This is a genomic window from Geothrix paludis, from assembly GCF_022808815.1.
GTDB classification, from domain to species: Bacteria; Acidobacteriota; Holophagae; order Holophagales; family Holophagaceae; genus Geothrix; species Geothrix paludis.
The window spans coordinates 844857-901209 of record NZ_JAKZLC010000001.1 but is presented as its reverse complement, the minus strand read 5'-3'; the positions used below and the strand labels follow the sequence as shown (position 1 = coordinate 901209).

The following is a 56353-nucleotide window of genomic DNA, read 5'->3' as shown; positions in this document are numbered from 1 at the left end:
TGCAGGAGCCGGCCCCGCGGCGCTAGCGCCGCGCGACGCCCAGGTTGGCGCTGCAAAGGCAGCGCCAACTTGGCGCGTCGATGGGCCGGATATCATGTAGAAGTAGCCAGGGAGATGACCCCGGCGATAGCGGCTGGGAGCGCTTCCCTCCGCCCCGTACCTTTTTCCCATCACAGGTCCCAACCGTTCCATTCGCGGTCGCATCAGGCAGTCCGGCATTTCGTCATGCCCACGTCGCGTGGGATTCACGAAAGAGGAGGAGGGCCCATGAGACAGAAGCGAGTCGTTGTCTCCCACTACGGCGGGCCTGAGGCGCTCCAGGTGATCGAAGAGGCGCGCCCCGAACCAGCGGCCGGCGAAGTGCGGGTGAAGGTGCTGGCCGCAGGGGTTGCCATGCCCGACATCATGGCGCACGAGGGCATCCACCCCGAAACGCCACCGGTGCCTTACACGCCGGGTTGGGACCTGGTCGGAGTGGTGGACCTCCCCGGCCCGGGCGTTTCGAGGTTCGCGCCGGGCCAGGTGGTTGCCGCGATGCCGATCCATGGCGCCTACACAGAGTTCATCTGCCTGCCGCAGCGCGAGCTCGTCCCGGTGCCTTCCGGGTTGGACCCGGCGGAAGCCGTGAGCCTCATCCTCAACTACATCACGGCCTACCAGATGCTTCATCGTTCCGCCAAGGTCAAGCCGGGCCAGCGCGCGTTGATCCATGGCGCCGCCGGCGGCGTGGGAACGGCCCTTCTGCAGCTTGGCCACTTGGCCGGGCTGGAGTTGTACGGCACCTGCTCTCTGCGTTCCGCCCCGGCCGTGTCCGAGCTAGGCGCCACCCCGATCGACTACCAACATCAGGACTTCGTGGCCGAAACCCGGCGCCTCGCGGGCGGCGGTGTCGACGCCGTCTTCGATCCCTTTGGGGGCGCCCACCTCTGGCAATCCCGGGGGGCATTGCGATCCGGGGGAAGAGTGGTGGGCTACGGCAACACCACGACACTGCGCGGAGAGGGACTGGGTGCCGGTCGCGCCGGCCGTCGGAATCGGCTCCATGGAATCCCCATCTACCTGCTCTACATCCTCGGGGGCTGGGTCCTCCCCGGCCGGAGGCGGGTGGTCCCCTACAGCATCCAGACGCTCAAACGGCTGCGACCGGCCCTGTTCCGTCAGGACCTCATCACCCTGCTGGACCTGCTTCAGCAGCAGAAGATCAGGCCGCTCGTCGCACAGCGGCTGCCGCTTTCCGCCGCAAGGGAAGCCCAGGAACTGCTGGAAAGGGGTGGCGTGATCGGGAAGATCGTCCTGGTCTGCGCCGATACGAGGACTTGAGGGAAGGCCCTCCGCCTCGGAATTTGGCCGCAGGCCAGATTCTGAGCCCCCGCTACACTGGAAGGTCGCCAGAAAGCCCGCCCGTGACCTTCCCCCACTCACCATTCCACATCGGTCCCATCGAGGTGCCCAACCGCCTCGTCATGGCGCCGCTGCATGAGATCACCGACCAGCCCTTCCGGAAGTTCATCCGGGAGATCGGCGGGGTGGGGCTGGTGGTCTCGGAGATGATCAGCAGCGAGGCGCTGATCCGGCATGCGGTGAAGGCGGAGAAGATGATGGCGGCCACGGGCGAACGGCCGCTCTCCATGCAGATCTCCGGTGGGCGGCCCGAGGCCCTGGCGGAGGGCGCGGCGCTGTGCGAAGCCGCCGGGGCGGACCTGGTGGATCTGAACATGGGTTGCCCGGCCAGCAACGTCACCAAGGGCGGAGCGGGCTCGGCGCTGCTCAAGGACATCCGACTGGCGGAGCGCTGCGTCACTTCCATGGTGAAGGCCGTGAAGGTGCCGGTGACGGTGAAGATGCGGGCAGGCTGGGACGCGTCCCAGAAGGAGCGGGGGGAGTTCCTGGACTTCCTGCGCATGTTCGAGGCCGCGGGTGTGCAGGCCCTGGCCATCCACCCCCGCACCCGGGCCCAGCAGTACGAGGGGCACGCGGACTGGAGCATCATCGCCCGGGCCGTGGAGGCGGGCACCTCGTACCCCATCATCGGCAACGGCGACGTGAATGCCCGGGAGGATGCCTTCCGCATGGTCGAGGAGACGGGCTGCACCGCCGTGATGATCGGGCGTGGCGCGCTCTACAATCCGTTCCTCTTCCGGCAGATCCTGGAGTCGGATTTCATCGTGACCACGGACATGCGCATCGACGCCACCCTGCGGCTGTTCCAGATCCTGCTGGACCTGCTGGAGCCCCGCGAGGCCCTGCACAAGATCAAGAAGATCGGCGCCTGGTTCACCAAGGGTGTGCCCGGCGGCCACGGCTTCCGCCAGAACCTCCACGCCGCCAGCGACGCCCAGGCCCTCCTGGCCGCCATCGACGCCCTGAGGCACCAGGCGGCCTGAGCCTGAAAAGCGCTGGTCACGGAAGGCGCGGAATTCCACGGAAGACACGGAAAGGGGCTCCGATCGGAGCCCCATGTTTTATTCCGTGTTTTCCGGCCTTCTTCCGTGTCTTCCGTGACCAGTAGTTCAGGAAGTCAGCGCCGGCCGCCGCCGAAGATGGAGCCCATGACGCCGCGGATGATCTGGCGACCGATGGCGCTGCCGGCGGCACGGAAGACGCTCTTGCCGAAGGACTCGATCAGGCTGTCGCTGCGGCGGGCGGGTTCCTTGCTGGCCTTCGCCTCCGCCTTGGCCTGAGCCTCGGCCTCCTCCTGCTGCATGGCCTGCTCGGTGCGGGCCTTGAGCTTCTCGAAGGCGCTCTCCCGGTCCACGGCCTGCTCGTAGTGGCCCGCCAGCAGGGAGGTCTTGATGACCTGCTGCCGCTCCTCGGGGGTGATGGGCGAGAGCTGGCTCTGCGGCGGGCAGACGAAGGCCCGCTCCACGATGCCGGGGCGGCCCTTCTCGTCCAGCAGGGACACCAGCGCCTCGCCCACGGCCAGCTCGGTGATGGCGGTTGCCACATCGAGGTCCGGGTTGGCGCGGAAGGTCTCCGCGGCAGCCTTCACGGCCTTCTGGTCCCGCGGCGTGAAGGCGCGCAGGGCGTGCTGCACGCGGTTGCCCAGCTGGCCCAGCACCTTCTCGGGGATGTCCAGCGGGTTCTGGCTCACGAAGTAGACGCCCACGCCCTTGGAGCGCACCAGGCGCACCACCTGCTCGATCTTGTCCAGCAGGGCGTCCGGCGCGTCGTTGAAGAGCAGGTGGGCCTCGTCGAAGAAGAAGGCCAGCTTGGGCTTCTCGGGATCGCCCACCTCGGGCAGGCGTTCGAAGAGTTCCGACAGCAGCCACAGCAGGAAGGTGGCGTAGAGCTTGGGGGCGTTGATGAGCTTGTCCGCCGCCAGGATGTTGATGACGCCCCGGCCCTTGGAATCGGTCTGCATGAGGTCGTCGAGGTCCAGCGCCGGCTCGCCGAAGAAGGCCTCGCCGCCCTGGCTCTCCAGCTCCAGCAGGCCGCGCTGGATGGCGCCGATGCTGGCGGCGGAGACGTTGCCGTACTGGGTCTTGAACTCGGCCGCGTGGTCGCCCACGAACTGGAGCATGCTGCGCAGATCCTTGAGGTCCAGCAGCAGTAGGCCGTTGTCATCGGCGATCTTGAACACCAGGTTCAGCACGCCGCCCTGGGTGTCGTTGAGATTCAGCAGCCGCGCGAAGAGCAGGGGACCCATGTCGCTGACGGTGGTGCGCACCGGGTGGCCCTGCTGGCCGTAGAGGTCCCAGAAGGTCACGGGATAGCCCTGATACTCGAAGCCCTCGAGCTTCAGCTGGCCGACGCGCTCGGCCACCTTGGGATTGTCGCCGCCGGGCTTGCAGACGCCGGGCAGGTCGCCCTTCACATCCGCCAGGAAGACGGGCACGCCGATGGACGAGAACCGTTCCGCCATGGTCCGCAGGGTCACGGTCTTGCCTGTGCCCGTGGCGCCGGCTACGAGGCCGTGGCGGTTGGCCATGCGGGGCAGAAGGGCGAGGTCGGACGCGCCTTTGGCGATCAGGAGGGGCTCGGACATGGGGGCCTCATGATGATGATGGAGAAGAGTCTAGCGGTTCAGGCTGGCCCGGCGGCCGTGGCCTCCTCCAACGCGAAAGCCGTATCGCCGGTGTGGGGCGCGCGCCGGATGGCGCAGGTCTCTGCGGGGCAGCGCTCGCAGTACAGGCGGCCGCATGGATCCACGTGCGTGTGCACTTCACCTTCGATCTCGGCGCCTTCCAGCGCGCGCTTGCCGAAGCCTTCACAGAGGTCGTGGGCCTGGCGCACGGGGTAGTACTCGGGGACCACCATGTGCACGTCCACGTGGGTGTAGCGGCCCGAGCGGAAGGTTCGCATCTCGTGGACGGCGATGATGTCCCAGGTCCGCACCCGGTTCATGGAGGTGAGCACCCGGGCCAGCACCTTGGGATCTTCCATGTCCAGCAGGGCCTGGGAGGATTCCTTCACCAGGCGGAAGCCCGTGCGTGCCAGCAGCAGACCCACGATCATGGCCATGACGGGATCGAGCCACTTGATGCCGGTGAGCTTCACGGCCAGCAGGCCGGCGACGATGCCCACGGTGGTCCAGAAGTCCGACAGGATGTGGTGTCCATCCGCCTCCAGGGCCTTCGACCGCGTCTTGCGGCCCTGAGCGAGCAGGAACCAGCCCAGCAGGCCGTTCAGGGCACCAGCCACGAGGTTCACCGCTAGGCCCAGGCCCAGGTTCTTCAGCTCCACCCCGTGGATGAGCCCATGGAAGGCCTCGAACAGGATGAACGCCGCGGCCAGGGAGATGAGCCCGCCCTCGAAGGCCGCGCTGAAGTGCTCGATCTTGCCGTGTCCGTAGGGGTGCTCCTTGTCCGCGGGCTTGCCGGCGAAGACCACGGCGCCCAGGGCGAAGATGGCGGCCACCACGTTCACCACGCTCTCGATGGCGTCGGATTTCAGGGCCACCGAGCCCGACAGGATGAAGGACAGGTACTTCAGCCCCAGGACGGCCACGCCCGCCGTGATGGACAGCAGGGCGATGCGGACTCGGGAACGCTGTTCGAGGTGTTCGGCGGACATGGCGGCTCCGGGTTCCACGCTACCAGCCGAGAGGAAGAAAGGACTCCACGAAGGACACGAAGTGAAGACGAGAACACGAAGACACAGACTCATCCTTCGTGGTCTGCCTCTTTTCTTCGTGTCCTTCGTGGAGATCCTTTTCCCAGGTCTATTCGAATTCCTCGAAGAGCCCCCGCTGCACCCCGTTTCCGGGATCGGCCGGGAAGGGGAAGGCCGCAGGCGGGGACCAGGGGCGGTCGGGATCGAAGGGCGGTGGCGGCGGGAGATCCGGCGGCAGCCAGCGGAGGGCGGGGGCGGGCTGGATCTGGGCCAGCATCGCCTGCGCCCCGGCTTCGGGAGGCACCGCGGGCACGCGCAGCAGGATCGTCGGCGGGTGGTCCAGGGTCTCGGGCCAGCCGGCGGGTTGGAGGGCGCGAGCCTCGATGGGCGCGGGATCCCGGGGATCCGCGGCGAGCCCGGGGGTGAAGGCCCCGGGCGCCGGAGGAAGCGGCAGGCTCGCCCGCCAGGGCAGGCCCTCGCGCAGGGCCTGGCGCCCAAGCAGGGCCGCCGCAACGGGATCGCCGCAGGCACCGAGGTGGATCGGCGTCCGCAGGCGCTCCTGGAGCAGGGCCTTGAGGGCGCGCAGTTGGCCGAAAGCCGCGGGCCAGGCGCCGCCGGCGCGCTGGAACTCGATGCCACCCGCCAGGGCCAGGCGCCAGCCCGCCGTGCGACGCAGGAAAGGCAGGTCCACCCAGGCATTCGCGGACATGCGCTGGGCCAGACCGCGTTCCGCCGAGCCCTGGGCTTCGGACATGGCCGCGACGAGCGTTTCGCCCGAGGCCAGCGTGGAAAGCGCGCCGAGGGGCAGGACCACCTCGCCCCAGAGCCAGCCGGGCGGCACTTCATCGCCGGGGGCTGGGGTGCCCAGGTCCGGCAGACGCCATGCGGTCCCGGTTCGCGGCACCCAGCCGATGACCCCCTGGCGCCAGGCCTCGCCCAAGGGGCCTTCCGGGGCCTCCGGGGCATGCAGCCAGGCGCGGAAGGCTCCGCCCGGGAGCTGGGCCGCGGCCTCCGGCCCCAGGTGCAGGGTGAGGCCGGGAATGGCCGAGATGGCCTCCCACCAGCCCTGGCGGGACTCCGCTGGCAGGGCTTCCATCCAAGCGGGGGGATGGTCCCAGACCAGGCCGAAGCCTCCCGGAAGCAAGGACATCAGGTTCATGAGCCGGGCCAGAGCCCGTCCGGGCGCGGCATGAACCGAGGCCAGACCCTCCTCGAGGAAGCGCGACCCGGCCCAGCCGGCCCAGGGCCCGTCCGTCGCCGTGCGCAGGATGAAGCCCCGGCCTTCGTGCTCCGTCACCGGGCCTCCCCGGCAGCGGATTCAAGAAAGGCGGACATGGGCGCGAACATGGGCCGGCCCATCCCGCCCGGAGTGAAGGCCTGGTCCCAGCGCTCCCGCAGACGGCGGGCGGCCTCCCGGGCCGCGGCGCGGTCATCCCGCTTCTGCAAGCGCAGACCCAGCCAGGAGGCCGACAGGAGGCAGCCCGTGCCCCGGCGCTGGCCCGGAAGCCGGGGCGTGGCATCCAGGGCCTCGATGCCGTCCCGGGTGATCCACAGGTCCTGCACCACGTCACCGGCGGCGTGCCCGCCCTTGAGCCACACGGCGGCGGCGCCAGCCTCGAGCCAGGGGGTCGCGAGGGCCGAGGGGTCCGCCCTGCGGATGGCCTCGGGTGGCAAGCCGGCGAAAGCCGCGGCCTCGCCCCGGTTGGGGCTCACCACCCAGCCACCCATGGGCAGCAGATCCGCGGCCAGGCGGCGGAGGTCCCCGCCATCGTGCAGGCCCACCCCGGCGCTGGGGGCGAGGATGGGATCCCAGATCCGGACGGGCGGGGCGAGGTGGCGCAGGGTGGCGCAGAGGCGGCGGAAGGTGTCCGCCTCCAGGGCACAGAGGCCGACCTTCACGCCCCAGCGGCCCGCCAGATGGGGGGCGAGAGTCTCCAGGCGCTGGACCGGGTCCATGGCGGGCGCATCGATCCGCGAGCAGCCCAGGCCATTCTGGAGGGTCTCCGCCAGGCTCACCGCCATGGGCTGGCAGCCCAGCTCTGCCAAGGCCAGGGCATCACGCAGCAGGCCTGCTCCGCCGGACGGATCCATCCCGCCCAGGCACAGGGCAACGGGCGGGGCGCTGGGGTGGGTGGCATCCATGGCGAAATCCCAGGATGACACAGGATGATCACCTGACGCGCTTCGATGGATTCGGCCGCATCACAAAGAGAAGAGGGGTTTACCGCCTGCCATCCAGAGGAAACCGAGAAGGCTGGCCCGTCGTGGCTTCAGGGGCATGTCTGACCATTAATAAATAAAAAAAGGCTTTTGGTACAAAACAGGACCCGCCGTAGCGGGTCCTGAGATCCTGGTGTCCGGCAGGGCCGGCCAGCCTGATCCTACTTGCGCTTCTTGCCGCCCTTGCCGTTGACTTCGTCAGCCAGCTTCTTGCCGGGCTTGAACTTGGCGACCTTCTTGGCAGCGATCTTGATGGGCTTGTTGTCGCGGGGGTTGCGGCCGGTGCGGGCGCCGCGGTTGGCGACGGAGAAGGTGCCGAAGCCCACGAGGGTGACCTTGTCGCCACTGCGCAGGGCGGAAGCGATACCACCGAGCACCTGATCGAGGGCGGCAGCGGCCTGGGCCTTGGTGATACCGGCCTTGTCGGCGACGGCGCTGACCAGTTCAGCCTTGTTCATGGAAACCTCCGAATTTGGGGATCTGTGTCCCCGGGTTGAGGAAAACGGAATCGGCTCCGTGTGGAGACGACCGTACCTATTGGGTTTTCGAATAGCACTGGCCCGGAAAGGCCGATGAATACTGTATTTCCTAAACTGCCAAGAAGCTACGCCGCAGACGCAGCATGGTCAAGGTTTTTCTTTCAAAAAAATTCGCAGATCGGCCTCCCTGGGGATTCTAGAGTGTCATGGAACACAGGAACAGCCGGAAACGCTGGAGCCTAAGTGCCATGGATGTCGCAGATCACCGTAGAACGGGCCATTGGGCCGGAGCCCCTCCGTGGAAGGGGCGCCAGAGGCGGTTCGCGGCCTATGATGTCCTATGGCACATCCCTACTTCCTCACCGTGGCCTACGCGGGCGGGGGTTTCCACGGCTGGCAGATCCAGACGAGCCTGCGGAGCGGGCAGGGGGATCTGTGGAAGGCGCTGCGCGCCTTCGACCCGGAAGCGCCCATGCCCCAGGGCACGGGGCGCACGGACGCGGGCGTGCATGCCCGCGCGCAGGGGGTGCTGATCCACACCGCGCGGGCCTGGGACCCCTACCGGCTCCTGGCCGCGCTGAACGCGCATCTGCCGAAGGACATCCGGGTGATGGGAGCGCAACCAGCCCCGGAGGGTTTCTTTCCCCGGCAGCACGCCGTGGCCAAGCGCTACGTCTACCGGCTGGGCCTTGGGCCGTCGGAGGATCCGCTGATGGCGGCGTTCCGCTGGCACGTCCACCAGGCGGCGCCGCTCGACCTGGCGGCCATGGCGCAGGCCGCGCGCCAGGTGCTGGGAACCCATGACTTCTCCAGCTTCCGCTGTGCCGAATGCGTGGCGAAGACGCCCGTGCGCACCATCCACGCCCTTCGCCTGGAACCGACAGAAGGCGGCGTGGACCTCATCTTCGAAGGCGGCAGCTTCCTCATGCACCAGGTCCGCATCATGACCGGCACGCTAGTGGAAGTGGGGAAGGGGAAGCGGAGCCCGGCTTCCCTCGGCGCCGTGATCGCCGCGAGGGACCGCGCCCAGGCCGGCCTCACCGCCCCGCCCGATGGCCTCTGCCTGGAGAAGGTGTGGTACGAGGCCCGGTGGGCCATCGGTGAGCCCAGCCCCTGGGGTGAGCGGGAGTAGGCAGGCCTCGGTCCTCAGTCCTCAGGCCTCAGGCCTCAGTGACACCTCGCCCTCCCTGTCCTTTACTGAAGACTGAGGACTGAGGACCGAAGCCTGAAGCCTCAATCCAAATAGAACCCCACGCCCTGCCAGACCTTGAAGCGCGTCTTGCCGTCTGCCGAGGCGGCCGGGTCGAAGACGAGCTTTTTCGCCGCTTCCACGCAAGCCTCGTCCGCTTCCTTCTCGTCGGGACCGTCCCCGGGCAGGCCCTGGATCAGCCGGGAGGCGACCACCTCGCCCTTCTCGTTGACCAGGACGTTCACCACGACGACCCCCTTGGGCCGGGCCTTGAAGAAGCCCGAGGACTTCAGGCGCGGGACCACGCGGTTCAGGTTGATGGGTCGGGCGGGCTGGAGGTCCTGGCTCAGCACCACCAGATCGCCCTCCGCCGGTACGGCGCTCGCCTTGGCGCGAAGCTGCTCGTTCTCCGCCCGGAGCTTCGCCGCTTCGGCCTTGGCGTCCTCGGCCTCCTGGCGGGCGGTCTTCACGTCCTTCAGGATGGCGTCGCCGCCCCGCTCGTTCTCCTTGAGGGAGGCGCGAACCTCGTCCAGCTCCTTCCGGGCGGCCTCCGCCTCCGTCTTGGACAGGTCCCGGGCCTTCTGGGCCGCGGCCAGCTCCTGCTGGATGTCCTCGGTGGACGCAAGCCGCTGCTTGAGGCTGTCCCGCTCTTCCGTGAGCCGCTTCACCTGGGCCTGGAGCTGGGCGGCCGTGGGCTTCTTCGCCGCGGCGAGGGGCAGGGTGATCAGCAGCAGGGCGATGGCAATGCGCATGGCACCTCCGGATCCGGGGGGATCAGCGCAGGGCGGCACCCGCCTGATCGCTCCCCTTGATGGGTTTCGATGTCCTGAGAATCCCACGCTTGATGAGCCGGGAGAAGATGGCAAGGCACTCGTCCTGCTCGAAGGGCGCGATGGACAGGATGTCGCGGATGGACCACAGGCCGTTCACGCGGGTGGCCAGGAAGGCCTCGTTGGATCCGAGATCGGTGGTCACCAGCTGATCCAGGCTCACCGCCAACTCGGGCACCAGCTCCTGATCCAGCTTCTTGTCCTCCAGGAGGTTCTGGACCACGGCCATCATCCGGCCCGCGTCCAGGTGCCTGGGCTGATCCTGGAGGATGCGCCGGAGTTCCTCCTGGGCCTCCTGGAGCTTCTGCGTTTCCATGAAGGCGCGGGCCCGCTGGAGGTGGAGGCTCGGGTTCTCGCCCAGCCCGCCGCCTGGATCCACGATGCGGACCAGGCCCTTCTCGTGGAGGTCGAAGAGCAGCTTGTTGATCTTGTACTCGGGCATGCGGATGGTGAGCATGAGCTGGTCCACGCGGACCTGCCCATTCATGCGCGCCAGGATGTCCGCGTCCTCGGGGGCGAGGGGCAGGCATTCGGCGATGGCCTCGGGGATGGGCGCGAGCACGGCGTCGCCGCCTCGGATCACCCGCCGGATGCGCTTCCATTCATCCATCCGGCGCGCGCCCTCCAGCACGACGCCGGTGACGTCGAGGCTGAGCAGCATGGACTTCTGGTGGGAATCGAGACCGTCGTGGTAGTCGAAGCTGCCCACGCTCCAGAGGAACGTGTCGTAGATGCTCTCCTCGACCTTCACCTGGACGATGCGCCGGATCTCCGCCTCGGTGATCAAGTGGCGATCGACGAGGATGCGCCCGAGCAGCTGCTGCTCGTCCTCCTGGGTGGCCAGGGCTTCGCGCAACTGGTCCTCGGTGATGCGGTTGAAGGCGAGCAGGTACTGGCCCAGGTACTCCCTGGGATCGGAGGACCAGACGCTGGTGATGCGGCCCTCATGGAGCGCCACGCGCTTGGTGTGCAGGGGGCCCCGGAGCTCCAGCACGCCGGATTTCTTGCCGACGGCCAGCCACTGGAAGAGATCTTCCAGGCCCATCGTCGCCAGATCACCGCTCAGGGCCAAGACCTTGCCTCCCGTTCCGTCAAGGGTACCTCGATCCTTGGCTGGAACCCAGGATGATCAGGAATATCCAAGCTCCGTGCGGCCTGATCCGCGGCCGCTCAGGCTTTGGTCAGAGCCGGTCCAGGGTGGCGCGGATGGCCTGGTTCAGCAGGTCGGGGTGGTGCCGCGCCATGGGGGCTTCCGGGTCCAGCAGGGGGAACCGGTGCACGGGGATGCCCAGGACCTCGCTGGCGGGCGCGGAGATGGGCTCGCCGCCCTCCTCCCGGTAGCGGGCGAGCATGTCGGGCCGGAACGGCGCCGAATTGGCAATCACGGCCGAGATGCCGACGCGCCCGAAGGCGGCGATGGCGGCCACGTGGTTCTCCAGGTCCATCCCGGAGGATTCCCCTGGCTCGGTCATGAGGTTGGCTACGTAGATCACCGGGGCCCGGGAGATGGCCACCGCCTCCTGCAGCTCGGAGAGCAGGAGGTTGGAGATGGTGGAGGTGTACAGGCTGCCTGGGCTGAGGATCACCAGGTCCGCCCGCAGGAGGGCCAGCACGGCCTCGGGCAGGGGTTCGGCGTCCGCGGGCTCCATCCAGAGGCGGGCCAGGGGAGGGCGGCAGGAGCCCACGGCGGTCTCGCCCTGATAGAGGCGCCCGTCCATGTCCTCGGCGCAGAGGGTGATGGGGACCACCGTGGAGGGGAAGAGGCGCCCCACCGTCACCAGCACGCCCGAGAGCTGGCGGATGGCGCGGACCCAATCTCCCGTGAGATCCGCCAGGGCCCAGAGCATCAGGTTCCCCAGGGAGTGGCCCGCCAGGCTGCCGTCCCCCTTGAACCGGTAGTTCAGGAGGTCCGAGAGCGCCGAATCCTCCAGCGTCAGCGCCGAGAGGCAGTTGCGGAGATCCCCGGGCGGGATGCCGCCAAGCTCGTCGCGGAGCCGGCCGGACGATCCGCCGTTATCGGACACGGTGACGATGCCCGTGAGCTTCCAGGGGTCGCGGCTCCGTCCCGCCTCGCGCTTCAGGGACCGCAGCAGCGCGGCGAGGCCGGTGCCCCCGCCCAGGGCCACCACCTTCAGCGGCTGATCGGCATGGAGACCCAGGGGGCCCGGCACGAGGATGGTCCTGCTGGCCTAGTGGCCTTCGGTGAAGGCGAAGAGCGGCGACTTCCGGACGGAGTTGAAGTCCGGCTCCATGTGCCACTGGAACAGCAGGTCGCCGTCGAGCTCCACGGCCTTCTTCATGCTTTCCGCGGAGGCCTCGGCGTTCTCGGCCTGGGCGAAGGCCACGGCGCGCAGGTAGTGCAGGGTGCCCTGCGCGGGGTGCGCCTTGATGGCCTTCTCCAGCAGCTTGAGGGCGCCATCCGTATCGCGCCGGTTGAGGCAGGCCTGGATCTCGGTGATGGCGTCGGCCGCGGCGGCCTTGGGGGGATGCAGCTTCGATTCGGCCAGGGCGCGATAGACCTCGGCCCGGCGCTTGACCGCCCAGTCGCCGGCGGTCCGGGCTTCTTCCATCAGCGTGTCCAGGGCCTTCACGGCCTCGGCGTGCTTGCCGCCATCCACCAGCTTCACCGCCTTCGCGAACGCCTCCGCGAACGGAGATGGCTGGCCGGCCGGGGCGTGGGTGGACTTGGGAGCTTGTTCTGACTTGGCTTTCGTAGCCATACGGGATCCTCTGGAAGCCTTGGAGAAACTATAGGATGACAGCTTTCCCCGGGCAAATCCCATGGCGGCGCCCCGGAATCGGCCGTCAAGCCTTGAACAAGGCCTTTTCGCGGTTGAGGAGCCGGGTGGAGACGTAGGTCATGAGCCCCGCCAGGCCCACCGTCATGGCGAAGGCCACGAGGTATTCCAGCTGGTCGAACTGCTGGCTGAAGAGCTTGCGCAGGGACAGGCAGACGTTCACCACGGGCACGTAGGTCAGGAATGGCATCTTGTCCACGCCCGGGGCCATGGTGAACACGCCCAGGAACACCACCAGGAAGATGCCGGGCGTGATGGCGCTACCCGCCTCGATGGTGTTCCGGGCCTGGATGCCCATGAGCAGGATGAAGTTCGAGAAGAAGAGGCCCAGCGGCACCATGATCATGAAGGTGAGGCCCAGGGTCATGGGGTTGGCCACGGCGGCCAGGGCCTGCATGGAACTCGTGGCCCCGCCGGTCATGAAGGGGATGGAGAGGCCCATGCTCAGCAGGTTCAGCAGGGCCGCGATCACGCCCATGCTGAAGATGTAGAGCAGCTTGCCGAGGATGATCTGGTTCCTCGGTAGGCGGGTGGCCATGAGGCTCAGGAGGGTGTGGCGCTCCTTCTCCCCAGCCGTGGCGTAGATCCCGTGCTGCATTGATCCGGTGTACATCATGATCATCAGCAGGTAGGGGAGGATCCGCCCCATGACCTTGCCCATCTCCAGGGCCGGATCCGCGGCGTTCTTCACCTCAAGCTTCAGAGGCTCCGCCAACTGCGGGGACGCGCCAAGACCCTCGAGCCGGGTCTGGATCCAGCTCTTCTCCTGGTTCCGCAGGGCCTCCTTGACCCGCTTCAAGGCCAGCTCCGAGGTGTGCTCGCTTTCATCGACGGTGGCGGTCAGGGAAAAGGTCTCGTGCTTTTGAAGGGCCTCCATCGCGCCGGGATCCGCCTCCAGGGCCAAGTCCAGCTTCTGGTCCCGGACCGCCTGCTTGAGGTCGCCTTCGGGTTTCGGCACCAGCTCGAAGCGTTTCGGATCGGCCCGCAGCGTCTCGGCGAGGGCGCCGGATGCATCCGCCAGATAGATGCGGCTGGCCTTGCCGCGGTTCTGGGCCTCATCCCGCTTCGCCATCTTGGCCATCATGCCGAAGATGGCCGGGTAGAGGAGGAACGGCAGCACGAAGGCGAAGAAGAGGGTCTTGCGGTCCTTGGAGAGCTCCAGGAACTCCTTCTTGGCGATGAGCAGGGCGCCGCGCATCAGTGGCCTCCTTCGACTTCGGATTCGGCCGCCAGCTGGAAGAAGACTTCATCGAGGGTCTTCGCGCGCCGGGAGAGCAGCAGGTCCCGGGGCGGCGCGTCGCCATGCAGCTTGCCGTCGAAGATGATGCCTACGCGATCGCAGATGTCTTCCACCATGGGCATGACGTGCGTGGACACGATCACGGTACGGCCCTCTTCGCGCATGATGCCGAGCAGGTCCAGGACGGTCTTGGCGGTGAGGACGTCCAGGCCCGTGGTGGGTTCGTCGAAGATCACCACCTTGGGGTCGTGCAGCAGGGCCCGGGCGATGCTCACCTTCTGCTTCTGCCCGGAGGAGAACCCCTCCATCTTCACGTCCGCGAAATCCGCCAGCTGGAGCTTCTCCAGCAGGTGCATGCCCCGGCGCTCGGCGATCCGCGGGTCCACGTCCTGGAATTCGCCGAAGATCCGCAGCAGCTCCCTCGGTGTGAAGCGGGCGTACACCCCCATGTCCGTGCTGAGGTAGCCCAGGCACCCGCGCACCGCCTCCGGCGCCCGCCGGGTCTCGTGGCCGCAGACGTGGATGGAGCCCGCATCCGGATCCATGAGCCCGGCGATCATGCGCAGGGTGGTCGACTTGCCGGCGCCGTTGGGCCCAAGAAGGCCGTAGATCTCGCCCGGCCTCACTTCCAGCGAGATCCCGCGCACCGCGTCAATCCGCTTGGCGACATGGGTTTTCCTGTCCTTCACCGTGAAGGATTTGTGGACCTCGTGGAGCTGGATCACCGGACCTCCGGAAGGACTGGCCCCAGTGTAGGGGGAAGCGTGCTCCCCTGGCCCGGGGACCGGCGAACGGGCCAAACCGGCCGGCGAACGGGAGCGGCCGGGCCTTCAGTGGTGGCCGAGCGCGCCCGTGGCGCTGAGCGCCAGCATCACCAGGCCCAGGCCCAGGCAGTAGACCGCGAAGCCGTTGAGCTTCGGTTTGCGGGTGAAGCGGTCCAGGAGGCCGATGGCCAGGTAGCCCGAGATGGCGGCGGCCAGCACGCCCACCCCGCAGAGCAGGGCGGGGGCGGCCGATCCGGCGGGGAAGGCCAGATCCGGGGGCAGGGGCTGGTGCTTCAGGATGGGTTTCAGCAGGCCCCTCAGTTCCACGGCCGCGGCGGCGGCGATGGTGGGCACGCCCAGGAGGAAGCTGAACCGCGCCGAGACCGGCAGGCGCAGGCCCTGGAACACGCCCATGGAGATGGTGGAGCCGGAGCGCGACAGCCCGAAGCCGCCGCCGATGCCCTGGATGGCGCCCACGGCCAAGGCGTCCGAGGCGCGGAGGTCGCTGATCCCTCGGCCCGCCTGATCCTCCTGGCGCAGGTTGTTCCGCTCACGGCTCAGGCGGTTGGCGAAATAGAGCAGGCCGGAAGTGCAGATGAGCCCAATTCCGTAGACCCACAGGTGCTCCTTCGCCGCCTCCTTGACCGCCTTGGTGGCGAGGCCGAAGATCCCCGTGGGGATCATGGCGATGAACAGCCACAGCGCCAGCTTCCGGCCTTCGGAATCTCGGCCCACGCAGCCCATGGCCACCTGGAGCAGCTCCCGGCGGAAGTAGATGATCAGGGCGATCAGCGTGCCCCCGTGCAGCAGGACGTCGAAGGCCAGCGGCATGGGCCGCCCGCCGAACATCAGGTGCTCCGCCAGCGTCAGGTGCGCCGTGGAGGATACCGGCAGGAATTCCGTCAGGCCCTGGATCAGACCCAGGAGGATGGCGTGCAGCAGATTCATTCAGTCCCTCGGCGCAAAGGAACAGTGTGCCAGAGGAATCAGGCCTCCCGCGGAAGCGCCCGCAGGATGGCCAAGTACTCGCGGTGTTCCTTCCAGCCCCGGACCATGGCCAGGGCGCTCCAGATGAGGATGGCCAGCAGGAGGCATACCAGGGTGATCTGGACGACGGTGGAGGCGGTTTCCATGGAGGGTTGACGATAGGACCGGGTGCTCCAGAAGGCCAGGAACGAGGCCAGGAACCAGAGCATGCACTCGCCGACCAGGACGGCGTAGGCCCGCGCTTCTTCGATGCCGCGGAGCATCCAGGGCAGGGGTGCGAGGTAGAGGAGGGGGAGCCAGAGGGCGCCCAGCGAAGGCATGCTCACGCATGCGCCCGCCGGGATGGCGTGCAGAAACCCGGAAGCGAACCCCAGGATGCAGAGAATGAGGAAAACACCGATAAACAGGGCGATACCCAGGATCCAGAACCACCGGCGGCGCTCGTAGGCGGCATCCGGGATGGCTTTGACCTCACCAAGATCGCGATAGAGGACGCGGCCCAGGAGGGCTTTCAGGACCAGCCAGACAAACGGCGCGAGCAGGAGGTATTCCAGGAGGTAGCGCCCCATCAGGCGGATGCCGAGTGCATCGACGTACATCGGGGCCGTCAGGAAGAGCACCGCCATGAGTCCGCCCAGGGCCGTGGCCAGGCCGCTCTTATGGGACTGGAATGCGGCATAGTCCCGGGTCAGGGATTCAAGGGCCTTCAGGTCCGTCGTGGTCATGGCTTTCCTTCCTTCGGGAGCAGGGCCCGGAGCTGTTGGTGGTAGACCCGGAGGGCGGCCCGGCCGTCCTCGGTGATGCGGAAGCTGGTCACGGGAATGCGGCCCTGGAAGGCCTTGACGGTCTCCAGATAGCCCGCCGCCTCGAGCTTCTGGGTGTGGCTCGAGAGGTTGCCCTTGCTCAGTCCCGTGACCCGCTGGAGGAAGAGGAAGGAGACTTCCTCCGCCGAGGCCAGGACGGTGAGGATCGCCAACCGGGCGGGCTCGTGGACGATCCGGTCGAGGTCGAGGATGGCTCTGGGGTCAGGTCCGTTTTTGGGCATGAAACAAGTTTGTATTGCAAACCTGTTTTGTCAACCCTCACCGCTCGTCCATGCTTGAATCTCCCCATGCGATCCATCGACCTCCGCTCCGACACCGTGACCCAGCCTTCGAAGGAGATGCGTGCCGCCATGGCGGCCGCGGAAGTGGGAGATGACGTGCTGGAGCGGGATCCCACCATGGTCCGGCTGGAGGGCTGGGTGGCGGAGTTGCTCGGGATGGAGGCCGCCCTGTGGGTGCCTTCAGGCTGCATGGGTAACCTCATCGCCCTGATGCTGCACCTCAAGCGGGGCGACCGCTTCCTGGCGCCGGCCCAGGCCCACGTGCTGGGCTCCGAACTGGGCACGGCCGCATGGTTGGCGGGCGGCATGCCCGAGGCCCTGGCCTGGGAAGGCGGCCCCGGCCGGCCCACCCCGGCCCAGGTGACGAAGGCCGCGGGAACGCCTGGCCCCTACTACACCCTGCACACCACCCTGCTCTGCCTGGAGAACACCCACAACTTCGCCGGCGGCACCGTGACGCCGCGGGAGGAGCACCGCGCCCTCGTGGCCGCCGCGAAGGCCGCGAAGCTGGCGGTGCACCTGGACGGCGCGAGGGTCTGGCACGCCGCCGCGGCGCTGGGGCTTCCACCCTCCGCCCTCACCGAGGGCGCCGACACTGTGCAGGTCTGCCTCAGCAAGGGCCTGGGCGCGCCCATGGGCTCCCTCGTCTGCGGGTCGAAGCCCGCGGTGGCCGAGGCCCGGCGGCTCCGCAAGATGCTGGGCGGCGGCGTGCGCCAGGGCGGCGTGGTGGCGGCCGCGGGTCTGGTGGCCCTGGACTACCTGCCCCGCATCGTCGAGGACCATGCCAAGACCCGGAGGCTGGCGGAGGGGATGCGGGCCTTCGGCATCGCGGCTCCCGCGCCCGAGACGAACATCCTGCTGGTGCCCGTGCCCAACGCGGCCGTGGCCCTGGCCGCCCTGGAAACCGTCGGCGTCCGCGCCCTGCCAGTGGGATCGGCCATCCGCTTCATTCCCCACCGGGACGTGGAGATGGCGGACATCGAGGAGGCCCTGCGCCGCATCGAGCCCCTGGCCCACCTCCTGCGGACCGCCTGACATGAAGCTCCGCCTGGTCCTCCTGACCCTTGTGCTCGCCGCCCTGGCGGCGGGCGGGTACTGGCTGTACCAGGATGCGCTGGTGCCGGTACCGCTGGCTCCAGGTGATGCCCTGTTCGTGCCCGGCCAGCCCGAGTTCGGCGAAGACGATGCGGTGGTGGAGGCCCTACTGCCCGCAGGCCCCGGGGTCGAGGCCTTCCTGGCCGCCCAGTCTGACCTCACCTTGCTGGCGAGGGCGCCGGAAGGCGGCTGGACGGGACAGTTGCTGTCGACGCTCGAGGGTTCGCGGCACGGCCGCCGGTGGCGCCTCATGGCGCGGCCCGGATGGCGGATGCAGGACGGGACCATGCTCGACGCCTCCCGGATGGCGAAGGCCCTTGAGCCCGAACTGGGGAAGCTGGGGGGGACCTCTCGCCTGATCGATGGCGCCACGCTGGACCTGCGCTTCAGGACCCCCCAGAAGGGCCTGCCGGACCTGCTCACCCGCTGGCGGATCCCCGGCAGCGGGCCCTTCGTGCGGCAGGGGATGACACTGACCCGCTTCGAGCGTTTCACCCCGGGGCGCCCCGGGCTCGCGGGCGTGAGGATCAGCACCGATCCGGCCCTGATGGAGAGCCGTGCCTGGGCGGAAGGCTTGGCCGCCCGCCGCTGGGCCTGGGCCGTGTTCCCCGGGCAGGTTGCCCCGGAGGACATGGCAAAGGCCCGCCTCGCACCCTATGACGAGTTCCGCATGAAGGACGGCACCGTGTGGTTCCTATCCCGCCGCATGCGACGCCTGAGGCCGGATGCTTCGGACTGGACGCGCACCCGCCTCTTCGGAGCCTGGCGAAGCAGCACGGACCTGCCCTACGACCCTCTGGGATTCTGAGCTATTCCAGATTCGCGGATTGCTCGCGGATCTGATCCAGCGCCCCCTTGGCCTCCATGACGGCGCGGGTCATGGCGATGCGTTTGCACTTGCTGCCGGTGGTGTTGAGTTCGCGCAGGACCTCCTGGCACCACACGTCGATGGCTTTGCCTTCGAGGCGGCCGGCGGCGAGGCGCTCGGCGAAGTCGTCCAGGTGGGCGGCGAGGCGGGTCAGCTCCTCGCGCACGTCCTGGCGCTCGGCCAGCACGCCGGCTTCGGCCAGCAGGCGCTCGGCGGGGAGCTGGCCGGTGAGGCGCGCGTCCTCCAGAAGCTGCTCAATGCGCTGGCGGTAGAGGCCGGGGAGTTCGGCGGCCTGGAGCTCCGCCTCGGCCTGGAGCCGCTCCCGGAGGGATCGCAGCCGCCCCAGCGCGTCCTCGAAGAACGGCCGCAGCCGCTCGGCTTCGCGGATCCGGCCCGCGTTCCAGAGCTCCAGCAGGGCGGCCATGGCCTCGCGCACGGGGGCCTCCAGCCGCTCCGCCAGGTCCGGATCCGGAGCCTGGAAGGCGCCGGGCACCCGGAAGAAGGCTTCCGCCGTCATGGGCGGCAGGTTCAGCCATTCGGCGTCCTCCTGCCAGCCCTTGGCGAGGGCGCGCAGCAGGGCGCGGTTCAGGCGGGGCTCAAGGGAGGGGTCGTCCTGCACCTCCACCGCGAGGTCGAGCTTCCCGCGCGACCCCGCTTCGCGCACCTGGGCGCGGAGACCCGCCTCCAGAGCGAAGAGGGCAGGGGGCAGGCGCAGGCTGAGATCCAGCGCCTTGTGGTTGACGCTGCGCAGCGTCAGGCGGAGCTGTCCGGCGGCCAGGGGCCGGACGACCTCGGCGAAGGCGGTCATGGATTTCATCGGGAACCCCGGAGGTGGCAATCATTCAGGGTAACGCGACGGGGAGGTGGAAAAGCCTCCCCGAAGGACACGAATACGCTCTGTGAGCGCGGATAAGGACACGAACGGGAACCTGGTGACATCCCAGCCCTTTTCGTGTCCTTGGTCTTTTCCTTCGTGCCCTTCGTGGAGGTCTTTAACTCCTCAGTTCCCGCCGACCCCCAGCCAGGGTGCCTCCGCTCGGCGGCGGGTCTCGTAGGCTTCGATGTCGGCGAGGTTCGCTTCGCTGCGCTTGATCTCGTCCATGCCCTCCAGCAGGGTTGCCTTGCGCGCCGGCTCGATCTCGAAGCGGAAGGACCGCCCGCCGCAGGAGACGGTCTGGGCCGGGAGGTTCACGGTGAGGGGGCCCTCGGCTTCCGCGAGCTGGGCGATCTGCTCCGCGGGCAGGACCACGGGGAGGATGCCGTTGGCGAAGCAGTTGTTGAAGAAGATGTCGGCGAAGCTGGGGGCGACGACGCAGCGGATGCCGAAGTCCAGGAGGGCCCAGGGGGCGTGCTCGCGGCTGGAGCCGCAGCCGAAGTTCGGGCCCGAGAGCAGGATGGTGGCCTTCCGATAGGGCTCGCGGTTCAGCAGGAAGTCCGGCAGTTCCCGCCCCCCGGGGCTGTAGCGGATCTCGTGGAAGAGGTGGCGGCCCAGGCCCGAGCGCACCAGCGTGGTGAGAAACTGCTTGGGGATGATGAGGTCCGTGTCCACGTTGGCGCGAAGAAGGGGCGCTGCGATGCCTGTGAGGGTAGTGAAGGCCTTCATCGCTGCACCTCCATGCGGCGGACATCCGTGAAGTGGCCCGCCACGGCGGCGGCGGCGGCCATGGCCGGGCTCACCAGGTGGGTGCGGCTGCCGCGGCCCTGGCGGCCCTCGAAGTTGCGGTTGCTGGTGCTGGCGCAGCGCACGCCTGCCTCCAGCCGGTCTTCGTTCATGCCGAGGCACATGCTGCAGCCGGGCTGGCGCCACTCGAAGCCCGCCTCGAGGAAGACGCGGTCCAGGCCCTCGGCCTCGGCCTGCTTCTTCACCAGGCCGGAGCCGGGCACCACGAGGGCCCGCACGCCCTGGGCCACCTTCCGGCCCCTCGCGACGAGCGCGGCCTCGCGGAGATCCTCAATGCGGCCGTTGGTGCAGGAGCCGATGAACACGGCCTGGATGGGGATGGCCTCCATGGGCGTGTCTGGCTCCAGGCCCATGTAGTCCAGGGCCCGCAGGATGGACTCGCGCTCCTCCGCGTTGCGGGCCTGGGCGGGATCCGGCACGCGGCCGGTGATGTCCGTGACCCACTGGGGACTGGTGCCCCAGGTGACCTGGGGGGCCATGCCGCGGAGGTCGACGACCACCTCCTGGTCGAAGGCTGCGCCGGGATCGGAGGCGAGGGTGCGCCAGTGGGCCACGGCGGCGTCCCACAGCTCGCCCTTCGGAGCGAGAGGCCGGCCCGCCACGTAGGCGAAGGTGGTGTCGTCCGGGGCCACCAGGCCCGCCCGGGCGCCGCCTTCGATGCTCATGTTGCAGAGGGTCATGCGGCCCTCCATGGTGAGGGCGCGGACGGCGGGACCCGTGTACTCCATCACGCAGCCCGTGCCGCCGGCGGTGCCGATCTGGCCGATGAGGCGCAGGGCCATGTCCTTGGCGCCCGTCCACTCGGGCAGGTCCCCCTCGAAGCGCACCCGCAGGTTCTTCGAGCGGCGCTGGGGCAGGGTCTGGGTGGCCATGACGTGCTCCACCTCGCTGGTGCCGATGCCGAAGGCCAGGGCCCCGAAGGCGCCGTGGGTGCTGGTGTGGCTGTCCCCGCAGACCACGGTGGTGCCCGGCAGCGTGAAGCCCTGCTCCGGCCCCACCACGTGGACGATGCCCTGGCGGTCGTCCAGGAGGGGGATGTAGGGCACGCCATGGGCCTTCACGTTGGCTTCCAGGGCCTCCACCTGGAGGCGGCAGGTCTCGTCGGCGATGCCTTTTTCGCGGTCGACGGTGGGCACGTTGTGATCCGCCACCGACAGGATGTTCGCGGGGCGGCGCAGGGTGCGCCCGGCCAGGACAAGGCCCTCGAAGGCCTGGGGGCTGGTGACCTCGTGGACCAGGTGGCGGTCGATGTAGATGAGGCTGGTGCCGTCGGCGCGGGTGGCCACCAGGTGCTCGTCCCAGATCTTGTCGTAGAGGGTGCGCGGGCTCATGGGCTCTTCCTAGCTGGAGCGGGGTCGGGGTGGTCGAAGTCAATGGCGCGGATCAGGTCGAGGAAGGCCCGCGTGGCGGGGGACAGGGCCGCCTCGCGGCGGGTGACGATGCGGATGAGCTTCTCCACCTGAAGCTCCCGGACGGGGATCTCCACCACCCGGCCCTCGCGGACGGCCGCTGTGGTGGTCATGCGGGGCAGGATGGCCAGTCCGGCCCCAAGGCTCACGAATTCCAGGATGGTGGCGATGGAGGCCAGCTCCATGGTGAGACGCAGGGGCGTGTTGCAGCGGGCGAACAGTTCGATGATGGCGGTCCGGGTGGGCGTGGGCGCGTTATGGGCCACGAAGCGCTCCTCCCCCAGGTCCGTGATGCTGACGTTCTTCCGCTTCGCCAGGCGGTGCCCGGGCGGGACCACCAGCACCATGCGGTCCCGGTGGATCACCTCGCTCACCAGCTCGGGATGGAGGGCGTCGTAGGAGACGAAGCCCACGTCCAGCCGGCGCTCCAGCACCTCGGTGGGGATGCGCTCCGAGGTCTGGCGGTAGGCCTGGATCTTGATGGCAGGCCAGGCCTGCTGGTAGGCCAGGAGGATCCGGGGAAGCAGGAACTCGGACACGCTCTCGTTGGCGCCCACGTTGAGGCGCCCCTGCTGGAGGCCCTTCAGGGCCCCGAAGGTGTCGAGGATCTCCTGGCGCAGGTCGAACATGCGCTGCGCCAGGGGGAGCAGGGTGGCGCCCGCGTCCGTGAGCGTCCCGCCCTTGGTGGTGCGGTCCACCAGGGTCTCGCCCAGCTCCTCCTCGAGGCGCTTCAGGGCGAGGCTCACGGCGGGCTGGGTGCGGAAGAGACGCTCCGCCGCGCGGGAGAAGCTCTTCTCGCGCGCGACCACCAGGAACGTTTCCAGCTGTCCGAGGTCCATGGACCCTCCGTCGGGAAGTGTAGGGTTTTAAGTATTACTTATGTAATCATAAAAAAAATTAAATGTATTTATGGGTTGGATGGGAGGATCTTTTGGTGATCCCTCCGGCCCCGGCCGGTCCAGGAGTCCTTTATGGGCAGTGAGCGGATCGCCATCTTCGACACCACCCTCCGCGACGGAGAGCAGTCGCCCGGGTGCAGCATGAACCTGGACGAGAAGCTGCTGATGGCGCGCCAGCTGGAGGCCCTGGGCGTGGATGTCATCGAGGCCGGCTTTCCGGTGGCCTCCGAGGACGACTTCGCCGCCGTGCAGGCCGTGGCCCGCGAATGCCGGAAGCCCGTCATCGCCGCCCTCTGCCGCGCCCTTCCAAAGGATATCGAGCGGGCCTGGCAGGCCGTCTCCGGCGCCGCCCGGCCGCGCATCCACACTTTCCTGGCCACCTCGGACATCCACCTGGAGTACAAGCTCCAGAAGACCCGCGAAGAGGCCCTGGCCATGATCCGCGAGGGCGTGCGGACGGCCAAGGGCTTCACGCCGGACGTGGAGTTCTCCGCCGAGGACGCCACCCGCAGCGACTGGGACTTCCTGGTGGCGGTGTTCACCGCAGCCATCGAGGAGGGGGCGACGGTCCTCAACGTGCCCGACACCGTGGGCTACACCGTGCCCGATGAGTACGGCCGCCTCATCCGGTACCTGCGGGACAAGGTCCCGGGCATCGACGGCGTCACCATCAGCGTCCACTGCCACAACGACCTGGGTCTGGCCGTGGCGAACTCGCTGGCGGCCGTGGCCGCAGGGGCCCGTCAGGTGGAGTGCACGGTGAACGGCATCGGCGAGCGGGCCGGCAACGCCGCCCTCGAGGAAGTGGTCATGGCGCTGTCCGTGCGCCGGGACGCGCTGCCCTACGAGACGGGCGTCCACCGGGAGGCCATCACCCGCGCCAGCCAGACCTTGGCCAACATCACCGGCGTCCAGGTGCAGCCCAACAAGGCCATCGTGGGCCGGAACGCCTTCGCCCATGAGAGCGGCATCCACCAGCACGGCATGCTGAGCCACCGCTCCACCTACGAGATCATGACCCCGGAATCCGTCGGGGCGAACCGCACGAGCCTGGTGCTGGGCAAGCACTCGGGCCGCCACGCCTTGGGCAAGCGCTTCGAGGAGCTGGGCTACCCCCTGGACAAGGCGGCCCTGGAGAAGGCCTACAAGCTCTTCACCAAGCTCAGCGACCAGAAGAAGGAGATCTTCGACGAGGACCTCCTGACCATCGTGCGCGACGGGCTCGCGCATATTCCCGAGGCCTTCAAGCTCCGCGCGGTACAGGCCACGGCGGGCACGGCCATGTTCGCCACGGCCCTGGTCACCCTGGCCGGCGAGGCGGGGGAGGCCACGGAGACCGCCATGGGCGACGGCCCGGTCAACGCGGTCTTCGCGGCGGTGGACAAGCTCACGGGCCTGAAGGGGAAGCTCGTGGATTTCCGTATGCATTCCATCACGGGCGGCGCGGACGCGGTGGGGGAGGTGTTCGTCCAGGTCGAGTTCGGCGGCGTCATCCAAGGGGGGAAGGGCGCCAGCACGGACATTGTCGAGGCCAGCGCCCGGGCCTACCTGAACGCCTCCAACAAGGTGCTGTTCGCCCGCCGCTCCGCCGAGACGCCCGCCGCCGGTCCCGTCCGCCGCCAGGGGGTGATGTGATGAAGGAAACCCTGCCGCAAGGCCTTGAATCCGCCGACGCCAGGACGGACATTGCCGTCCAGGCCGCCGCGCTGCCCGCCGCGTCCCCGGAGGACGGGGCGGACCCTGACCAGTACCTCTGGGGAGTCTGAACGTGGAAGCCCGCATCACCCTTCTTCCCGGCGACGGCGTGGGCCCCGAAGTGGTCCGCGAGGCGGCCGCCTGCCTCACCGCCGTGGCCAAGGCCTTCGGCCACCAGTTCCATCTGGAGGAAGCCCTGGTCGGCGGCGCGGCCGTGGACGCCACGGGCGATCCCTTGCCGGCCGAGACCTTGGCCCGTTGCCAGGCCAGTGACGCCGTCCTGCTGGGCGCCGTGGGTGGTCCGGCCTGGGACCGCCACCCGCGCGAGCAGCGCCCCGAGTCCGGCCTGCTGCGCCTGCGACGCGCCCTGGGCCTCTACGCCAACCTGCGCCCCGTCAAGGTCCACCCAGCCCTGGAGGATGCCTCGCCCCTCCGCCCGGAGGTGGTGCACGGCACGGACCTGATGATCGTCCGCGAGCTGGGTGGTGGCCTCTACTTCGGCGAGCCACGCTCCTTCTCCGCCGAGCGGGCTGTGAACACGCTGCCCTACACCCGCACAGAAGTCGAGCAGGTCGCGCGGGTGGCCTTCGAGCTGGCCGCCTCCAGGCGGCGGCTGCTGGTTTCCGTGGACAAGGCCAACGTGCTGGAGACCTCCCGCCTCTGGCGGCAGGTGGTGGATGAGCTGGCGCCTGCGTATCCCACGGTCAAGGTCAGCCACGCCTACGTGGACAGCTTCGCCATGGCCCTCATCACCCGGCCCCGCGACTTCGACGTGGTGCTGACGGAGAACCTCTTCGGGGACATCCTCAGCGACGAGGCCGCGGTGCTCGCAGGCTCGCTGGGCCTGCTGCCGTCGGCGAGCCTGGGTGGTCCCGTGGGCCTCTACGAGCCCATCCACGGCTCTGCGCCGGACATCGCCGGAAAGGACGCGGCCAACCCCATCGGCACCATCCTCTCGGCGGCCATGCTGCTCCGCCACAGCCTCCGGCTCGAGGTGGAGGCCCGCGCCCTGGAATCCGCGGTGGACCGCGTCCTCAAGGGCGGTCACGGCACCTCGGACCTGGGGGGCCTCAAGCACCACCACGGCACCCAGGCCCTGGGCGCCAAGATCCGCGATGCCATCCGCCCGCCCGGCGCCAAGGGAGCCCGGCTGGCTGACTCCGCCTACGCCTGGTGCGGTTCGCCCGAGGGCGCCCGCCCCCATCTTTGAACCCTCGACCCGGAACCCGACCCATGCTTCCCGTCTCCGCCCCCGCCGACGCGATCCCCACCTTCGTGGTAGGGACCATCGGCGTGATTGGCGGGCTGCCTGGGCTGGTGCTGCGGCTGACGGGTTAGGGGCGGGGACGGCAGCATCCAGATCCCGGCCCCGCACCCAGGCGGGGCCTTTCTACATCGACCCGACCCCTTGAACCCGACCTCTTCGATATCGATTCTCCTGAGGATTCCCATGACCCCCCGATATGACCTGACTTCACGGTTGACTTTCCCCGCGCGATCCCCAAGACTCATCGGCCATGAGCCTTTCCCACCTCGATCACTCGGCAGCTGCGGCGATGTCGCCCGCAGTGGTGCGCCCCGTGGCCGACCTGGTGGCCATTCCCGCCGTGCTGATTATTAGCGGCGAGGTGGGGGCCTCCTAGACGTTCTCGGAACCAACCGAAACCGGCCCCGCACCTCGAACGATGCGGGGCCTTTTCACATCTGGTCCTGTCATCCCCGAGGTCGGTGGCCTTCCCACAGAGGAAGACCATGTCAGACGCAGGACAACCGCTCAACCGCCGCAGCCGGGTCATCACCCAGGGGCCCGACCGCGCCCCGGCCCGGGCCATGCTCAAGGCCATCGGCTTCACGGACGAGGACCTGGCGAAGCCCATCATCGGCATCGCGAACACCTGGACCGAGATCGGTCCCTGCAACTACCACCTGCAGGCGCTGGCGGAGCGCGTGAAGGCCGGCGTCCGCGCCGCCGGCGGCACGCCCATGGAGTTCTGCACGGTCTCCATCAGCGACGGCATCACCATGGGCACCGAGGGCATGAAGGCCTCCCTGGTGAGCCGCGAGGTCATCGCCGACTCCATCGAGCTGGTGGCCCGGGGCAACGCCTTCGACGGCCTGGTCTGCCTCTCCGGTTGCGACAAGACCAACCCCGGCGTGGCCATGGCCCTGGCCCGCCTGGACATCCCCGGCCTGATCCTCTATGGCGGCTCCACGGCCTCGGGACACTGCGGCGGCAAGGACCTCACGGTGCAGGACGTCTTCGAGGCCGTGGGCGCCCACAGCGCCGGCAAGCTGGATGATGCGGGGCTGAAGGAGGTGGAGGATGCCGCCTGTCCCGGTGCCGGTGCCTGCGGTGGCCAGTTCACGGCCAACACCATGTCCGCCAGCCTGGAGCTCATCGGCCTGAGCCCCATGGGCCTCAATGGCATTCCCGCGGAGGATCCCCGCAAGGGCGAGGCCGCGGAGACCTGCGGACGCCTGGTGATGGAGCTGTTGAAGCGCGATCTGCGCCCCAGCGCCATCCTCACCCGCGAGGCCTTCGAGAACGCCGTGGCGGCCGTGGCGGCGACAGGCGGATCCACCAACGCCGTCCTGCACTACCTCGCCTTGGCCCGGGAGGCGGGCGTGCCCTTCACGCTGGAGGACTTCGACCGCGTCAGCACGCGCACCCCGCTGCTGGCGGACATGAAGCCCGGCGGGCGGTTCATGGCCCCGGACCTCTACGCCGCCGGCGGCATCCGGCTGGTGGCCAACCGCCTGCTGGAAGGTGGGCTCATCCACGGCGCGGCCCTGACCGTGACCGGCCGCACGCTGGGCGAGGAACTGGCCGGCGCGCCGGAGACGCCGGGACAGGAAGTCGTGCGGCCCTTCAACCGGCCCCTGAAGCCCAGCGGCGGCCTCGTGATCCTGCGGGGCAGCCTGGCGCCTGAAGGCTGCGTCATCAAGGTGGCTGGCCACGAGCGCCTGCACCACACGGGCCCGGCGCGCGTCTTCGAGCACGAGGAGGACGCTTTCGCCGCCGTGCAGGCGGGCGGCATCGACCCCGGCGACGTGGTGGTGATCCGCTACGAGGGCCCCAAGGGCGGCCCCGGCATGCGCGAGATGCTGGGCGTCACGGCGGCCCTGGTGGGCGCCGGACTCGGCGAGTCCGTGGCGCTCCTCACGGACGGCCGGTTCTCCGGGGCCACCCGGGGCCTCATGGCGGGCCATGTGGCTCCGGAAGCGGCCGTGGGCGGTCCCATCGCCTTGGTGCGCGAGGGCGACACGGTGGTCTTCGACATCCCCACCCGGCGCCTGGACCTGAAGGTGCCGGAGGCGGAGCTGGCGAAGCGCCGGGCCGAGTGGAAGGCCCCGGCGCCGCGCTACCGGACGGGAGTCTTCGCCAAATACGCCGCCACGGTCGCCAGCGCGGCCGAGGGCGCCATCACCCTGGCCCAGTGAAGGAGGACCCATGACCACCGGCGGAACGCACACCGGGGCCCAGCTCATCTGGGAATGCCTGCTCCGCGAGGGCATCAGCACCGTCTTCGGCTACCCGGGCGGCGCGATCCTGCCCGCCTACGACGCCATGGTGGGTTACGACATCCGCCACGTGTTGGTGCGGCACGAACAGAGCGCGGCCCACATGGCCGACGGTTATGCCCGGGCCTCCGGCCGGGTGGGCGTCGTCGTGGCCACCTCAGGCCCCGGCGCCACGAACCTGGTGACGGGCCTGGCCACGGCCATGATGGATTCCACACCCATGGTGGCCATCACGGGCCAGGTGGGCTCCGGCGTGCTGGGCACGGACGCCTTCCAGGAGGTGGACATTACGGGCATCACGTTGCCCGTCACCAAGCACAACTACCTGGTGACGCGGGCCGCGGACATCGTGCCCGTGCTGCGGGAGGCCTTCGCCGTGGCGAAGAGCGGACGCCCGGGACCGGTGCTGGTGGACATCACCAAGGACGCGCAGCAGGGCCGCGCGGACCTCGACTGGGAGGCGGCGGAGCCCATCCGGCACCTGCGCCACCTGCCGCCACCCCTGGATCCCGAGGCCCTGGCCCGGGCCCTGGAGCTGATCCGCCACGCCAAGCGGCCCATCATCCTGGCGGGCCACGGCATCCAGATGTCCGGCGCCCGGGCCGAGGTCCTGACCCTGGCCGAGCGGGCGGACATCCCCTTCGCCCTGACCCTCCTGGGCCTGGGCGCCGTACCCGCCACGCATCCCCTCAGCCTCGGCATGATGGGCATGCACGGCGAGGCCTGGGTGAACAAGGCCATCCAGGAGGCGGACCTGCTGCTGGCCTTCGGCATGCGGTTCGACGACCGCGTGACCGGCAAGCTCAAGGAGTACGCCCCCCACGCGAAGAAGATCCACATCGACATCGACGCCAGCGAGCTGGGGAAGAACGTGCCCGTGGACGTGGCCATCGCCGGGGACCTGCTCACGGTCCTGCGGGCCCTGCTGCCGGACATCCCCGTGGCGGACCGCTCCAAGTGGCTGAAGCAGATCCGCGGCTGGCGGGGCGATTCCGCCGTGCGCGACATCAAGAACCTGCCCGATGACGGCCACCTCTACGCGGCCCACGTGATGCACGACCTCTGGCGCCTCACGGGCGGGAACGCGGTGGTGGTGACGGACGTGGGCCAGCACCAGATGTGGGAGGCCCAGTACTACCACCACGACGCGGAGCGCAGCCTCATCACCAGCGGGGGCGCCGGGACCATGGGCTTCGCCCTCCCCGCCGCCATCGGCGCCAAGCTGGCCCGGCCCGAGGCCGAGGTCTGGGTGGTGGCGGGAGACGGCGGCTTCCAGATGACCTTCGCCGAGCTGATGACCGCCGTGCAGGAGGGCGTGAAGGTGAACATCGCCATCATCAACAACGGCTTCCTCGGCATGGTCCGCCAGTGGCAGGCCCTGTTCTACGAGGGCCGCTACGCCGCAACGCCCATCCTGTCGCCGGACTTCGTGAAGCTGGCCGGCGCCTTCGGCATCCACGGCCAGCGCGTGGACACCCGGGCGGACCTCGCCAGCGCCGTGGCCGCGGCCCGGACCGCCGAGGGCACTGCCCTCATCGAGTTCCGGGTGGAGCAGGAGGACAGCGTCTATCCCATGGTCCCCGCCGGGGCAGCGCTGCACGAGATGATCCGCCGTCCCGCCACTCATGCCAGCGCCATCGCCGAAACCGGATCCGACCCCGTCTGAAAGGAATCCCATGCCCCATGTGCTCGTGGTCTACACCGATGATGAACCGGGCGTGCTGACGCGGGTGGCCTCGCTGTTCCGCCGCCGCGGATTCAACATCCACTCGCTCACCGTGGGTCCCACGGAGCGGCCCCGCCAGTCCCGCATGACCATCGTCGTAGACGCCGAAGAAGCCACCGTGAGACTGGCGGTGGAACACCTCAAGAAGCAGGTGAGTGTCCTCGAGGTCCAGCAGCTGGGCGACCGGCCCAAGGTGGTGCGAGACCTGGCCCTCATCCGAGTGGCGGCGGGCCTCGAGGTGCGGTCCGAGGTCCTCCAACTCGCCCAGGTCTTCCGGGCCAACGTGGTGGACATCGCCGGCGACAGCCTCGCCATCGAATGCACCGGCGGCCCCGACAAGATCGACGCCCTGGTGGACGCCTTGCGGCCCTTCGGGATTCTCGAGCTGGGACGCACGGGGGCCGTCGCCATGGCCCGCGGCCCGCGTGCTTCGCCGGAAGTCCCACGCCGCGCGCCCGCCCCCGCGCCCAGCAACCAGGCCATGTCCGTCTGACCCTTCCTTCCACCCACCGCCCATCCACCCAAGGAGCCTCCCATGGCCAAGATCCACTACGACGCCGACCTCGGCCTCATCCGCGCCCGCAAGGTCGCCATCCTGGGCTACGGCTCCCAGGGCCACGCCCACGCCCTCAACCTAAAGGACAGCGGAGTCCACGTCCGCGTGGGCCTCCCGGCCGGCTCCGCCTCCCGCGCCAAGGCGGAAGCCCAGGGCCTCACCGTCACCACCCCCGCCGAGGCCGCGGCCTGGGCGGACGTGGTCATGGTGCTCACCCCGGATACGGGCCAGGCGGCGCTCTACCAGGAATCCATCGCGCCCCACCTGACGCCGGGGAAGACCCTGATGTTCGCCCACGGCTTCAACATCCGCTACGGCTGCATTGAGGTGCCTGCGGGCGTGGACGTGAGTCTGGCGGCCCCCAAGAGCCCCGGCCACCGCGTCCGCGAGGTCTTCGTGGAAGGCGGCGGCACACCGGGCCTGGTGGCCGTCCACCAGGACGCCAGCGGGCAGGCCCTGGCGGTGGCGCTCTCCTATGCCGCAGCCATCGGGCTCACCCGCGCCGGCGTGCTGGAGACCACCTTCACCGAGGAGACCGAGACGGACCTCTTCGGCGAGAAGGCCGTCCTCTGCGGCGGCACCTCGGCCCTGGTGAAGGCCGGCTTCGAGACGTTGGTGGAGGCCGGCTACCAGCCCGAGATCGCCTACTTCGAGTGCCTGCACGAGCTGAAGCTCATCGTGGATCTGATGCAGCGGGGCGGCCTCAGCTACATGCGCTACAGCATCAGCGACACCGCCGAATACGGCGACTACACCGGGGGCCCCCGCATCGTGACCGCCCAGACCAAGGCGGAAATGAAGGAGATCCTGAAGGAGATCCAGGACGGCCGCTACGCCGAGGCCTGGCTGGAGGAGAACCGCACGGGCCGCAAGTGGTTCGAAGCCCAGCGGGCCGCCGACTACGACCACCCGCTGGAGCAGGTGGGCCGCGAACTGCGTCGCATGATGCCCTTCCTGGATCCCGTCGAGGTGCCAGCCCCGGCAGTCAAGAGCTGACATAGCAACTGTTGCGCATGGAACATCCACGACCATCCGGCCTGGCGGATCCTGACGCCGGGCCGGATGGCTTTTCGGGGAGGTGATTTTGACCCCGAGTAGAAGGTTGAACCCCGTCACAAGGGAAATGGCCTCAGAATGACATTGGGAGAAAAGCAGTTTCCGCTCCCACGGAGCCAAGCATGTCCGAGTCTTTCTTCAACACCGCGTCCCTGCCGACCCTCCAGGGCTGGCAGGCGCCCGGTTCCATGGATTTCCAGGCCGCCTTCCTCCGCGCCGGGGGCTGGGCCCTGCCGCGCACTGAAGCCTTTCCGGACGCCGCTAAGCTGCGGGAGCGCCTGCAGGAACTGAAGGCCTCCATGCGCGAGGGCGCCCGCATCGGGCTGGACCTGCGCGGCCTCCGCGACAGCGCGGATTCGGTCATGGCCGCCGCCCGCGAGGCGGGCGTGGCCTTCCTGCTGCACACGGCGGAGCTTCCCCCCACCCTGGCCATGCTCCGCCACGCGAACCTGCCCCGCATCGTGGCCGTACAGAACGCCGAGGAGGCGGCCCAGGCCAAGGCCGGCGGCGCCTCAGGCCTCCTGGCCCGGGCGGGCCTGGTGGCGGCTCTGCGGCACCTGGGTCTGCCGGTGATGGCCACGGCCGACACCGAGGCCGAGGCCCGGCAGGCCATGGCCGACGGCGCCGTGGGCCTCCAGCCCCGCACGCCCTCCCTCCTGGACGCATCGCCTCTGGCGGCCTTCCGGACCCGGCTCATGGCGGGCCTCGATTCCATGGCCCAGTCCCTGGTGCGCAAGGGCGCCTGCACGCTGCCCCGCCTGCGCATCCGCAACCTCGACCTGGCCTACCCCATCCAGCAGGGCGGCATGGGTGTGGGCATCTCCTGGGAGGGCCTGGCGGGCGCTGTGGCCCACGAAGGCTGCGTGGGCCTGGTGTCGGCCATTGGCACGGGCTACCACGGCTCGGCCAGCCCCAAGATGCGCCTGGGCCGGCCCGACGGCACCGATTCGCTGAATCCCCCCAAGGCCCTGGAGTGGATCGTCCGCGCCGCGCGCGAGCGCGCCGAGGGTCGCGGCGCCGTGGGTGTGAACATCCTCTGCGCCATCGAGGGCTACGAGGCCGCCGTGAAGGCCTCCCTGGCCGGTGGTGCCCAGATGATCGTGTCCGGCGCGGGCCTGCCCCTGGGCCTGCCGGGCATGGTGGGTGACGCGGACGTGGCCCTGGTGCCCATCGTGTCCTCGGGCCGCGCGCTTCAGGTCATCTGCAAGCAGTGGCAGCGGAAGTTCAGCCGCCTGCCGGACGCGGTGGTGCTGGAGGGGCCCGAGAGCGGGGGCCACCAGGGCTTCAGCCACGAGGGCTGCGCCGATCCGGCCCACACCCTGGAGAACATCCTGCCCGAGGTCATCGAGGAGCGGGACAAGTGGGGCGACTTCCCCATCCTGGTCGCCGGCGGCGTCTGGGACCACGCGGACATCCAGAAGTTCCTGGCCCTGGGCGCCTCCGGCGTGCAGATGGGCACGCGCTTCATCGGGACCTTCGAGTGCGACGCCTCGCCCATCTTCAAGGAGGTCATCCTCCGCGCCCGGGCCGAGGACATCGGCCTCATGAAGTCCCCCGTGGGCCTGCCCGCCCGGGGCGTGCGCACCAGCCTCCAGCGCCGCATCGAGGAGGGCACCGCTCCCCAGGTGCGCTGCGTGAGCAACTGCCTGTCCCCCTGCGGCCACGGCAAGGGCGCGGCGGCGGTGGGCTACTGCATCGCGGACCGGCTGGCGGACGCCATGAAGGGCGACGAGGAGAACGGCCTCTTCTTCACCGGCAGCAACGGCGCCAAGCTCCGCGAGCTGATCAGCGTCCGCGACCTCATCGAGGAGCTGACCCAGGATCCGGGGCTGCAGCGGGTCTACGCCTGAAGCCCTGAACTGCTCTAACAAAACGACACACGCGGAGGTCGCTGAGGAAGCGGAGGTAGGCGGAGAAGATGATCATCAGGCTGTTGCCTGATCTCCTCTACGTCCCTCAGCCTTCTCCGCGACCTCCGCGTGTGTCGTTGCCTTCAGTCAGCCCCGCCGCTCCGCCACGATCTCCAACACCATGGGCGTGATCATCAGGGTCTTCGGGTCGGCTTCGGCGGCGCGGAGGGCGTCGCGCACGGAGCGGACCCAGGCCTCGTCCACGCGGCCCAGGTCCAGGAGGCGTTGGAGGTTGGTCTCCACGAAGGCGGAGGGCCACTTCCAGATGAAGTCCGTGGGCGGGATCACGAAGATCTTCGGCTCGAGACGCGTCACGGCGAGGCCGGCGGCCTCGAGCAGGGTGGGGAGGGAAAGCGCGATGTCCGGCTCGCCGCCGGAGGCCCGCCAGCTGGCCATGACTTCCGAGACGAAGGACTCCAGGGGCGGGCAGGGAGGCGCCAGGCGCCAGGTGCGGTAGTCCAGGTACTCGTGGAAGATGGCCATGCCGCCGGGCTTCAGGGCCCGGGCCACGGTGGCCACCAGCTTGGCGGGATCGGACACGAAGGAGGCCACCCAGCGACACCAGGTGGCGTCCATGTCTGCCACCTCCAGGGGGCCCGCCATGAGGTCCTGCTCATGGAATCGGACGTTCGCGAGGCCGCGCGCCTGGCAGGCCCCGCGGGCATGCTGGAGGAAGTTGCCCGAGCGCTCGGCCGCATGGACCTCGCCCGTCGGACCCACGATCTCCGCCAGGTCCAACGTGGCGTAGCCGGGCCCGGAGCCCACATCGAGCACTCGGGAACCAGTCGTGATCCCCGCCCGCCGCCAGCATTCCAGCACCTGGGGGCGCCAGACCCGGTGCTGCAGTCCCAGTCGCTCGATCTCCTCCTGATGCGTCCCGAGGACATAGTCACGCTCGTCGGATCCGGCCACCCCTGCCTCCATGCCTGTCATGACGCCAGTCTAGCGGAGGGGGGCGGGAATCCCTGGAAACCGGGCTTGCATGATTCATTTCATGATTAAAAATAATATCGTCAATTTACAATTGATTTTGCGTCTCATGGGCTTAGTTTGAATGGATCGCCCCCGAAGTGCCTCACCCATGGGATCTCATCCCGGAGGACGGACATGGCCCTTGATTCGCGTCGCATAGCACTCGCCCCCCCGCATCGCCTCTATACCTTCGCGGCCTGGGCGGTGGCGTTCCTCGTGGTCCTTGGTTTCGCGAAGACCTACTACCTCAAGGCGGTCTTCGGCACGCCCACGCTGTCCCCCTTGCTGCATCTGCACGGGCTGGTGATGAGCCTCTGGTTCGGCCTGTTCGTGGTGCAGACACGGCTGGTGGCGATCCGCCGGCTGGACCTGCACCGGCAGCTCGGCATGCTCGGCGCCTTTCTCGCTGTGGCGGTGCTGGTCCTCGGCACGGTGACGGCCATCAACGCCGCGCGTCTGGGGCGTTCCCCGGGGCCACCGCCCCTGATCTTCCTGGTGGTGCCCCTGGGGGACATGGTGGTGTTCGGAACGCTGGTGGGCACGGGCCTCTGGTTGCGGGCCAAGGGGGACTTCCACAAGCGGCTCATGCTGCTCTCCTGCGTGGGCATCCTGGCGGCGGCCATCGCGCGGATTCCGCTGGATGCCATCGCCAAGGCGGGGCCCCTGGCCTATTTCGGCCTGACGGACCTGGCGGTGATCGGCTGCGCGATCTACGACCACCGCCGCACCGGCCGCCTGCATCCCGCCTTCCTGTGGGGCGGGCTCTTCGTCATCCTGTCGCACTGGCTGCGCCTGGCCCTGGCCGGCACTGGGCTCTGGATGGCCTTCGCCACCTGGGTGACAAGGTAGCTCAGCTCGCAGCAGTCAACTTGCGTTGGGATGCCGCTCCAGCAGCTGTCGCAAGGGCGCGTTGCGCTTCACGGCGTCCTGTCGACGGAGGTGGGCGATGAGCTGGGGCGGCGTGGCGCTCCAGCGGCCCAGGTTCTGGATGAGCAGGGTGGAGACGTAGGTGCGGCGGCAGAGCAGGGCGGTGGCGTGGCCATCCAGCGTGAGACCGACCAGGCTGGCCAGGCAGCGGCCCTCGGTGGTGAGGATGAGCTCGGCCTTCTCCTCGCCCGTGCGCTGGGTGAAGCTGGCGCGAAGCAGGTCCCGGGCCATGGCGCGCACCTGCTCCGGCGCGTCGCGGGACGTGGCCACCAGGTACTGCTCCGCCAAGCGCCGGGAGGACCAGAGGCGGCGGTAGAGGCTGGCCGGGAGTAGCGGATTCTGGAGGAGGGCCCGGCGCACGCCGGCGTCGTTCGTGAAACCGGCCCGACCGCCCAGGGCCTCCAGGCCCGCCGTGGTGCGATGGTGGGCCGCGATGAGGCGCGCGTGGACTGGGCCCACCCGGGGGTTCTCCAGCACCGAACGGATCACCTCGGCGGTGGGGTCGAAGCACCAGGCGCTCAATTCCGGTTCCACGGCGATCCGGGCCAGGGCCACCCGCTCGTCCACGGGCTTCGGGTGCAGCTGCTGCTCGAAGAGCTGGCGGTGGGTCGCCGTCCGGGCGGCAGCCGTGGGCGTGTACTCCTCGGTGTCCTCTTCGGCTTCCCCGCCTCCTTCCGTTCTCTCCGCCTGGGATTCACGCGGATGCGACGGTGGTGGCGCTTCCTGGCGTGGGCGGGCCACGGGGGGTTCCGGCATCACGGCCCCCAGGGCCACCAGATCCCGGAGCATGCCGGTTAGCTGGTCCTGGCCAAGGCCCGTGAGGGCGGCCAGGGTGGGGATGTCCAGCGTCCCGTCCAGGCGCGACAGCAGGTAGCCCTGCTTGGGATCGAGGGGCAGCGAGCGGGCATCCACTTCCGCCCGCGGGACGGGTCTCCAGGTCATCGGAAGAGCATAGGCTGGATGGGGGATACGGCCTACTCTTCCACCACGCCCTTCAGCCACGCCTTGCCTCGCAGGCGCTCCACGCTGGTCTCGGGGAACAGGTCGAGGGGGCTCTTCCCTTCGAGGCCCAGGCGGGGCACGGCGGCGCAGGCGAAACCGAGGCGGGCGCCCTCCTGGAGACGCAGCGGAAGCTGGGCCACGGGGCGGACTTCTCCCGTCAATCCGACCTCGCCCATGAAGAGGCCCTTCTCGGCCAGGAGGCGGCCCGTGGCGCTGCTGCACAGGGCGGCGATGACGGCCAGGTCCGCGGCTGGGTCCTCGATCTCCAGACCGCCGGCCACGTTCACGTAGACGTCGCGGTCGTGGAGCTGCACGCCGCCGCGGCGCTCGGCCACGGCGCAGAGCATGGACAGCCGCTGGCCGTCGATGCCGAGCGCCGTGCGGCGGGGGATGCCCAGGCCCGCGGCGGCCACCAGGGCCTGGATCTCCACCACCATGGGCCGGGTGCCGCTGAGCACCACCGTGGCGGCGCAGCCAGGGCGGGGTTCGGCGTCCAGGAAGAAGGGATTGCCCTCGGCGGGCACCAGGCCCTTCTCGGTCATGGCGAAGACGCCCAGCTCGAAGGCGGCGCCGAAGCGGTTCTTGAGGGCGCGCAGCAGGCGGTGGTGGTGGTGCCGGTCGCCTTCGAAGGCCAGCACCGTGTCCACCAGGTGCTCCAGCACCTTGGGGCCCGCGAGGCCGCCGTCCTTGGTGACGTGGCCCACCAGCACCAGGGGCGTGCCCGTGGTCTTGGCCCAGCGGGTGAGCATGGCGGCGCAGCCGCGCACCTGGCTGACGCTTCCAGCGCTCGATTCGAAATCGGGATCGAAGAGGGTCTGGATGCTGTCCACCAGCAGCAGGCCCGGCTTCATGCGCTCGGCCTCCTCGATGATGCGGCGCACGTCCGTCTCCGCCAGCAGGTGGATGCCGGGGTTCTCGGCTCCCAGGCGCTGCGCCCGCAGCTTGATCTGCCGCTCGCTCTCCTCGCCGCTGGCGTAGAGGACGGTACTAGACGAGGGGGACCGCCCGTTCGCTTCGCTCTCTCTGCGTCCCCCTCGCGCTCCCCGCGTGTCTTCCGGGCCAAGCCCGGATTCCACGCCTGATTCCCCTGCCTGCGCGGCCCACTGGAGCAGCAGAGTGGACTTGCCGATGCCCGGCTCACCACCGAGGAGGACCACCATGCCCGGCACCACGCCACCGCCCAGCACGCGGTCGAGCTCGACAAGCCCCGTGGGGCTGCGCTGGGTGTCCGTCACCTCCACGTCGGGAAGGGCGACGGGGCCCGTGTAGTGGCTCTGCGAATAGGCCGACCCGGCGCGCTGGAGGTCGCGCTTCAAGGACCCGCGCACCTCCTGTACCGTGTCCCAGGCGCCGCAGGCCGTGCACTTGCCCAGGGCCTTGGGATGGCGGGCGCCGCAGGCGGTGCACTCGTACAGGGGCGAGGTCTTGGCCATCAGTCGCGGACTTCCTTCCGGATGAAGGCCACCACGTCGTCGGTGTTCGTGCCGGGCTGGAAGATCTCGCGGATGCCGAGGGCCTTGAGGCCGGGGATGTCCTCGTCGGGGATGATGCCGCCGGCGAAGACCAGCACATCGTCCGCACCCTGCTCCTTCAGCAACCGCATGACCTCGGGGAAGATCTGGTTGTGGGCGCCGCTGAGGATGCTCAGGCCCAGCACGCGCGCGTCCTCCTGCACCACGGCCGCGGCGATCTGCTGGGGCGTCTGGCGCAGGCCCGTGTAGATGACCTCCATGCCGGCGTCCCGCAGGGCGCGGGCCACGACCTTGGCACCGCGGTCGTGCCCATCCAGGCCGGGCTTGGCGATGACGACGCGGATCGGCGCTTGACTCATGGAGGCTCCGGTGGGGCGATTTACCAGTTTTCAGTCTGCCTCAGCGCCTCGTAAAGGCCAATGGCAGCGGCCTGGGCCAGGTTCAGGCTGCGATGGTGGTCGCCCAGCATGGGGATGCGCACCAACTGGTCCTTGTGGGCCGCCAGCAGGTCGTCGGGCAGGCCCACGGTCTCCCGGCCGAACACCAGGCCGTCGCCGAAGGCCCATGGGATCTGAGTGTGGCGCTTGGCCCCCTTGGTGCTGAAGAACCAGAGGCGCATGGCGGGGTTGCGGGCCAGGAAGTCCTCCCAGCTCTCGTAGTGGGTGGGCTCCAGCTTCTCCCAGTAGTCGAGCCCCGCCCGGCGCAGGTAGTAGTCGCTGGTGTCGAAGCCCAGGGGATGGATCAGGTGGAGCTTCGCCCCGTTGTTCACGCAGAGGCGCCCGATGCTTCCGGTGTTCTGCGGAATCTCGGGCTGGTGCAAGATGATGTGGAACATGGGGGGTCCTGATGAGCAGCGCTAGGAACGAATGTCTGTTCTGCAAGATCGCGCGGAAGGAAATCCCCGCGACCCTAGTGTATGAAGATGACAGCTTGCTCGCCTTCAAAGACATCTCGCCCCAGGCGCCGGTGCACCTGCTGATCATTCCCAAGGCGCATTGCGAGGGTCTGGCGGACATGACGCCGGAGATCGCCGTGGCCGTGGGCCGTCTCCCCCAGGTAGCCGCCCGCCTCGCCCAGGAACAGGGTGTGGCCGGCCGCGGGTGGCGCCTGCTGAGCAACAGTGGGCCGGACTCCGGCCAGAGTGTGTTCCACCTGCACTTCCATCTCCTGGGCGGGAAGCCCCTGGGGGGGCGGCTTTGCATGTAAGACCATGATCCTACCCGGTTAGGCCCACCCCAGCCCGCGGAGGTCGTCCATGAGCCCAACGAACGGAACCGCAAAGGCCGCCGGGGGATACAGGGGCACGGATCGGCTCATCCTTGGCATCGTCCTGGCAGTCGTCACCTTCTGGCTTTTCGCCCAGACGACTCTGAACGTGGCACCGGCCATGCGGACCGAACTGCGCATCTCCGACGGGATGAGCAACCTGGCCGTCAGCATCACGGCCCTGTTCTCGGGAATCTTCATCGTCGTGGCGGGCGGCCTGGCCGATCGCCTGGGGCGCGTGAAGCTGACCTACGCGGGCCTGGCCCTCAGCATGGCCGGGTCGGCGCTGATCGCCCTGTCGCCCGCGGGGACCGCCGCCTTCCTCATGGCCGGGCGCGTCATCCAGGGCATGTCTGCGGCCTGCATCATGCCGGCGACCCTGGCCCTGATGAAGGCCTGCTTCGAGGGGAAGGACCGCCAGCGGGCCCTGAGCTACTGGTCCATCGGGTCCTGGGGTGGCTCGGGTCTCTGCGCGCTCTTCGGCGGGCTGGTGGCCTCGACCCTGGGGTGGCGCTGGATCTTCTGGATGTCGGTCCTGGTGGCCGTGGCCAGCTTCCTCCTCCTGCGGGGCACGCCTGAAAGCCGGGTCGAGTCCACGGAGCGCAGGCCCTTCGACTGGGCGGGCCTCGCCGCCTTCATCGTCGCCATGGTGGCGCTGAACGTGGTCATCGGCCGGGGTTCGGACCTGGGCTGGATGAGCCCCGCGGCCGTGGGTCTGGCGGTCCTGTTCCTGGTGGCCGGGGTCATCTTCCTGAAGGTCGAGACCAGCAGCGCCAACAGCTTCGTGGACCTGCGGCTCTTCGACAACCGGACCTACACCGGCGCCACCCTCTCCAACTTTCTGCTCAACGGGGCTGCCGGGACGCTCCTGGTGGCCCTCTCGCTTGTCCAGCAGGAGGCCGGGCTCTCCTCCCTGCAGTCCGGCCTGATGACCACCGGGTACCTGGTCGCCATCCTCTCGACCATCCGCGTGGGCGAGAAGCTGCTCCAGCGCTGGGGCCCGCGGAAGCCCATGCTGCTCGGCTGCTGGATCACCACCGCGGGCATCCTGCTGACGACCTCCACCTTCCTGCTGGCCCGGACCTACATCGCCACGGCGTTCGTGGGGTTCACCCTGTTCGGCATCGGCCTGGGGCTCTATGCGACTCCGTCCACGGACGCGGCCCTGTCCAACGTGCCCCAGGACAAGGCCGGGTCCGCCTCGGGGATCTACAAGATGGCCTCGTCCCTGGGCGCCGCCTTCGGCGTGGCCCTGTCCGCGGCGATCTTCACAGGCTTGGGCCGCTCCGAGGGCCTGGTCCCCATGGCGGGCATCTTCATGGGGCGCACGGACAACATCGAAGTCCGGTTCGCCGCGGGGATGGCGCTGATGTTCAACGCGTTCATGGTTCTTGTCGCCATCCTGGCCATCGTGATGACCGTCCCGAAGCGGGAGGGGGCCCCGCCCGCCCGAAGCTGAGAAGGCCAAGTGCTATGGAGACGCCGGTTAGCTGGCCTGGGAGGGGTCTGCACCAGCGGAGATCTGTTTTTTTAATGCATGGTTTCGCTTTTATTTTCACTTGTTGCATTCACATGCCTTTCTAGACTTTGAAGTGGTTCTCAGTGGAGAAAAGTGGTCTGAAGTGGATCAAAGTGGTTCACCTCGTCCCCATGGTATCCCCTGAAGCCGCAGTTGAAAGGCGATGCCGGTGCTGCGACTCCGCGGTAATTCACCGGCCACGGTGGACGAGAAGGGACGACTGAAGCTCCCCTCCTCCTTCAAGGCCGAGCTCGAATCCTTCGCCCAGGGCGAGGGGGCCGAAGCTCTGCGTGAAGGCGTCGGCACCCTGCGGCACTACCTGACCTCCCTGGACGGTCGCTCCGCCCGCCTCTACCCCCTGCCGGTCTGGGAGGCCATCGAGGCCCGGCTGGCAGCCCTGCCGTCCACCAGCCCCGCCAAGCGCAAGTTCCTGGAGACCACGGCCTACTTCGGCAGCGAGGTGGAGCCGGACGCCCAGGGCCGCTTCGTCATTCCGCCCATCCTGCGGGAGGCCGCCCAGCTCACCGGCGAGGTGGCCGTACTGGGACAGATGGACCACTTGGCCCTGTGGAACAAGGCCGGCTTCGAGCGCCGCCTGGCGGCCGAACCCCTGGGCGCCGAGGATCTGGCCCAGCTCGCGGACCTGGGGATCTGATGATGGCCACTCAGCCCCCCACCCATGTCCCCGTCCTCCTCCAGGAGGTGCTGGACAACCTGGTGCTGCCCCCGGCGGCCCGGATCCTGGACCTCACCCTGGGCCTGGGCGGCCACGCGGAAGCCCTGCTGGCCCGTTGCGACAAGGGCGCCCGCTACCTGGGCGTCGACCGCGATCCCGAGGCCCGCTACCTGGCCCGCCGCCGCCTGGGCGACGATGCGCGCCTCGAGATCCTGGCCTGCGCCTACGAGGACCTCTGGAACGATGCCCGGTTCCTGGCCTGGAAGGCCGAGTCCGCCCCCGGCGGCTTCGACGCCATCCTCGCGGACCTGGGTGTTTCCACCCTGCAGCTCCGCAGCCCGGAGCGCGGCTTCAGCTTCCGGGATGAAGGGCCTCTCGACATGCGCATGGACACCACCTCCGGCCCCACTGCCGTGGAGTGGATCGCGGAACAGACCGACGAGAGCCTGGCCGACGCGATCTACCAGTACGGCGAAGAGCGCGCCAGCCGGCCCATCGCCCGCGCCATCCTCCGGGCGCACCGCGAAGGCCGGCTGGCCACCACCAAGGATCTGGCCGAAGCCGTCTACACGGTCATCCCCCGCGAGCCGGCCAAGCGAAAGGGCCACAGCGACCCCGCCACCCGCACCTTCCAGGCCATCCGCATCGCCGTGAACGGCGAGCTGGACCGGCTGGCCGCCGCCTTGGAATCCGCCGCTGGACACCTGCGCCCCGGCGGGCGCCTGGCCGTCATCAGCTTCCACAGCCTGGAGGATCGCATCGTCAAGCAGACGCTGCGGCGCCTCGCGGGCATCTACGACGGGCCCGGCCGGACGGCCCCCGTCGCGCTCCCCAAGCTCCTCAAGCTCATCCATCCCGGTGGTCTCGCGCCCAGCGAGGCCGAGGCCGCCGTGAATCCCCCCTCTCGCTCCGCCCGCCTCCGCGTGGCAGAGCGCCTCCCCTGATCGAGGTCAACCATGGCTGCCGGAATCCTGCCCAGCCCCACCGCTCCCGTCCGGACGGTCGAGAGCGAAGGCATCCTGCGCGTGCTGCTCCTGGTGCTGGCCCTGGCCATGCCTCTGGGCGTCCTGGCGTACCTGAAGATCCAGAGCACCCGCCTGGGCTATGCCATGGGCGACCTGAAGGAGCGCATCCGCAAGGAGGAGGAGCTCCAGCGCAAGCTCCTGCTGGAGCGCAGCCGCTACCAGCGCGATGAGGAAGTCCAGAACTATGCCGAGAAGGCCGGGCTCCAGCCCCGTAAGCAGAGCCACCTGGTCCGCCGTGGCTTCACCCCGGAGGATCAGCGCCTGGCCAAGCTCCGCCCGGTGTCGTCCGATGGATTGTAGTCTGTAGGCAGGGGGCCGCCGGCCCCGCCACCGTTCCATCCCGCCACCGGCCTTCCCGTGTCCATCCGCTTCGCCACCGAGCCCCGCGTATCCCGCCGCCTACTCGGCCGGCAGGATCCCCAGGATCTGCTGAACCAGCGCCTGCCCTGGATTATGGGCGGCATGGCCCTGTGGGCGCTGCTCATCCTGTTGCGCCTGCTCTGGCTGCAGGGCATCGAGCACAGGAAGTACCAGGCCAGGGCCGATCAGCAGCACACCACCATCGTGCCGATCCCCCCCATCCGGGGCGAGCTGCGGGACCGGCGAGGCGAGCCGCTCGCCATCTCCATCAAGGTGGAGAGCCTTTTCGTCGATCCCCGCGTGTTCTACCCGGACTACAAGCCGGGAAGGGGGGAGGAGCGCCAGTGGGGCGAGCCTGACCGCAAGACGGCCGCCGCCGTGGCGGCGAAGCTCGCGCCCATCCTGGAGCAGACGCGGGCCCAGGTGTTGGACAAGCTCCTGCGGAAGAAGACCTTCGTCTATCTGGAGCGGCATCTGCCCCCGGTCAAGACGGCTGCCGTGCGGGCCTTGAACCTGGATGGCGTCGAGTTCCAGCCTGAAAGCCAGCGCTTCTACCCGCGGGGCAGCCTGGCGGCGCAGATCATCGGTTTCACCAACATCGACGGCCTGGGCCAGCTGGGCATCGAACAGACCTACGACAAGCAGCTGGCGGGGGTGAAGGGCGAGCTCATCGCCCCCAAGGATGCCCACGGCAAGCTGCTCATCCTACAAGAGAACTACAGCAAGATCCCCGTGAACGGGGCCTCCCTCCAGCTCAGCCTGGATGCCTCCATCCAGCACATCGTGGAAGACGCGCTCGAAGAGGGTGTGCGTCTCTCGCGGCCGCGCACGGCCTACGCGGTGGTGGTGGACCCCCGCACCGGGGAGATCCTCGCCATGGCCGGCACGCCCACCTTCGATCCGAACCACATCCTGCCCAAGAAGTTCCGCAATCGTACAGAATCGGAGCTTTCCTCCGCGGAACGGGACGAGCTCAACCGCGAACTGGAGCGCCAGAAGGCGGCCCGCAAGGTGCATCCGGTGGAGGATGTCTACGAGCCCGGATCCACCATGAAGATCTTCACCGCCGCCATGGCCCTGGAGGAGCGCAAGATCCACCTGGGCGAGCGCATCGACTGCATGTCGGGCCGCTGGCAGTACAGCGCGAAAGTCCCGCCCATCACGGATACCCACCGCCACGGCCTCCTCACCTTCGAGGAAGTGCTCTGGCAGAGCTCCAACATCGGCGCCGCGAAGATCGGCATCCGCCTCGACCCGGCGGTGCACTACCAGTACCTGCGGAAGTTCGGCTTCGGCGATGCGACGGGACTGAACTTCCCCGGCGAGAGCTCGGGCCGCCTCATCGCGCCGGACCGCTGGAGCGTGCCCACCCAGTACACGATGTCGTACGGCTACGGCCTCAGCACCACACCCCTGCAGATCCTCATGGCCGGCTGTGCCCTGGCCAACGGCGGCAAGCTCATGCAGCCGATCCTCGTGCAGCGCATCTACAACGACAAGGGCCTGCTGCTGAAGGAGTTCAAGCCCACCGTGCGCGGCCAGGTCATCAGCGAGGAGACCGCGAACCTCATGAAGGAGACCCTGAAGGGCGTCATCACCCAGGGGACCGGAAAGAAGGCGAAGCTCGACAACGGTGTGGAGGCCTTCGGCAAGACGGGTACGAGCCGCAAGCTCATCGACGGTCAGTACGACCCCAAGCGCCACTTCGCGTCCTTCATGGGCTTCTTCCCGGCCGACAAGCCCCAGTTCGGGGTCCTGGTGATGCTGGACGACCCCGCCGGCGACACCACCGGCGGCGACGTGGCGGCGCCCCTGTTCAAGCGCATCGGCGACGGCATCCTGCGCTTCCGGCAGACCTCTCCGGACCCCGACCGGGAGGCGGACCTGAAGCTGTCCCTGCGTGACTGGCCCGTGAGCGAAACGGATGAAGCCGCCCTGCACGTGGAACGGGGCCGGGTCCCCGACCTCCAGGGCCTGAGCCTCAAGGCCGCCATCCACCGCGTGGTGCTGGTGGGCGGGAATCCGAAGGTGGACGCGGCGCCCGGCACCACCGCCACGCACGTGGTGGGGCAGAGTCCTGCGCCGGGAACCCCGCTGGAGCCGGGCACGGCGGTGAAGATCAAGGCGGGGATGCCATGAAGCTGGATGTGCTCATCGAAGGCCTGGCCGTGCGCCGCTCCGGTCCGGATGTCGAGGTGGCGGATCTCACCAGCGACAGCCGCGAAGTCCGTCCCGGCTGGGCCTTCCTGGCCCTCAAGGGCGAGAAGGCCGATGGCGCCGCCTTCGTGCCGCAGGCCCTGGGCCAAGGCGCTGCCGCGGTGATCTCCGAATCCCCGGTGGACCTGCCGCCGGGGATCGCCGGGTGCGCCTTCGTCGGGGACCCCCGCCTTCGCATGGCCGACCTGGCCCGCTGCCTCCATGGCGCGCCGGATGAGCGCCTGGCGCTGATCGGCGTCACGGGCACCAACGGCAAGACGACCACCACCACGCTCATCCGCCAGCTTCTGCGGGGAGCCGGCCTCGGCTGCGGCCTGGTGGGCACGGTGCTGAACGCGGCCGGAGATGTGGAGGAGGAGGCGGTCCGCACCACGCCGGAAAGCCCAGCCTTCTACCGCTGGCTGCGCCGCAGTGTGGAGGCCGGCGACGCAGCCTCCGCGGTGGAGGTGAGCAGCCATGCACTCTGTCTCGGACGTGTCCACGGCGCGCGGTTCAAGGTCGGCGTCTTCACCAACCTCACCCAGGACCACCTGGACTACCACGGCACCATGGAGGCCTACTTCGAGGCCAAGCACCGGCTGGTGGCTCAGTGCGACCGCTTCCTCGTGAATGCTGACGACCCCTGGTGCCGCGTGCTGCTGGAACGCGAGGGCCATGCCAGCTATGCGGTGGATCGCGCCGCCCGCTACCAGGCCCGGGATGTGGACCTGGGGCCCACGGGGACTCGTTTCACCCTGGCCACGGAGCGGCGAAGCTGGGACGTCAGGAGCCCGCTCCTGGGCCGGTTCAACGTGTACAACCTGCTGGGGGCCCTCGCGGCCTGCGCCGAGGCGGGCTTCGACCTGGACCGGCTGGTGCCCGCCGTCCCCATGGTCCAGGGCGCTCCCGGGCGGCTGGAGCGAGTGGATTGCGGCCAGCCCTTCGGCGTGATGGTGGACTACGCCCACACGCCGGACGCGTTGGAGAAGCTGCTGGCGGAGGGCCGCCGCCTGCTGCCGCCGGGCGGGCGACTGCACGTGCTCTTCGGTTGCGGGGGCGATCGCGACCGCGCCAAACGCCCGCTCATGGCCGCGGCGGTGGCCGCGGGGGCGGACGTGCTCTGGCACACCAGCGACAACCCGCGCGGCGAGGATCCCGAACGCATCCTGGACGATGCGGCTCCGGGCATCCCGGAGGCCCTGCGCACCGATGGCGTCCGCTACCATCGCAACGCCGACCGGCAGGAGTCCGTGCGGCAGGCGCTGGCGGACTGCCGGCCCGGTGATCTGCTGCTGCTGGCGGGAAAGGGCCACGAGCCCTACCAGGAGATCCGGGGCGTGAAACACCCCTACAGCGACCGCCTGGCCGTCGAAGCCGCGCTGAGGGGTAGCCGATGACGCGGATCCTTCCCGTCTCCGGCCCGGAGGATCCGGCCATCGCGGAGGCCGCGGCCCTGCTGCGTGCAGGGGGTCTGGTGGCTTTCCCCACGGAGACCGTGTACGGCCTGGGGGCCGACGGCCTGAATCCCGAGGCGGTAGCCCGGATCTACACCGCCAAGGGACGCCCGGCCACGAATCCGGTGATCCTCCACGTGGCCGACGCAGCCTCCGCCCAGGCGCTTGTCTCCCGCTGGCCCCCCGAAGCGCAAAGGCTGGCGGAGCGGTTCTGGCCCGGGCCGCTGACCCTGGTCCTGCCCGCTTCAGGCGCCGTGCCTTCCATCGTCCGCGCCGGCGGCCCCTCGGTGGCCCTGCGCTGCCCCGCCCATCCAGTGGCTTTGGCCCTGATCCGCGCCACCGGGCGCCCCCTGGCCGCGCCCAGCGCGAACCGCAGCCAGCACCTGTCGCCCACGCTGGCCCAGCACGTGGCCTCCAGCCTGGGCGAGGCGGTGGATCTCATCCTTGATGGGGGGCCGACAGAGGCAGGCCTGGAATCGACGATCCTGGACCTGTCCAGAGACCGGCCCTGCGTGCTTCGCCCAGGCCCCATCCCACCGGCCGACCTCGAGGTTCTGGTCGGTCCCGTGGACCTCTGGGCGGGGGCGGTCCGGGCGGGCGATCGCCAGGCGGCTCCCGGCATGGCCGAGCGCCACTACGCCCCCCGGGCCCGGCTGCATTTGGTGGCGCCAGGTTCCGGTCTGCGCGAGACCCCGCGCGAAACCTTGTCCGGGACATCGGGTTCCGTGGCGTACGTGGCCCTCGGAACCCTCCCCCCGCTCCCCCCGGGGGTCCGCGGCATCCTCCTGCCCCTGGATGCGGACATGGTCGGGGCGAGGCTCTACGCCCTCCTCCATGAGCTGGACGATGCAGGCTGCGAGCGTATCTTCATGGAGCGCCCGCCGGAGGACGAGGCCTGGCTGGCGGTTCGCGACCGTCTGCGGCGAGCCTCGGCGAAGGAGCAACCATGAGCTCATCTGCGAGCCCATCTACGAGCCTCTGGTCCCTGTTCCAGGCCGCCTCCCAGGTGGGCGGCGAGATCCTGGGCGACGGCGCCGTGGTGCCGTCCTCGCTTTCGCTGGATACGCGAACCCTGGAGCCCGGCGCCTGCTTCGTGGCTCTGCGGGCCGAGCGGGATGGGCACGAGTTCGTTCCCCAGGCGGTGGAGAAGGGCGCCGCCTGCCTGCTGGTGGACCATCCGGTGGACAGCGACTGTCCACAGCTCGTGGTGCCGGATACCTTGGACGCCCTCCAGCGCTGGGGCCAGGCCCGGCTGGCGGCGGTGCGCCCGAAGGCAGTGTTCGGCGTCACCGGAAGCGTCGGTAAGACCAGTACCAAGGAGCTGCTGGCGGCAGCCGTGGGCGGCTGGAAGACCCCCGGGAACCGCAACAACACCCTGGGCCTGCCCGAGGCTCTGGCCACCCTGCCTGAAGGCCTCGGCGCCGCGGTGCTGGAAATGGGCATGAGCACGCCCGGGGAGATCCGGCGCCTCACGGAGATCGCCCCCCTGGACTTCGGCCTCATCACCCTGGTGGGCACCGCCCACGCCGAGAATTTCGCCAAGGGCCAGCAAGGCATCGCCGAGGCAAAAGGCGAGCTGGTGGCCGGCCTGGTGCGAGGCGGTGTCTGGGCCCACCTGGCCTCGGACCCGTGGTGCCGCTGGATCGCGGAGCAGCCCTGGGCCAGCCACGCCGAGGCCCTGCCCGTGGGCGAGGGGCACCCTTACGGCTGGGAGGGCGTCGAGTCCCTGGGGGCCGCGGGAGAGGCGTTCCTCCTGCGCACGCCCAAGGGCGCGTTCCCGGTGCGGATCCAGCTCCCCGGGGAGCACCAGGTGCGCAACGCCGCCCTGGCCGCATCCCTGGCCATCCATGCGGGCCATGATCCGGAACGCGTGGCGGCGGGCCTGGGAACGGTCGCGCCGGAACCGGGCCGGGGCCGGCTCCACGGCCTGCCTAGTGGCGGCTGCCTTCTGGATGAGAGCTACAACGCCAGCTCCGACTCCATCCTGGCCTGCGCCCATGCCCTGCTGGACCTGCCGGGCGGAGAGACTGTGGCGGTTCTCGGCTCCATGAGGGAACTGGGGGCCCACTCCGCGCAGATCCATCGCGAGACCGGCGCCGCTCTCAAGGCCCTGGGACTGTCCCGACTCTGGGCCTATGGGGACTTCGCGGAGGATTACGCGGAGGGCTTCGGCCTCCGAGCCGTGGCCTTCCCTGATTTCGAATCGCTGCGCGACGCCGCCGCAGGTCTGTCCGCCATCCCTCCGGGAGCCCGTATCCTGGTGAAAGGCAGCCGGTTCTGGCGCTCGGAACGCGCTGTCGAGTGGCTCCTCACCCACTGATTCAGTCCTCAGTCCTCAGCCCTCAGTCCTCATTCCTCAGTTTTCAGCCCCCAGTCTTCAGAATTCCGGAACCCACATGCTTCCTTGGCTCCTCTATCCCTTCCGCGACGCGATCCCCGGCTTCTCGGTCTTCCGCTACGTCACCTTTCGGACGGCCATGGCCGCGGCCACGGCCATGGTCCTCAGCCTGGTGCTGGGGCCCTGGGTGATCCGGACGCTGACCGCCCTCAAGATGGGCCAGCACATCCGCGGCGAGGGCCCCGAGCACCACCAGAAGAAGGCGGGGACGCCCACCATGGGCGGCATCCTCATCCTGCTGGTGATCACGGTGTCCACGCTGCTGTGGTGCGACCTCAAGAGTGGTGCCATCTGGGTGGCGCTGATGGCGCTGCTGGGGTTCGGCACCGTGGGTGCCTTCGATGACGCGCAGAAACTGCTCAAGAAGCAGAACCTCGGCCTCAGCAGCTGGCAGAAGATGGCTCTGCTCACGGGCATCTCCCTGCTGGTGGCCTGGCTGATCCTGCACTTCGGCCTGCGCGGCGCGGCCACGAGCCAGCTCTCGGTGCCCTTCTTCAAGAACTTCCGCCCCAACGTGGGCGTCTTGCTCATCCCGTGGATCTGGCTGGTGATGGTAGGCACGAGCAACGCCGTGAACCTCACGGACGGCCTCGATGGCCTGGCCATCGGCGGCACGCTCATCGTGTCGCTCACCTACGCGATCCTGGCCTACGTGGTGGGCCACGCGAAGATCGCGGCCTACCTGGTGGTGCCTCACGTTCCCGGTGGCGCCGAGCTGTCGGTCTTCATGGGCGCCATGGCGGGAGCCTGCCTGGGCTTCCTGTGGTTCAACGCCCACCCGGCTGAGGTCTTCATGGGCGACACGGGCTCCCTGGGCCTGGGTGGGGCGCTGGGGACCGTGGCCGTGGTCATCAAGCAGGAAGTGCTGCTGGTCATCGCCGGCGGCCTCTTCGTGCTGGAAGCCGTGAGCGTCATCCTCCAGGTCGGCAGCTTCAAGTTCCGCGGCGGCAAGCGCATCTTCCGCATGGCGCCCTTCCACCACCATCTCGAGTTGGGCGGCCTCCAGGAAACGAAAGTGGTGATCCGCCTCTGGATCACCGCCATCGTCTGCTCGATCCTCGCCCTCAGCTCTCTGAAGCTGCGCTAGGCAGGAGGAAAGGCGCGGCCACTGGGGTGGACCCGCGTACCGTGGGACCCACGGCCCCAATGGCTTCTGCAAGACAGGCCAGGTCCTCGGGGAGGAGCGCTGGAATCGCGATGGTACCAAGGCCGGGACATCAGGGCCTTCATCTGGAAACCTGCAGGGCCACGGTTGGGCCTCACGAAAAGGGCCCCGGCAGTTGCCGGGGCCCTTTTCGTGACTGATGACCCAGCCTACTGATTGGCGGGTGCCACCACCTGATAGACCGAGTGCGGCGTGGAGACCATCAGATCGCCGTCCGCGTTGGCCGAGAGACCCTGGGGTCCGTAGAGCACCGCGCCCAGGAGGCTCTTGCTCGCATTGTTCCCAGTATTGTCGGGGTTCAGGTAGCCCGGCTTCAGGCCGAAGAGCGTCTGGTTTGTGGTGCTGGCCGCGGCTCCGAGCAGGGTGGTGACGTCGCCAGTGACGGCATCGATCGCGCGGATGCCGTTCTGGGGTGACGTCTGGCTGCCAGTGTAGTTCGCCACGTAGACGATGCTGCCCGCAGTCGCGATGCCGATGGGCGCCGCGAACTGGGCGGTACTCGCGGAGCCGTCAGCCCAGCCGGCTGTGCCGGTACCCACGGTGAGCAGCAGGGCGCCCGAGGCGTCGAAACACTTCACCTGGCTGGCGCCGGTGACCGACACCCAGACGGAGCCGTTCGCGGCCACGGCGATGCCAGTGGGATTGGTGCCGGGAGCGGCCACGAAGTCCGAACTGACGCCAGTGGCGGGGTCGATCCGGAAGACCCGGGCCAGGGTGGCGTCGGTGGCATAGACCAGGCCGTTCGTGGAATCCACGGCCAGGCCAGCGTGGTTCGGCGAAGCCGGATAGGTCCCACCGCTCACGGTGAAGACGGCCTCGGTGAAGGTGCCGTCGCCATTGGGGGTGAACTTCCGGAGCTTCTTGGTGGCGCCGGTATCTCCCACGAACAGGGCCACGAGGGCCTTGGTGGTGGGGTTCACCTGGACGGCCACGCTCTTCGGGGTGGAGAAGGCGATGTTGGTGGCCGTGGCGTCCTTCAGGGTGGTGACCGTGCCGTCCGAGGCGATGACGCGGACGAGGTTGTTCACGGTATCCGCCGCGAAGGTCAGGCTGCCGTCAGGCAAGGTGGCCAGGTTGGCGCCGGAGGCATTGCCGAAGGTGAACTTGGCGTTGACGCCCACACCATCGGCATATCCGACCACTCGCGGGGAGCCGGCATGGGCGTAGCCTGCGGGCTTGGAGGGGTCGTCGAGCGTGTAGGTCAGCTGTCCGGCGGATGGGGAGGAAACCGTCATGACGCGGATGGCCTGGTTGTCGAAGCCCGCCCCGGCGTCGGCCACGAAGATCCTGGAACCAGCCGCCCCATCACCCTGTGCCAGCACGTAGTAGACATTGCTGAGGCAAGCGGTGGTGGAGGTCGGTAGGTTGGCGGTGCCGTCCAGGGTGATGCTGGAGGAGGCATAACCTTCACCGGCCGTTCCCGTCCTGCCGGCGATGGTGATCAGCGCCCCGGCCAGGGGGCCGGAGGCGGGCACCATGCGCACGGCGAAGTTGTCGCGGTCCGCGATGTAGACGTTCCCAGTGGTGTCGGCGGACACGCCCTGGGGACCGCGGAGCAGGCCGGAAGCGGCGGACGCATTGTCGGCGAAGCCCGCGGTGCCAGTTCCGGCGAAGAGGGTGGCCACCGGGCTGGCGCCCGAGAGGTCGATCTTCATCACCTTGTTGCTGCAGACCACGTAGAGGAGCTTGCGGCCACCGCTGAAGTCCCTGGCCATGGCTGTGGCGCTGGAAACGCCGCTGGTATAGAGGTTGGCGACCAGGGTCGGCGCGGGGGAAGCCGAGGTGAGATCCATGGTGTAGAAGTTCCCCGCGCTGGCGCTGAACTCGACGAAATACATCATCCGGTTGGCGTCGATCACCAGAGCGTTGGTGTTGAGCGTGAAGCCGGCCACGAGGCTGGGCGTGTAGGTGCCGTCACCATTGGGGGCGAGCTTCAGGAGCCGCTTGATGGTGTAGCCCTCTCCACCGACGTAGATGTCGCCGGTGACGGGATCCACCGCCATGTTGCGGGGGGTCAGCAGGGTGGTGGTGTCGGTCTGAACTGCCTGGTTCCCCACCAGACCGGGCGTGCCGGCGATGGTGGTCACCTTGCGATCCGGCGTGATCCGGCGCACGAGGTTCCCGCTGTAGTCGGCCACCACCATCGTGCCGTCATTGGCCTTCTCGTCCCAGACGACGGCATTGGGCCGGTAGAACCGGGCGGTCGAGAACCCGGTGAGCGCGTCCACGCCGCCATCGACATTTCCGCGGCCGGAGCTGAAGGAGCCCGCGATGTGGTGCAGGCCCTTGCTGGGAACCTTGATCGTGCGGGTGTCTCCGCCGAGGTTGTTGGAGCCGACGAGGGTGAAGGACTGGCGGCGGAGCGGAGTGACGTCGGCACTCAGGCTGCCAAGGGCGTTCGCGCCATTGAGTGTCAGGACGTCGGGCAGACCGGTGTAGGACCAGCTGAGCGTGGTCGATCCGCCATAGAAAATCTTCGTCGGCGCATAGCTGAAGGAGGTGATGGTCACGGGCGCAGGGCCGACGGTGACTCCGGCATTGCGGATCACGGGGGCCCCCCCGTTGGCCGGTGTGGCCGTCAGGGTGTAGGTCGTGGTGGCGATCGGGCTGACATTCTTGGTGCCGGAGAGGCTGAAGGGGCCGGTTCCGAGGGTCGCATCCGCAGGATTGGCTGAGATGGTTACGGCGCTGAACACCCCGGGCACTGAGGAAGCGTCCCAAGATAGGATGGCGCTTGACCCTAGGTAGATGGCCGTGGGGTTGATCCCGAACGTGAGCGGCGTGGCGGCCACGGTGATCTTGAGGGGACGGGTCGTGCTGCCCACCGTGTTGGCGGCCTTCACGGTGTAGGCGGCCTGGGGCGTGCTGACCTGTGGGGTGCCGGTGATGATGCCCGTGTTCGCATCAAGGACAAGACCCGCAGGCAGAGCGGGGTCCACGCTGTAGGTGATGGGCGCGCTGCCCACGATCGCGGTGGGTCCATTGCTGGGGATCTGCAGATCCACGTAGTAGGTGGCGTCCTCGTTGGCGTAGACCAGGCCCGAAGGGACTGTCAGCACGGTGACTGAAATCGTGGCGGTAGTCTTCTGCCCGTCGCCGCTCGTGACGGTGAGCGTGTAGATAGTGGAAGTGGTAATGTTGGTGATCTGGAAAGGGACATTGCTGGTGACCGGGATGTTGCCCGGCGCCACGGTCGCGGAGCCATCCTTGGCCCCGAAGTTGGCCAGGCACCAGACGCTCCCGCCGACCGCGATGCTTTCGGCAGTCTTCCGCTTCGTCGGGTCGGTGGGGAAGGAATTCGTCTGGGAAACCTGGAACGAGGAGATGGCAGGGGCGGGGTGCTCGTAGCTGCTGTCGTTCTTGGCGCAGGCGAGCTGGAGGGCGCCGAGGCCCAGGGACGCGCCCAGGGACAAGGCCATCAAGGCCCGGCCGGCCCTCTGGCGCAGTGATTGGATGGACATGCGGACTCCTGAAAGGGGCGAGGCGGAATGGAAAGGATTCATGCCGGCCTCCTAGAAGCGGAACTTGAGGGTGAACTGGACCTCCCTCGTGCGGTTGTCGGGCCGGTCGATGGCTCCGAAGATCGCCGAGTAGCTGTCCGGATAGGTGGCCGAGTTCTTGGCGTAGGTCGTCTGGGAGGTGTACTGGTTGGCCCAGTTGAAGACGTTGAAGACATCGAGGATGCCCTGGAGGCTTGCTTTGCGGGCGACCTTGAACGTCCGGGACAGGCGCAGATCGAACGTCTTGGCCGCCGGCTGCCGGAATGTGTTGCGGCCGTTCGCGGTGTCGAGATACTTGCCATCCCCGTTGATGTCGTCGTAGTAGACGGCGGTGAAGGGACGTCCAGTCGTGTAGGTGGTGATGCCGGAGACCTGGACCCCGAAGAAGGCGGGCGCATACCAGGCGAGCACCGCCCGGAATTTGTGGTCGTTGTCGCTCAGGGCATAGGATTCGAGGGGATCCGCGGGGTTTTCCGTCAGGGCATTGGTGGAGGTGAGGGTGGCCCGGTCGTTGGAGTTGTTGTCCTCGGCCTTGGAGAAGGTGAGGCTGCCCCGGAACCCCCAGCCCATGTTCGTGCGCTTGGATCCCTCGAGCACCAGGCTCTTGTAGCGGCCCTCGCCATCGTATTTCGAGAGGATGACGTCGCCGAAGCCGGATAGGTCGAGCTGGCGGCCCCGCACGATGGCCGCGTACGGGCGATTGGCCGTCGCATTCGAGAAGTGGTTCCAGGTGCTCGAGTAGCCGTCGTTGTAGATGGCCTTGCTCAACGTGGTGGTGCTGCCGTCCGCATACTGGGCCAAGTTGATGTTGACGGCGTACTGCAGGTTCCTGAACTGCTTGTAGGTTCCCCGGATCGCCCCCGTGTAGCCGTTGCCGAAGTCGTGCTCGAGACCCAGGGAGACCGTCCGTGCCTGGGCCATCTTGGCCTCGGGATCAATCAGGGTGACCGTGATGGAATCCTTCGGCAGGGCGCTCAGCTGGTCCAGCGGAACAGCGGTGAGGGATCCGGCTCCCGTCACGGGGCCGGACCAGCGGGACCCGGCGGAAAGCACCCCGCCGGGCTGGAACATGGGCAGGCCCGTCGAGGAAGAAGATGAGACGTAATAGGACTGCAGGTTGATGCCGTTGTTCATCATCGCGCCGGACGTCGTCTGGCCGGGGTTGCCCACGCTGAACCAGCCGTATCCGCCGCGCAGGATGGTGCGGCGGTTGCCGAAGAGGTCGAACGAGAATCCGAAGCGGGGGTCCAGCGCGCTGTCGTTGGGAGCGCGGTCCAGGCCCTGCAGCTTGGAGTTGGGGTTGGGGTTCCCGCTCCAGCGCTCGGCGGTGTAGCGGGCTCCAAGGCTGAGCAGCAGACGCTGGTTGAAGAGGCCGCCGTACTGGACCTGGGCATACCCGGCCAGGAAATCCAGATCGAAATCGCTCATGCCATCCAGGGGGGAATAGCCCTGGGTGTAGCTCACGCCGGTGCCGCTGAGGGTCCCGGCAAACCACTGGTTGGCCGCGTCGTAGGTGGTGAAGGTCCAGTTCCCCCGTCCGCTGGGAAGGAAGCGGTTCTTCATGCTGACCTTCTGGAAGTCCACCCCGCCCTTGATCGTCCAGTCGCCGCTGAAGAAGGTGAGGTTGTCCTGGAGCTGGAAGGTCTTCTCCTCGGTGTTCCGGGGGTCGATGTAGTACTGACCGGCGTTGATGATGTAGCTGTTGTCGATGCGGGCCATCCGGACCGGAGCCGAGAGGGTCGTGTTCGGGGTGGTGGGGCGCTTCTCGTTGGCGAACTGGATGCGGGCTTCGTTGACCAGGCTGGGGCCGAGGATCGAGTTGAGCTCCAGCACCGTGGACAGGCTCGAGAACTTCATCGTCGAGTTGCCGGATTCCGCGGTGTCGCTCCGGCGGGTGCCGGGGTAGATGTCGTTGAGTCCTTCGTAGGTCTGGGAGTTCAGGCGGATGGAGGCGCGGTGGTCCGTGTTGATGGTCCAATCCAGGCGTCCCATGACCGTCAGGTTGGTCTGCCGATCGGCCCAGGCGGACTTGTTCTCCTGGGCCAGGGTCCGGCCGGGCATGGTGACCAGGAGGGATCCCATGCCTCCCGCCCCGAAGAAGGTGTTGAAGTTGGCCGTTCCATTGCCGGTGTAGGCGTCGTTGTAGCCGAAGGAGGGAACGCTGTCCTCGCTCGTGCGGGAGGCTTCGACGTTGACGAAGTAGTGGAGCCGATCTTTGATGATGGGCCCGCCGAAGTTGAATCCGGCCTGGGTCGAATGGAAGTTCCGGGTGCGGACGTCCGGATCGTTGACGCTGCCCTTCGGGTCGTAGGGCACCGGCTTGACCTTCGCGACCAGGCTGCTGGGCCGGAACAGGATGAATGCCATGCCGCTGGGTTCATTGGTTCCGGTCTTGGTCACGGCATTGACGACCGCTCCCACCGCGTCGCCGTACTGGGCGTCGAAGGAATTGGTGATGACCTGGAGCTCCTTGATGGAGTCCTGGCCGAAGGTGAAGGGAATGCGGGTCCCGCCGCGCTGCTCGGTGTTGAACTTTGAATTGAAGCTGGCGCCGTCGATCTGGAGGTTGTTCTGGACGCCGCGGGCGCCTTCCACGGAGGTGTAGTAGCTGGTGGCTCCGACGGAGGCGCCGGGTGTCAGCTGGACGAGATCCGTGAAGTTGCGCCCGTTGACGGGAACGGCCTCGACCAGGTCCTGCGTGATGGAGGTCTGGGTGTTGATCTGGGCGACGTCGAGGCCTTCCGATTGGGCGACGACCTCCACCATGGCTCCAGCCTCCGCCGAATCCAGGGTGAAGTTCAGGTCTGTCGTCTGTCCCAGGCTTGCGCGGATATGGGCCGACCTGCCGGATCGGAGGCCCGGGGCGCTGACTGTCACGTCGTAGGCGCCAACGGGAAGGAACGCGAATTGGTACTCCCCGCGTTCATTGGTGCTCACGGTCTGGGAGAACCCGGTGTCGATGTTCCGGGCGGCCAGCGTGGCACCCTTCACGGTCGCACCTTGCCGGGACTTCACCAGGCCCCGGATCGCTCCGGAAGTCGTGCTGGTCTGGGCATGTCCGATGACGGTACAAGCCAGGGCCGTAAGCAGAATTGGAGTTGAACGCAATCGCATCAATAGGCTCCTTGCCCTATGGGCTTAAACGCGGGGGGATCCGGGGTCACCGGTCTGAGGGGAACGAGCTATGATAGACGAGGTATGGCTATTCTATGTGTGCGTTTTATGCGTCAGCGGTAAAAAAAATGTAACCCCGGGGTTTTCTATTGGGGCCGGGCCTGACCTCGTCTAGGCTGGAAACTTCCAAAAATTGAGTCTTGTGGGTGTCCATCCGGACAGATCG

General features: G+C 68.7%; 51 protein-coding genes (1 of these 51 running past the window's edge). 26 read left to right on the top strand and 25 right to left on the bottom strand.

The annotated features are described in order from the left end of the window. The 3 genes from rho to dusB form a co-directional block, all read left to right on the top strand. A protein-coding gene (gene rho, locus MLE64_RS04125; RefSeq protein ID WP_243316791.1) for a transcription termination factor Rho crosses the window boundary here: on the top strand, positions 1-26 show its 3' end. 1237 nt of this gene lie to the left of the window's left edge; only the last 26 of its 1263 coding nucleotides appear in the window; its start codon lies off the left edge, out of view; the stop codon is at positions 24-26. Between the two features lie 241 nt (positions 27-267). Then, the gene (locus MLE64_RS04120; protein ID WP_243316389.1) at positions 268-1320 is read left to right on the top strand and encodes a medium chain dehydrogenase/reductase family protein; all 1053 of its coding nucleotides are present in this window, start codon (positions 268-270) and stop codon (positions 1318-1320) included. A gap of 83 nt (positions 1321-1403) precedes the next feature. Continuing rightward, the gene (gene dusB / locus MLE64_RS04115) at positions 1404-2384 is read left to right on the top strand and encodes a tRNA dihydrouridine synthase DusB (protein WP_243316388.1); all 981 of its coding nucleotides are present in this window, start codon (positions 1404-1406) and stop codon (positions 2382-2384) included. Between the two features lie 134 nt (positions 2385-2518). Here the strand turns inward: dusB and MLE64_RS04110 are convergent, their stop codons facing one another. The 5 genes from MLE64_RS04110 to MLE64_RS04090 all read right to left on the bottom strand — a co-directional run bounded on the left by MLE64_RS04110 (position 2519) and on the right by MLE64_RS04090 (position 7730). Continuing rightward, entirely contained in the window at positions 2519-3985 is a 1467-nt protein-coding gene (locus MLE64_RS04110; protein ID WP_243316385.1) for a helicase HerA-like domain-containing protein, read from the bottom strand. 38 nt (positions 3986-4023) lie between these two features. Next, positions 4024-5013 (bottom strand): cation diffusion facilitator family transporter, encoded by a 990-nt coding sequence (locus MLE64_RS04105; RefSeq protein ID WP_243316383.1) that lies wholly within the window; start codon positions 5011-5013, stop codon positions 4024-4026. Positions 5014-5161: 148 nt separating this feature from the next. Then, positions 5162-6349, bottom strand: a complete 1188-nt coding sequence (locus tag MLE64_RS04100) for a hypothetical protein (protein WP_243316381.1) — start codon at positions 6347-6349, stop codon at positions 5162-5164. Next, complete coding sequence (locus MLE64_RS04095) at positions 6346-7194, bottom strand: bifunctional hydroxymethylpyrimidine kinase/phosphomethylpyrimidine kinase (RefSeq protein WP_243316379.1); 849 nt, start codon at positions 7192-7194, stop codon at positions 6346-6348. The genes MLE64_RS04100 and MLE64_RS04095 overlap by 4 nt, the downstream gene beginning before the upstream one ends. 239 nt (positions 7195-7433) lie before the next feature. Beyond that, positions 7434-7730, bottom strand: coding sequence for an HU family DNA-binding protein (locus MLE64_RS04090; RefSeq protein ID WP_243285920.1), 297 nt, complete (start codon positions 7728-7730; stop codon positions 7434-7436). A 361-nt stretch (positions 7731-8091) separates the two neighbouring features. Between MLE64_RS04090 and truA the strand changes: the two genes are divergently transcribed. Continuing rightward, on the top strand, positions 8092-8883 hold the full coding sequence (truA, locus tag MLE64_RS04085) for a tRNA pseudouridine(38-40) synthase TruA (protein ID WP_243316377.1): 792 nt from the start codon (positions 8092-8094) through the stop codon (positions 8881-8883). Positions 8884-8984: 101 nt separating this feature from the next. On the opposite strand, the gene MLE64_RS04080 is transcribed toward truA, so the two are convergent. From MLE64_RS04080 to MLE64_RS04040, 9 genes are all read right to left on the bottom strand, one after another. Then, a complete protein-coding gene (locus MLE64_RS04080) occupies positions 8985-9692 on the bottom strand; it encodes a hypothetical protein (protein WP_243316375.1) in 708 nt (235 codons plus the stop codon). A 22-nt stretch (positions 9693-9714) separates the two neighbouring features. Then, positions 9715-10842, bottom strand: coding sequence for a DUF4388 domain-containing protein (locus MLE64_RS04075; protein ID WP_243316365.1), 1128 nt, complete (start codon positions 10840-10842; stop codon positions 9715-9717). Between the two features lie 109 nt (positions 10843-10951). After that, on the bottom strand, positions 10952-11941 hold the full coding sequence (locus MLE64_RS04070; RefSeq protein WP_243316356.1) for a gluconeogenesis factor YvcK family protein: 990 nt from the start codon (positions 11939-11941) through the stop codon (positions 10952-10954). A gap of 18 nt (positions 11942-11959) precedes the next feature. Then, positions 11960-12490, bottom strand: a complete 531-nt coding sequence (locus tag MLE64_RS04065; protein WP_243316353.1) for a tetratricopeptide repeat protein — start codon at positions 12488-12490, stop codon at positions 11960-11962. Positions 12491-12575: 85 nt separating this feature from the next. Further along, the gene (locus MLE64_RS04060) at positions 12576-13766 is read right to left on the bottom strand and encodes an ABC transporter permease (protein WP_243316351.1); all 1191 of its coding nucleotides are present in this window, start codon (positions 13764-13766) and stop codon (positions 12576-12578) included. Then, entirely contained in the window at positions 13766-14533 is a 768-nt protein-coding gene (locus tag MLE64_RS04055; RefSeq protein ID WP_243293933.1) for an ABC transporter ATP-binding protein, read from the bottom strand. The genes MLE64_RS04060 and MLE64_RS04055 overlap by 1 nt, the downstream gene beginning before the upstream one ends. Positions 14534-14638: 105 nt before the next feature. Continuing rightward, positions 14639-15520 (bottom strand): undecaprenyl-diphosphate phosphatase, encoded by an 882-nt coding sequence (locus tag MLE64_RS04050; protein WP_243316349.1) that lies wholly within the window; start codon positions 15518-15520, stop codon positions 14639-14641. Between the two features lie 38 nt (positions 15521-15558). Continuing rightward, positions 15559-16284, bottom strand: coding sequence for a hypothetical protein (locus MLE64_RS04045; RefSeq protein WP_243316347.1), 726 nt, complete (start codon positions 16282-16284; stop codon positions 15559-15561). Beyond that, a complete protein-coding gene (locus MLE64_RS04040) occupies positions 16281-16604 on the bottom strand; it encodes a winged helix-turn-helix domain-containing protein (protein ID WP_243316346.1) in 324 nt (107 codons plus the stop codon). The genes MLE64_RS04045 and MLE64_RS04040 overlap by 4 nt, the downstream gene beginning before the upstream one ends. 66 nt (positions 16605-16670) lie before the next feature. Between MLE64_RS04040 and MLE64_RS04035 the strand changes: the two genes are divergently transcribed. Both MLE64_RS04035 and MLE64_RS04030 read left to right on the top strand, forming a co-directional pair. Then, positions 16671-17699: a GntG family PLP-dependent aldolase gene (locus MLE64_RS04035; protein ID WP_243316343.1), complete on the top strand. Its 1029-nt coding sequence runs from the start codon at positions 16671-16673 to the stop codon at positions 17697-17699. A gap of 1 nt (position 17700) precedes the next feature. Then, entirely contained in the window at positions 17701-18567 is an 867-nt protein-coding gene (locus MLE64_RS04030; protein ID WP_243316341.1) for a periplasmic substrate-binding domain-containing protein, read from the top strand. A 1-nt stretch (position 18568) separates the two neighbouring features. On the opposite strand, the gene MLE64_RS04025 is transcribed toward MLE64_RS04030, so the two are convergent. The 4 genes from MLE64_RS04025 to MLE64_RS04010 form a co-directional block, all read right to left on the bottom strand. After that, entirely contained in the window at positions 18569-19435 is an 867-nt protein-coding gene (locus tag MLE64_RS04025) for a YicC family protein (RefSeq protein ID WP_243316338.1), read from the bottom strand. Positions 19436-19627: 192 nt separating this feature from the next. Continuing rightward, the gene (gene leuD / locus MLE64_RS04020) at positions 19628-20230 is read right to left on the bottom strand and encodes a 3-isopropylmalate dehydratase small subunit (RefSeq protein ID WP_243316336.1); all 603 of its coding nucleotides are present in this window, start codon (positions 20228-20230) and stop codon (positions 19628-19630) included. Next, positions 20227-21639, bottom strand: a complete 1413-nt coding sequence (gene leuC / locus MLE64_RS04015) for a 3-isopropylmalate dehydratase large subunit (protein WP_243316334.1) — start codon at positions 21637-21639, stop codon at positions 20227-20229. Before leuC ends, leuD begins: the two co-directional genes overlap by 4 nt. Beyond that, positions 21636-22556 carry a LysR family transcriptional regulator gene (locus MLE64_RS04010; RefSeq protein ID WP_243293923.1) on the bottom strand — a complete coding sequence of 307 codons (921 nt, stop codon included), beginning with the start codon at positions 22554-22556 and terminating at the stop codon, positions 21636-21638. Before MLE64_RS04010 ends, leuC begins: the two co-directional genes overlap by 4 nt. Before the next feature lie 132 nt (positions 22557-22688). On the opposite strand from MLE64_RS04010, the gene MLE64_RS04005 reads away from it, so the two are divergent. The 9 genes from MLE64_RS04005 to MLE64_RS03975 all read left to right on the top strand — a co-directional run bounded on the left by MLE64_RS04005 (position 22689) and on the right by MLE64_RS03975 (position 33021). Continuing rightward, entirely contained in the window at positions 22689-24251 is a 1563-nt protein-coding gene (locus tag MLE64_RS04005; RefSeq protein ID WP_243316332.1) for a 2-isopropylmalate synthase, read from the top strand. Next, positions 24251-24382 (top strand): hypothetical protein, encoded by a 132-nt coding sequence (locus MLE64_RS15705; protein ID WP_279342867.1) that lies wholly within the window; start codon positions 24251-24253, stop codon positions 24380-24382. Before MLE64_RS04005 ends, MLE64_RS15705 begins: the two co-directional genes overlap by 1 nt. A 2-nt stretch (positions 24383-24384) precedes the next feature. After that, a complete protein-coding gene (leuB, locus tag MLE64_RS04000; RefSeq protein WP_243316331.1) occupies positions 24385-25521 on the top strand; it encodes a 3-isopropylmalate dehydrogenase in 1137 nt (378 codons plus the stop codon). 307 nt (positions 25522-25828) lie between these two features. Next, positions 25829-25954, top strand: coding sequence for a hypothetical protein (locus MLE64_RS15700; protein ID WP_279342866.1), 126 nt, complete (start codon positions 25829-25831; stop codon positions 25952-25954). Positions 25955-26063: 109 nt separating this feature from the next. Then, positions 26064-27752: a dihydroxy-acid dehydratase gene (gene ilvD / locus MLE64_RS03995; protein WP_243316329.1), complete on the top strand. Its 1689-nt coding sequence runs from the start codon at positions 26064-26066 to the stop codon at positions 27750-27752. A 10-nt stretch (positions 27753-27762) separates the two neighbouring features. Beyond that, positions 27763-29499, top strand: coding sequence for a biosynthetic-type acetolactate synthase large subunit (gene ilvB / locus MLE64_RS03990; RefSeq protein WP_243316327.1), 1737 nt, complete (start codon positions 27763-27765; stop codon positions 29497-29499). A gap of 10 nt (positions 29500-29509) precedes the next feature. Beyond that, on the top strand, positions 29510-30052 hold the full coding sequence (gene ilvN / locus MLE64_RS03985) for an acetolactate synthase small subunit (RefSeq protein WP_243316324.1): 543 nt from the start codon (positions 29510-29512) through the stop codon (positions 30050-30052). A gap of 42 nt (positions 30053-30094) precedes the next feature. Next, complete coding sequence (gene ilvC / locus MLE64_RS03980) at positions 30095-31111, top strand: ketol-acid reductoisomerase (RefSeq protein ID WP_243316314.1); 1017 nt, start codon at positions 30095-30097, stop codon at positions 31109-31111. A gap of 182 nt (positions 31112-31293) precedes the next feature. Then, a complete protein-coding gene (locus MLE64_RS03975) occupies positions 31294-33021 on the top strand; it encodes an NAD(P)H-dependent flavin oxidoreductase (RefSeq protein ID WP_243293916.1) in 1728 nt (575 codons plus the stop codon). Between the two features lie 147 nt (positions 33022-33168). On the opposite strand, the gene MLE64_RS03970 is transcribed toward MLE64_RS03975, so the two are convergent. Next, complete coding sequence (locus tag MLE64_RS03970) at positions 33169-33993, bottom strand: class I SAM-dependent methyltransferase (protein WP_243316313.1); 825 nt, start codon at positions 33991-33993, stop codon at positions 33169-33171. Positions 33994-34188: 195 nt separating this feature from the next. Here MLE64_RS03970 and MLE64_RS03965 point away from each other — a divergent pair, with 195 nt between their 5' ends. Beyond that, positions 34189-34902 (top strand): hypothetical protein, encoded by a 714-nt coding sequence (locus tag MLE64_RS03965; RefSeq protein ID WP_243316311.1) that lies wholly within the window; start codon positions 34189-34191, stop codon positions 34900-34902. A 15-nt stretch (positions 34903-34917) separates the two neighbouring features. Here MLE64_RS03965 and MLE64_RS03960 read toward each other — a convergent pair whose 3' ends face one another. Genes MLE64_RS03960 through MLE64_RS03945 form a run of 4 tightly spaced genes read right to left on the bottom strand, consistent with a single transcriptional unit; the run spans position 34918 to position 38289 of the window. Continuing rightward, a complete protein-coding gene (locus tag MLE64_RS03960) occupies positions 34918-35922 on the bottom strand; it encodes a hypothetical protein (protein WP_243316303.1) in 1005 nt (334 codons plus the stop codon). A 32-nt stretch (positions 35923-35954) separates the two neighbouring features. After that, the gene (locus tag MLE64_RS03955; protein WP_243316301.1) at positions 35955-37415 is read right to left on the bottom strand and encodes a DNA repair protein RadA; all 1461 of its coding nucleotides are present in this window, start codon (positions 37413-37415) and stop codon (positions 35955-35957) included. Then, complete coding sequence (locus tag MLE64_RS03950) at positions 37415-37813, bottom strand: cobalamin B12-binding domain-containing protein (protein ID WP_243316299.1); 399 nt, start codon at positions 37811-37813, stop codon at positions 37415-37417. The genes MLE64_RS03955 and MLE64_RS03950 overlap by 1 nt, the downstream gene beginning before the upstream one ends. Positions 37814-37833: 20 nt before the next feature. Then, positions 37834-38289 (bottom strand): tRNA (cytidine(34)-2'-O)-methyltransferase, encoded by a 456-nt coding sequence (locus MLE64_RS03945; RefSeq protein WP_243316281.1) that lies wholly within the window; start codon positions 38287-38289, stop codon positions 37834-37836. Positions 38290-38300: 11 nt separating this feature from the next. Between MLE64_RS03945 and MLE64_RS03940 the strand changes: the two genes are divergently transcribed. From MLE64_RS03940 to mraY, 10 genes are all read left to right on the top strand, one after another. Beyond that, the gene (locus MLE64_RS03940) at positions 38301-38660 is read left to right on the top strand and encodes a histidine triad nucleotide-binding protein (RefSeq protein WP_243316272.1); all 360 of its coding nucleotides are present in this window, start codon (positions 38301-38303) and stop codon (positions 38658-38660) included. Between the two features lie 49 nt (positions 38661-38709). Next, complete coding sequence (locus MLE64_RS03935; protein WP_243316269.1) at positions 38710-40179, top strand: MFS transporter; 1470 nt, start codon at positions 38710-38712, stop codon at positions 40177-40179. A gap of 223 nt (positions 40180-40402) precedes the next feature. Beyond that, entirely contained in the window at positions 40403-40894 is a 492-nt protein-coding gene (locus tag MLE64_RS03930) for a division/cell wall cluster transcriptional repressor MraZ (RefSeq protein ID WP_243316268.1), read from the top strand. Between the two features lie 2 nt (positions 40895-40896). Continuing rightward, positions 40897-41859, top strand: a complete 963-nt coding sequence (gene rsmH, locus MLE64_RS03925; RefSeq protein ID WP_243316265.1) for a 16S rRNA (cytosine(1402)-N(4))-methyltransferase RsmH — start codon at positions 40897-40899, stop codon at positions 41857-41859. Between the two features lie 12 nt (positions 41860-41871). Continuing rightward, positions 41872-42240 carry a hypothetical protein gene (locus MLE64_RS03920; RefSeq protein WP_243316264.1) on the top strand — a complete coding sequence of 123 codons (369 nt, stop codon included), beginning with the start codon at positions 41872-41874 and terminating at the stop codon, positions 42238-42240. 57 nt (positions 42241-42297) lie between these two features. Then, positions 42298-44439, top strand: coding sequence for a penicillin-binding transpeptidase domain-containing protein (locus MLE64_RS03915; protein ID WP_243316255.1), 2142 nt, complete (start codon positions 42298-42300; stop codon positions 44437-44439). Next, a complete protein-coding gene (locus MLE64_RS03910) occupies positions 44436-45893 on the top strand; it encodes a UDP-N-acetylmuramoyl-L-alanyl-D-glutamate--2,6-diaminopimelate ligase (protein ID WP_243316253.1) in 1458 nt (485 codons plus the stop codon). Before MLE64_RS03915 ends, MLE64_RS03910 begins: the two co-directional genes overlap by 4 nt. Next, complete coding sequence (locus MLE64_RS03905; RefSeq protein ID WP_243316252.1) at positions 45890-46900, top strand: L-threonylcarbamoyladenylate synthase; 1011 nt, start codon at positions 45890-45892, stop codon at positions 46898-46900. The genes MLE64_RS03910 and MLE64_RS03905 overlap by 4 nt, the downstream gene beginning before the upstream one ends. After that, positions 46897-48270, top strand: coding sequence for a UDP-N-acetylmuramoyl-tripeptide--D-alanyl-D-alanine ligase (locus tag MLE64_RS03900; protein WP_243316249.1), 1374 nt, complete (start codon positions 46897-46899; stop codon positions 48268-48270). Before MLE64_RS03905 ends, MLE64_RS03900 begins: the two co-directional genes overlap by 4 nt. 76 nt (positions 48271-48346) lie before the next feature. Further along, positions 48347-49435 (top strand): phospho-N-acetylmuramoyl-pentapeptide-transferase, encoded by a 1089-nt coding sequence (gene mraY, locus MLE64_RS03895; RefSeq protein WP_243316247.1) that lies wholly within the window; start codon positions 48347-48349, stop codon positions 49433-49435. Between the two features lie 227 nt (positions 49436-49662). On the opposite strand, the gene MLE64_RS03890 is transcribed toward mraY, so the two are convergent. Then, positions 49663-52974: a putative Ig domain-containing protein gene (locus tag MLE64_RS03890; protein ID WP_243316245.1), complete on the bottom strand. Its 3312-nt coding sequence runs from the start codon at positions 52972-52974 to the stop codon at positions 49663-49665. 51 nt (positions 52975-53025) lie between these two features. After that, positions 53026-56127, bottom strand: coding sequence for a TonB-dependent receptor (locus MLE64_RS03885; protein WP_243316234.1), 3102 nt, complete (start codon positions 56125-56127; stop codon positions 53026-53028). Positions 56128-56353 lie beyond the last annotated feature (226 nt).

Bases quoted from the DNA above. Each gene is read 5' to 3' on its own strand.
- MLE64_RS04120 (WP_243316389.1), top strand. From the start codon at position 268: ATGAGACAGAAGCGAGTCGTTGTCTCCCACTACGGCGGGCCTGAGGCG.
- MLE64_RS04110 (WP_243316385.1), bottom strand. From the start codon at position 3,985: ATGTCCGAGCCCCTCCTGATCGCCAAAGGCGCGTCCGACCTCGCCCTT.
- MLE64_RS04105 (WP_243316383.1), bottom strand. From the start codon at position 5,013: ATGTCCGCCGAACACCTCGAACAGCGTTCCCGAGTCCGCATCGCCCTG.
- MLE64_RS04095 (WP_243316379.1), bottom strand. From the start codon at position 7,194: ATGGATGCCACCCACCCCAGCGCCCCGCCCGTTGCCCTGTGCCTGGGC.
- MLE64_RS04090 (WP_243285920.1), bottom strand. From the start codon at position 7,730: ATGAACAAGGCTGAACTGGTCAGCGCCGTCGCCGACAAGGCCGGTATC.
- truA (WP_243316377.1), top strand. From the start codon at position 8,092: ATGGCACATCCCTACTTCCTCACCGTGGCCTACGCGGGCGGGGGTTTC.
- MLE64_RS04080 (WP_243316375.1), bottom strand. From the start codon at position 9,692: ATGCGCATTGCCATCGCCCTGCTGCTGATCACCCTGCCCCTCGCCGCG.
- MLE64_RS04065 (WP_243316353.1), bottom strand. From the start codon at position 12,490: ATGGCTACGAAAGCCAAGTCAGAACAAGCTCCCAAGTCCACCCACGCC.
- MLE64_RS04060 (WP_243316351.1), bottom strand. From the start codon at position 13,766: ATGCGCGGCGCCCTGCTCATCGCCAAGAAGGAGTTCCTGGAGCTCTCC.
- MLE64_RS04050 (WP_243316349.1), bottom strand. From the start codon at position 15,520: ATGAATCTGCTGCACGCCATCCTCCTGGGTCTGATCCAGGGCCTGACG.
- MLE64_RS04045 (WP_243316347.1), bottom strand. From the start codon at position 16,284: ATGACCACGACGGACCTGAAGGCCCTTGAATCCCTGACCCGGGACTAT.
- MLE64_RS04040 (WP_243316346.1), bottom strand. From the start codon at position 16,604: ATGCCCAAAAACGGACCTGACCCCAGAGCCATCCTCGACCTCGACCGG.
- MLE64_RS04035 (WP_243316343.1), top strand. From the start codon at position 16,671: ATGCGATCCATCGACCTCCGCTCCGACACCGTGACCCAGCCTTCGAAG.
- MLE64_RS04030 (WP_243316341.1), top strand. From the start codon at position 17,701: ATGAAGCTCCGCCTGGTCCTCCTGACCCTTGTGCTCGCCGCCCTGGCG.
- MLE64_RS04025 (WP_243316338.1), bottom strand. From the start codon at position 19,435: ATGACCGCCTTCGCCGAGGTCGTCCGGCCCCTGGCCGCCGGACAGCTC.
- leuD (WP_243316336.1), bottom strand. From the start codon at position 20,230: ATGAAGGCCTTCACTACCCTCACAGGCATCGCAGCGCCCCTTCTTCGC.
- leuC (WP_243316334.1), bottom strand. From the start codon at position 21,639: ATGAGCCCGCGCACCCTCTACGACAAGATCTGGGACGAGCACCTGGTG.
- MLE64_RS04010 (WP_243293923.1), bottom strand. From the start codon at position 22,556: ATGGACCTCGGACAGCTGGAAACGTTCCTGGTGGTCGCGCGCGAGAAG.
- MLE64_RS04005 (WP_243316332.1), top strand. From the start codon at position 22,689: ATGGGCAGTGAGCGGATCGCCATCTTCGACACCACCCTCCGCGACGGA.
- MLE64_RS15705 (WP_279342867.1), top strand. From the start codon at position 24,251: ATGAAGGAAACCCTGCCGCAAGGCCTTGAATCCGCCGACGCCAGGACG.
- MLE64_RS15700 (WP_279342866.1), top strand. From the start codon at position 25,829: ATGAGCCTTTCCCACCTCGATCACTCGGCAGCTGCGGCGATGTCGCCC.
- ilvD (WP_243316329.1), top strand. From the start codon at position 26,064: ATGTCAGACGCAGGACAACCGCTCAACCGCCGCAGCCGGGTCATCACC.
- ilvB (WP_243316327.1), top strand. From the start codon at position 27,763: ATGACCACCGGCGGAACGCACACCGGGGCCCAGCTCATCTGGGAATGC.
- ilvN (WP_243316324.1), top strand. From the start codon at position 29,510: ATGCCCCATGTGCTCGTGGTCTACACCGATGATGAACCGGGCGTGCTG.
- ilvC (WP_243316314.1), top strand. From the start codon at position 30,095: ATGGCCAAGATCCACTACGACGCCGACCTCGGCCTCATCCGCGCCCGC.
- MLE64_RS03975 (WP_243293916.1), top strand. From the start codon at position 31,294: ATGTCCGAGTCTTTCTTCAACACCGCGTCCCTGCCGACCCTCCAGGGC.
- MLE64_RS03965 (WP_243316311.1), top strand. From the start codon at position 34,189: ATGGCCCTTGATTCGCGTCGCATAGCACTCGCCCCCCCGCATCGCCTC.
- MLE64_RS03960 (WP_243316303.1), bottom strand. From the start codon at position 35,922: ATGACCTGGAGACCCGTCCCGCGGGCGGAAGTGGATGCCCGCTCGCTG.
- MLE64_RS03955 (WP_243316301.1), bottom strand. From the start codon at position 37,415: ATGGCCAAGACCTCGCCCCTGTACGAGTGCACCGCCTGCGGCGCCCGC.
- MLE64_RS03950 (WP_243316299.1), bottom strand. From the start codon at position 37,813: ATGAGTCAAGCGCCGATCCGCGTCGTCATCGCCAAGCCCGGCCTGGAT.
- MLE64_RS03945 (WP_243316281.1), bottom strand. From the start codon at position 38,289: ATGTTCCACATCATCTTGCACCAGCCCGAGATTCCGCAGAACACCGGA.
- MLE64_RS03940 (WP_243316272.1), top strand. From the start codon at position 38,301: ATGAGCAGCGCTAGGAACGAATGTCTGTTCTGCAAGATCGCGCGGAAG.
- MLE64_RS03935 (WP_243316269.1), top strand. From the start codon at position 38,710: ATGAGCCCAACGAACGGAACCGCAAAGGCCGCCGGGGGATACAGGGGC.
- MLE64_RS03930 (WP_243316268.1), top strand. From the start codon at position 40,403: ATGCCGGTGCTGCGACTCCGCGGTAATTCACCGGCCACGGTGGACGAG.
- rsmH (WP_243316265.1), top strand. From the start codon at position 40,897: ATGGCCACTCAGCCCCCCACCCATGTCCCCGTCCTCCTCCAGGAGGTG.
- MLE64_RS03920 (WP_243316264.1), top strand. From the start codon at position 41,872: ATGGCTGCCGGAATCCTGCCCAGCCCCACCGCTCCCGTCCGGACGGTC.
- MLE64_RS03910 (WP_243316253.1), top strand. From the start codon at position 44,436: ATGAAGCTGGATGTGCTCATCGAAGGCCTGGCCGTGCGCCGCTCCGGT.
- MLE64_RS03905 (WP_243316252.1), top strand. From the start codon at position 45,890: ATGACGCGGATCCTTCCCGTCTCCGGCCCGGAGGATCCGGCCATCGCG.
- MLE64_RS03900 (WP_243316249.1), top strand. From the start codon at position 46,897: ATGAGCTCATCTGCGAGCCCATCTACGAGCCTCTGGTCCCTGTTCCAG.
- mraY (WP_243316247.1), top strand. From the start codon at position 48,347: ATGCTTCCTTGGCTCCTCTATCCCTTCCGCGACGCGATCCCCGGCTTC.
- MLE64_RS03890 (WP_243316245.1), bottom strand. From the start codon at position 52,974: ATGTCCATCCAATCACTGCGCCAGAGGGCCGGCCGGGCCTTGATGGCC.
- MLE64_RS03885 (WP_243316234.1), bottom strand. From the start codon at position 56,127: ATGCGATTGCGTTCAACTCCAATTCTGCTTACGGCCCTGGCTTGTACC.